The sequence below is a fragment of the Sporosarcina sp. FSL K6-6792 genome (genome assembly GCF_038004885.1).
GTDB lineage: Bacteria > Bacillota > Bacilli > Bacillales_A > Planococcaceae > Sporosarcina > Sporosarcina psychrophila.
The window spans coordinates 1,885,001-1,942,671 of sequence record NZ_JBBOSA010000001.1 but is presented as its reverse complement, the minus strand read 5'-3'; the positions used below and the strand labels follow the sequence as shown (position 1 = coordinate 1,942,671).

Genomic DNA, 57,671 nt, shown 5'->3' with positions numbered 1-57,671 from the left:
ATTATAGCTTTGATAACTCAAACGTCCACCGTGGTGTGCATACGCTTGGTAATCGTGCGACGGAAGGGTATGAAGGAGCGCGCGAGAAAGTGCGCAACTTCATCAATGCGAAGTCGACTGAAGAAATCATATTCATGCGCGGTACGACAACGGCTTTAAATACAGTTGCACAAAGTTATGGACGGGCGAATGTCGGTGAAGGTGATGAAATCGTCATCACATACATGGAGCATCATTCAAACATTATTCCATGGCAACAGCTGGCAAAAGAAAAAGGGGCAGTGTTGAAGTACGTCGACCTTGAGGAAGACGGCACACTATCACTTGAAAAAGTCCGAGAAGTTGTTACAGACCGGACCAAAATCGTGTCCATCATGTACGTATCGAACGTACTTGGTACGATGAATCCAGTTAAAGAAATCGCAGAAATTGCACATGCACATGGAGCTGTTATGGTTGTCGATGGTGCGCAAGCTGCTCCGCATCTGAAAATCGATGTACAGAAACTAGATTGTGACTTTTTCGCTTTTTCGGGACATAAGATGTGCGGTCCTACCGGTATCGGTGTTCTGTACGGTAAAAAAGATTTACTTAACAAAATGGAGCCGGTCGAGTTCGGCGGCGAAATGATTGATTTCGTTGGTTTGTATGAATCGACATGGAAAGAGCTTCCTTGGAAGTTTGAAGGCGGTACACCGATAATTGCAGGTGCAATTGGTTTAGGCGCAGCAATCGACTTTCTTGAAGAAATCGGGCTAGATAACATTGAACGGCATGAACACGAACTTGCTAAATATGCAATGGAACGGATGTCTGAAATCGATGGACTTAAGATTTACGGTCCACTCGATCCTGAGAAACGTGCCGGACTTGTTACTTTTAATCTGAACGATGTCCATCCACATGACGTTGCAACCGTGCTCGATATGCATGGTATTGCCGTCAGAGCAGGTCACCACTGTGCTCAGCCGCTTATGAAATGGCTCAATGTATCATCCACGGCACGCGCAAGCTTCTATATTTATAATACGGAAGCTGACGTTGACCGCCTCGTGGACGGACTCCGTATCGCAAAGGAGTATTTCGCAGATGTCTACTAACAAATTAGATCAGTTATATCGTTCGGTCATCATGGACCATTATAAAAACCCTAGAAATAAAGGCGTCATCGAAGAAAGTAGCATAACTGTCGATATGAATAATCCGACATGTGGCGATGTAATCCATCTGACTTTACAAATAGATGATGGCATTGTTCAAAATGCAAAATTTGAAGGCGATGGCTGTTCAATTTCAATGGCATCCGCGTCGATGATGACGCAGATTGTTAAAGGTAAAAAAGTGGATGAAGCATTAAAAGCGGCCTCTATCTTTTCGGACATGATGCTGGGCAAAGATGTTGACGACTCCATCGACCTAGGTGATATTGAAGCACTTGCGGGAGTATCGAAATTTCCTGCCCGTATTAAATGTGCAACATTGGCATGGAAGGCGATGGAAAAGGGAGTCGGAAATGACTCCGAACAGTAACTAAAAGGACGGAGGAATAGTAATGGCTAAAAAAATGCCGGATATCGGCGATTACAAATATGGGTTTGCTGACAAAGACGTTTCCATTTTCCGTTCGGAACGTGGTTTGACTAAGGAAATCGTTGAAGAAATTTCAGGTATGAAGAACGAACCTCAATGGATGCTTGACTACCGCCTGAAATCATTGGAAATGTTCTACAAAATGCCAATGCCACAATGGGGTGGAGATCTAAATTCCCTTAAATTTGACGAGATTACTTACTATGTTAAACCTTCTGAAGGGGCGGAACGCTCTTGGGATGAAGTACCAGAAGAAATCAAGCGTACGTTTGATAAACTTGGTATTCCTGAAGCTGAACAAAAATACCTTGCAGGTGTTTCTGCACAATACGAATCTGAAGTTGTTTACCATAATATGAAACAAGAACTTGTCGACCTTGGAATTGTATTTAAAGATACAGATTCAGCACTAAAGGAAGACGAAGAACTGTTCAAAAAGTATTGGGGAACAATCATTCCAAACTCAGATAACAAGTTCGCTGCATTGAACTCGGCTGTATGGTCAGGCGGTTCGTTCATCTATGTACCACCGGGCGTTAAAGTTGAAACTCCACTTCAAGCCTATTTCCGTATTAACTCGGAAAACATGGGTCAGTTCGAGCGTACTATGATTATTGTTGATGAAGGAGCAAGCGTCCATTACGTTGAAGGATGTACTGCACCTGTTTATACAACGAATTCACTTCACAGTGCTGTCGTTGAAATCATTGTTAAAAAAGATGCGTATTGCCGTTATACAACAATCCAAAACTGGGCAAATAACGTTTACAATCTTGTAACGAAGCGTGCAGTTTGTGACGCAAACGCAACAATGGAATGGATTGACGGGAACATCGGCTCTAAATTGACGATGAAATACCCTGCAATCATTCTTAAAGGCGAAGGCGCTCGTGGTATGACACTTTCTATTGCACTTGCAGGAAAAGGTCAGCATCAGGATGCTGGAGCGAAAATGCATCACCTTGCACCAAATACGTCTTCTACAATCGTGTCGAAATCAATTTCACAACACGGTGGTAAAGTAACGTATCGCGGAATCGTTCACTTTGGACGTAAAGCAGATGGCGCACGCGCGAACATCGAGTGTGACACGCTGATTATGGATGACTTGTCGACATCTGACACGATTCCATATAACGAAATCCTGAATGATAACATTTCACTTGAACATGAAGCGAAAGTTTCTAAAGTATCAGAAGAACAGCTCTTCTACTTGATGAGCCGCGGAGTTCCTGAACTTGAAGCAACTGAAATGATCGTTATGGGCTTCATCGAACCATTCACAAAAGAATTGCCGATGGAATATGCTGTAGAAATGAACCGTCTTATCAAGTTTGAGATGGAAGGTTCAATCGGGTAATTATCATATCGAAAAAACCGGCCACTAGGGTCGGTTTTTTCGTCTTTACATATATAGTCTGTCACACCTGTTTATAAACTAAAATTCACCAGTGAATGACGTGATCACCTACTTGGCGCTACGTGTATAGTTGCATTTGGATTGCTTTGGATTGAATGACGTCTATACCATTATCGAGAGCTCTGGATGTGTAGGGATGCGACATTGTCGCATCCCTACACACTCTTTTCGGTAATCGTATGGTGGCCCTTCATCCGGCGCGCTCCAAATGCATAAGTACACGAAGTGCAGATGCTTTTTGGGACGAAAGAATAGCTGGCTTCTTACCTGGAGAAAAGCCGCCAAAGATGCAATTTTGGCAGCTGAAACTTTCTATAGGGTTTTCCCTTTTGTATTAGTGAAGAAGTGTCACTTTCTATAAGGTATCACATGATTGCATGCATACTCTTTGCTAAAAGTAAGTAAGGAGCACATTGTACAATGTGCAAAAGTGCCCGAAATTGCATCTTCGGGCACTTACAATCTCTATAGAAAATCATCTATTCGTTTCTTTTTAACATAACTGCACTTTTCACTCGAACATTGTAGGTACGCGACAGGCAACTATTCGCAACAGGATTACTGAAAAAAGTGTAACTAGAAGTGACGGAGTCATTTTTAGCCATACATGCCTCACGGTAAATGTGTCGTGATTAATTCGCCGAAAGCGAACCGAAAATGATCCAGTGAAAATGGATTTTCCCAAGCCCTACTCGCCAGTATTTCATGCAAATAAATGGTTAATCAACAGAAGTGATATTTGGCACTACTTATTTAGAATTAACTAGGTGGTATACTTCATCAAATCTGTTGTCTAAATATGTTAATATAGATAGTACCGATTCATTTGAAAGGAGGCAGAGGAATGATCCAAATCGGATTAACCGGTTGGGGTGACCATCCGGACGTATATAACTCTTCCTCTTCGAAGAAAGAAAAATTACTTGATTATAGTGCACACTTTCCAATCGTCGAACTGGATGCTACTTTTTATGCCATTCAGCCGGAGCGTAATATTCGCAAATGGATTAAAGAAACGCCAGATAACTTCCGATTCATTGTCAAGGCATACCAGGGTATGACTGGGCATCATCGGGGTGAACTCCCGTATGCATCTGTGGATGAAATGTACAATCTTTTCCGGCTATCGGTTACACCACTTCAAGAAGCAGGCAAACTCGCGATGATTCTTGTCCAATTCCCTCCATGGTTTGACTGTACAAAAGAGAATGTTGAGGAAATTTGCTTCGTTTGCGCTAAATTGCATGGATTCGATATCGCCGTTGAATTTAGGCATCAGTCATGGTATTCACCCAAATTTCAACTAGAAACTCTGTCTTTTTTGAAGAAACTGAACGTAATTCACTCGGTGTGCGATGAACCGCAAGCAGGGCAGGGGAGTATTCCGCTAATAGCAAATACCACTCGTCCGGATAAGGTTCTTGTTAGATTGCACGGCCGTAATGTAGCAGGGTGGCGCAACACTACGGGTGATGATAAAGCATGGCGTAAAGTGAGATATCTGTATAACTACAATGACACTGAGCTGAAGGAGATTCAATCAGCTGTTCAAAAATTAAAACAAGAAACGAATGAGGTTTTCGTCATTTTCAACAATAATTCCGGCGGACATGCAGCACAAAACGCGAAACATTTTCAAAAAATGTTCAATATCAACTACGAAAGTCTGACGCCGAAGCAGCTCGACTTTTTTGAAGGAGAATTTTGATGGAATTTATTTTATTGGCCGTTATCGGTCTAGCATCTGGAATTGTTGGGGCACTTGTCGGATTAGGTGGTGGTATCATTCTGGTGCCAGCAACACTTTACGTTGGCATTAACCTTGGTTTAATCGATGGAATTACACCGCAAACCGTCGTTGGGCTATCTGTTATTATGATGATCTTTACGGGCTTGGCGTCGACAATTTCTTATATGAAGACAAAAACAATTGATTTCAAAAGTGGGTTCATCTTTTTCTTAGGAAGTGTTCCCGGGACACTTATCGGTGCATTTGTAAATAAAGGACTTGACCTGCCATCATTCAATCTCTATTTTGGTATTTTACTTATTCTATTATCGACGCTTCTTCTGGTACGTAAATATTTGAAACCGGTCAGCTGGTTTGTCAATCACGGTAAAAAAAGAACTTTCATAGATAATACAGAGCAGACTTTTGTTTACGGCTATCCTGTTTGGTTTGCATTACTACTGTCATTTGTTGTTGGCTTTTCATCAGGTCTTTTCGGCATCGGCGGAGGTTCAATCCTCGTACCAGCGATGATTCTACTCTTCTTATTCCCACCTCATGTCGCAGTCGGTACATCCATGTTCATGGTGTTTTTATCAGCTCTCGTCAACTCAATCACGCATATTTCTCTTGGCAATGTACCGTGGCTTTATACGATTCCAGTCATTCCAGCAGCTTATATCGGGGCTAAAATAGGTGCTCGGTTAAATCAGAAGATGAAATCGGAAACGCTTGTTGTTGCACTGCGAATTATCCTGCTCTTACTAGGAATCAGATCGATTATTGACGGACTTATGGGGTGACATATGAATCACAAGGTTGAAACAATTCATTTCTATCATACAAATGATATCCACAGTCATTTTGAAAGCTGGCCGCAAATTAGTAGGCTTCTTTGTGACAAAAAGCGCGAGCATTTAATAGAAGGAGATGCTTGTTACCATTTTGACATCGGAGATCACGTTGATCGTTCTCATCCATTTACGGAAGGGACGAAAGGTCAAGGAAACATCCAATTGTTGAATGAAGCAGGCTATGATGCGGTAACAATCGGCAACAACGAAGGAATTACCATGTCGAAAGAGGCTTTATCTACTCTTTATAAGGATGCCAAGTTCGATGTCATTCTAAGTAATTTATACGAAGAAGATGGTAGTCGTCCAAAATGGTTGTTACCTTATAGAATCTACGTTACTGAGCAAGGGACAAGAATTGGTGTTATAGGAGCTACTGCAGAATATAAAGCCTTCTATTTGAAGCTCGGCTGGCAAGTGACGGCGCCTCGCCAAAATTTAAAGCTTGTTGCTGAAAGCATTGCTGCTGAGACGGATGTAATTGTTTGTCTATCACATATGGGAATCCATGAAGATGAAAAGCTTGCAGAAGAATGTTCAGAAATCGATGTCATTTTAGGCGCGCATACGCATCATCTATTTCATGACGGCAAATTGATTGGTAATACACTTTTGGCTGCAACAGGTAAATACGGTGAGTATGTTGGTCATGTAACCGTGAAATTTAACACGGATGCTAAAGAACTTTTACAAATGGATGCGGAACTTGTCAGGACAGATTCGATTGAAAGCAATGAAAAAGATATTGAAAAAGTAAATGATCTAATCAAAATAGGAAAGCAGGCAATGGAGGAACAAGTTTTTTATAATCCTTCTCACTTATCTCAAAATCTATTTGATGTTAGTTCGCTGTCCTCTTTCTTTGGTAGAGCGCTCATTGCTTATTCACAAGCGGATTGTGCCATGTTTAACGCAGGAATATTTCTAGGTAGTCTCGAAAAGGGGTGGGTGACAAAAGAGGATTTACATTCACTTCTACCTCATCCAATCAATTTATGTCTCATTACACTCGATGGATCAGAATTGAAAGAAGTCTATGAGCTGTCATTAACGAAAGAGTGGCCGCAAATTGAAATCAAAGGACTTGGTTTCCGTGGCTCGTTAATGGGTGCGATGATTCATGAAAGACTTTATAAAAATAGAAATGATCAGCTTTTTGCGGGCAATCGGGAGGTTGTATCAGGTCAAAAATATACACTTGCAACACTGGATATGTTCACTTTCGGTTTTTTCTTTCCATCGCTTAAACATGCAGAAATAGAGTACTATATGCCTGAATTAATCAGGGATGTGCTTGGTTGGTACGGAACCACACTAATTAAAGAATGAACGACTAGCTTCCTGCATAACGTATAGTAGGAGGAGTCGTCTTGAGATTTCACGGCCAAGTTACTAGAAAATCCAGGAAGAAAAAACGCAAATTGTTACCCCTTCTTATTCCTGCAATTCTTATCGCAATTGCCCTTTTTATTTACATTATTAATGCAAGGCTTGCCCCAATTTATATTCAATATGCAGAGGTACAGACAGAAAAAATCGCGGCCCATGTTATCAATAAAGCCATCAATTCAAGGACTGCCAATGTACTTGATGTCAATGATATCATTGTAAACGTCCCGAACGATTCTAAAGGGATGGTGAAATTCAACACTGAAATCATCAACAGAGTATTAGCGGAGACACATGGTCTTGTCGAGTCCCATCTTCAACAGGCTGAAGCGGGCAATCTAGCCTTATTACCAACAGATGAGATAGAATTTGATTCGCAAGCAATGAAACGTGAAGAGGGAATTGTCTTTTTTGTCCCTCTTGCTCAAGCGGCAAATATTCCATTACTAGGAAACTTAGGGCCTAAAATACCGATTCGTTTTCATGTCATAGGTCAAGTACAAGCGACTATAGATACAAAAATTAGTGAATTTGGTATTAACAATGCCGTTGTTGAAGTGAATATATTATTAACAGTAAATGTCCAAATCATTGTCCCACTTGCAACAAAGCAAAGTGTAGTGACACAGAAGATTCCGGTAGCTATGGGACTAATTCAATCAACAGTACCTCAAATCTATACGACTGGTGGTGGGGATCCGCCATCGGTCGAAGTTCCAGCCCCTCCCGCGATAGAGGAATGAAAAGGGACTTGAAAATGCTGTGGATAACTGATAGGCTAGTAGAGGATTGAAATATCGATTGGGTAGAGGCTGCATTGCTTATTAGTCACACACGCGAGATTGACACCGATGACCGTGTGTAAAAGGAAGCTTTGCCGAAGTTTGGTAAGATCGTCGGGATCTATCAGGCTGGGGTTATTCCGAATAGGGATAACACTGTCATACATTCTTGAACATGTATGATGAGCTACAAGTCGTGAGTTAGATAAGCAGTATTAGTTATCCAACAAACGAAACGTAGATAAAGCCGGCTCCTGATGCACTCTGCTGAGTGTAATTAGTAGCCGTTTTTTTATTCCCCCTATACAGGGCCTCAACCCGACTAAATGGAGGAATAGTAGATGATAGGAACATGGGTATCAATTTTACCACCACTAATCGCAATTATTATGGTGTTTGCAACTAAACGGGTGCTGTTGTCGCTCGGAGCAGGAATAGTCTCAGGTGCTCTGCTGGCGGCGTCGTTCGGACCTGTTGAATCATTAAAAAATTTATGGGAGTCAGTTAAGGCTACATTTTGGGATGGTGGACTGAATACAGGGAACATTTACATTATCCTTTTCATCCTTCTATTAGGGGTTATCACTGCATTTGTTAGTTTATCCGGTGGAAGCAGGGCATTTGCAGAATGGGCAGTGCGGCACATCAAAACAAAACGTGGTGCAAAACTGCTCACAGTATTTCTCGGTATAGCTATTTTTGTGGATGACTATTTCAATGCATTGGCAGTTGGCCAAATTGCTCGTCCGATTACAGATCAGCATCGAGTTTCAAGAGCAAAACTAGCTTATTTCATCGATTCAACCTCAGCACCGATTTGTGTCATTTCACCAATTTCAAGTTGGGGTGCCTTTTTAATCGGCCAACTTGCACTTATATTTGGTGGTGCTGCAGCGATTAGCTATTCACCACTATCTGCCTTCATTATGATGGCGCCTATGAATTTTTACGTTATCGCAACACTTGCAATGGTATTTTTCCTTGCGTGGACTAATTTTGATATATTCGAAATGAAGAAACATGAACAACGTGCTACAGAAACAGGTCAATTGTTTGATCCTGCTAAAACAATTCCAGGTCAGTTAAAAGAAGACTTCCCAGTACACGCACATGGCCGCGTTCGAGATTTAGTCGCACCTATCGTCACACTTGTTGCAGTGACATTTGCGGTTATGATTTGGACAGGTTATTTAGCCGGCGGATCAATGAACCTTTTGTCAATCTTTGAAAATACAGATGTTGCTCTGTCATTACTTTCTGGCGGAATTGCAGCTACACTACTTGCAGGTATTTTGTATATTTTACAGATGAAAAACAATGAAACGGCGAGTCTCTCTCTTATGGGCAGTGCAGTAATAAACGGTTCGAAGGCAATGATGCCACCTGTTTTGATACTGATCTTTGCTTGGTCTCTTTCGTTCTTAATCGGAAAAATGGATACGGGCATATTCTTATCTGACGTTGTATTGAAATCGAATATACCAGTTAGCTTCCTTCCCGTTATCATGTTTGTCCTTGCTTGTCTTATGGCATTTTCGACAGGAACTTCTTGGGGATCGTTTGGGATTCTTATGCCAATTGCCGGAACAATAATGATTGAAGCGTCACCAGAAATGTTGCTGCCAGCGCTTGCGGCAGTTCTTGCGGGAGCGGTTTTCGGTGATCACGCTTCACCGATTTCTGACACAACGATTCTATCTTCTACAGGTGCAGGCTGTAACCATATAGATCACGTTGCGACACAGTTTCCTTATGCATTAATCTGTGCATTGGTGGCCACAATGGGCTACATCATCTTAGGTATCACAGGCTCCATATGGATAGGTCTAGTTGGTGTTATTGTTATTCTTGTAGTATTGTTTTCTGTTTGGACGATGAAAGCTAAAAAAGAGGCAACACAGCTGTCTTTATAATAGTAAATGATTGGAAGCGGTGAACTTTTTACCGCTTCTTTATTATGTATAAAATAGTTTTCTAACAAAAAAATGTTTTGACAATAGTCAGATAGGTATATATACTAGGCGTTAAGACTAAAGTAATCAGAAAATGGTGAACTTCCATTCAATGGTTAGTTAAAAGTATTAGGAAAGGATGATATTGAATAACTGATCTTTCTATTAACTGTTAGACTTATCCGAAGAAATTAAACTCCGGAAGATGAGAACTGAAAACTCTCTATAGACCGAATAGAAAGTTTGTTTTACAATAGGCATGTAAGCGGAAACAAAATGATATCTTTCGGAATGCTAAATCGTTTGTCGTACTAGTTCGATTTAAATTGTCGGAAGTATCAATCAAAAGGGGGATTTTATATGAAATTGAAAAAGTTTGCAAGTGTATTTGCCGCTTCCGCTCTAGCAGTCGGATTGTTGGCAGGGTGTGGTGCAGGGGACAAAGCTGAGGAAGGAAGCACAGGTGGATCTAAGGGCGGCGATACGATTAAAATCGGAGTCAACCTTGAATTATCAGGTGCTGTTGCCTCTTATGGTACTTCCGAACTATCAGGGATTGAACTTGCAGTTGAAGAAATTAACGCTGCAGGCGGTATTGATGGCAAGGAAATTGAACTTGTCAAAGTCGATAATAAGTCTGAGCCTGCCGAAGCAACGAGTGCAGCGCTTAAATTGATCACTCAGGATAAAGTAATTGCAATCATCGGAGCAGCTACAAGTGGTGCTACTGTTGCACAGGCTGAAATCGCTAATGGCAACGAAACACCACTTATCAGTCCATCTGGGACAAGCCCGAATGTAACAGTAAAAGATAACGGGGACGTTAATGAATTCGTATTCCGTACGTCATTTATTGACCCATTCCAAGGAACGGTTGCAGCAAACTTTGCAGCGAATGATCTTGGTGTTAAAAACGTAGCCATTTTCTCTGATAATGCAAGCGATTATTCAAAAGGTCTTGCATCATCATTCAAAAAAGACTTTGAAGCTGCAGGTGGTAAAATTGTTGCTGAAGAATCTTACGTAGGTAAAGATTCTGATTTCCGTTCAACTCTTACACGTATTAAAGCAGCAAATCCTGAATTCATTTTCATCCCTGGATACTATGAAGAAGTAGGATTGATTGTTAAACAGGCTCGTGAAATGGGTATCACTGTTCCACTTATGGGAGCAGATGGTTGGGATTCTCCAATTCTACTTGAACTTGCCGGTGCAGAAGCATTGAATAACACATTTACAACAAATCACTATTCATCTGAAGATCCAGACGGTATCATTCAAGAATTCAACAAAAAGTTCAATGACAAATATAGTAAATCACCTGACGCATTTAATGCACTTGGTTATGACACGGTTTATCTATTAGCTGATGCTATTAAACGTGCAGGCGGTCCAGATTCTGTGAAGATTAAAGATGCTCTAGCTGAAACAAAAGATCTTGAGCTTGTAACTGGCTTGTATTCGGTTGATGAAAACCATCACCCAGTCAAATCGGCTACTATTCTTGAATACAAAGACGGCGAACAAGTCTTCAATACAAAAGTTAATCCTTGATTAAAACTGTAGGAATGGAGGGAGGATGTCCTCCCCTCATTCCTTTTTTAAGCCTTATTTTAAAGCTGGAAAAGGAGTGAAAAGTTAATGGAATGGTTACAACAGCTAATAAACGGTATTTCACTCGGCAGTATTTATGCGTTAATTGCACTCGGCTATACAATGGTTTATGGAATTATCAAACTCATAAACTTCGCACATGGTGAAATCTTTATGATTGGTGCATTTATTGGGTATTACTCCATCGCGGGTTGGGGTCTTGGATTCATCCCTGCCCTACTATTATCAATGGCTTCCTGCGCAGTTATTGGCGTTCTTATCGAACGAATAGCCTACAAAAGATTACGAAATGCGACAAGAATCGCGGCGTTGATTACTGCAATTGGGGTGTCACTTCTTATTCAAAATGGTGTCATTTATATGCGTGGTGCGCAACCTAATGCGTATCCAGAAGTACTACGCAATAAATCATTTGATTTTTTCGGTGCTCAAATAAGCAGTCAGTCAATCCTGATTCTTTCTGTTTCTGTCACATTGATGATCATTCTTCAATTTGTTGTACATAAAACGAAAATCGGAAAAGCGATGCGAGCTGTTTCCTATGATGCTGAAGCAGCTAAGCTGATGGGAATTAATGTTGACAACACAATCTCGGCTACGTTTGCGATTGGATCAGCTTTGGCTGGTGCAGCGGGCGTTATTTTCGGTATTTATTATACAAAGATTGACCCGTTAATGGGTATTATTCCTGGTTTGAAAGCATTCGTCGCAGCTGTCCTTGGTGGAATTGGAATTATTCCCGGAGCCATGGCTGGAGGTCTTGTGCTTGGAGTAGTAGAAACATTTGTCAGTGCGCTTGGTTTCTCTCTTTGGAGAGATGCTGCGGCATTCGTCATTTTGATTTTAATACTCATCTTCAAACCGTCGGGACTCTTTGGTAAAAATACACGTGAGAAAGTGTAGGTGAAACAATATCATGAAAAAGTCAAAACAGTTTTGGTCATTTATTGCTTCATCTCTAATCGTTTATACGGTTATTCAAGTGCTCATAAGTGTAGGTATATTAAATGATTTTCATTCTAATACATTAATCTTTATGGCAATTAATATTATGTTGGCCGTCAGTTTGCACTTAGTAATTGGTGTTACAGGACAGTTTTCACTTGGTCATGCAGGATTCCTAGCAGTGGGAGCCTATATTTCGGCAATCGTGACGATGAAATTGCAACTGCCATTTCCAGTTGCAATTTTAGCGGCAGGGGTTATTGCTACAATTGCAGGGCTAATCATTGGGATTCCAAGTTTACGGCTACGCGGCGATTATCTAGCAATTGCTACACTTGGATTTGCGGAAATTATTCGTATTGTTTTCTTGAATATTGAATATGTAGGTGGAGCGGCAGGGATGCAAGTGACGCATTTAACTACATGGACCTCTGCGTTTATCTGTCTTTTCGTTACAATAGTAGTTATCGTCAATTTTACAAATTCAAGGCATGGTCGCGCGTGTATTTCAGTTCGAGAGAATGAAATTGCGTCGGACGCTATGGGAATCAATACAACGTATTACAAAGTATTAGCGTTTGCAATTGGTTCTTTCTTTGCAGGAGTTGCTGGGGCTTTGTATGCACATAACTTTTACATTATTCAACCTGCTAACTTTGGATTCTTAAAGTCAATCGATATTTTGATCTATGTTGTGTTGGGTGGTTTAGGAAGTTTGTCAGGAGCAATTGTTGCAACAATATTATTAACAATCGTTTCCACATTCTTACAAAGTTATCCTGAAACACGCATGATCATCTATAGTCTAGTACTTATCATTGTTATGCTTTATCGTCCAAAAGGCTTAATGGGAACAATGGAAATAACGGATTACTTCAAGTTATGGAGAGGTTCGAAAGGAGGCAGCCAGCATGACAAGTGAACCGTTACTGAGAGTGACAGATGTAGGTATACAGTTTGGCGGGCTGAAGGCAGTTTCGAATTTCAATATGGAAATCAATCAAGGTGAACTTATTGGGCTCATTGGTCCAAATGGAGCGGGTAAGACAACGAGTTTCAACTTATTGACAGGTGTTTATAAGCCTACGGAAGGCGATATTTTATTCAAAGGGAAACGTATTAATGGTATGGCTCCTTATCAGGTAACACGCAGGGGAATTAGTCGGACATTCCAAAATATTAGGTTGTTCAATGAACTATCCGTTTTGGATAATGTTAAAGTTGCTTATCACTCATTAGCGAAGCATTCAGTTCTAAGTTCTATGCTACGCCTCCCATCCCATTTTTCTGGGGAGAAAGAAATGGAAGAAAAAGCAATGGAATTCCTCAAGATTTTTGAATTGGATAAATATAGAGATGAAGATGCAAAAAATCTTGCATATGGGAAGCAGCGGAGGCTTGAAATTGCACGCGCATTAGCCGCAGGCCCGGAGTTGTTACTGCTTGATGAACCAGCTGCTGGGATGAACCCGCAGGAAACGAAAGAGCTAATGGAGTTAATCGCATTTGTCCGTAAGAAATTCAATCTAACCATTTTATTAATTGAACATGATATGAATTTGGTAATGGGGATTTGTGAACGTATTTACGTATTGGATCATGGTGTACTTCTTGCTGAAGGAACTCCTGAAGAAATCCGTAATAATCCGAAAGTAATCGAGGCTTATTTAGGGGAGGAAGTTGACGAATGAGTATGCTAAAAGTTGACAACCTCAACGTCTATTATGGTAGTATCCATGCGCTTAAAGGTGTTTCTTTACATGTAGATCAGGGTGAAATTGTGACATTGATTGGTGCGAATGGTGCTGGGAAGAGTACGTTGTTGAAAACATTATCAGGTTTATTAAAACCAAAAGAAGGCACTATAGAGTATTTGAATGATTCAATAGCGGGTAAGCAAGCCCAAGCCATTGTAAAAGCAGGAATCTCCCATGTACCTGAAGGAAGACGAGTGTTTGCAGATATGAGCGTTGAAGAAAATATTGAATTAGGTGCTTTTTTAAGAAAAGATAAAGCGGGTATTCAACAAGATTTCCAAAAAGTCTATGAGATTTTTCCACGTTTGCATGAACGACGCAAACAATCAGCGGGAACGCTATCTGGCGGAGAGCAGCAGATGTTAGCGATGGGTAGGGCTATCCTGGCAAGACCGAAATTGTTGTTGTTGGATGAGCCCTCAATGGGATTGGCTCCACTAATGGTTAAGACGATTTTTCAAGTCGTCAAGGATATTAATCAAGAGGGAACAACGATTCTCCTCGTAGAGCAAAATGCCAATATGGCCTTGTCAATTGCTAACCGTGCGTACGTTATTGAAACGGGACGTGTCATTCTTTCAGGGACTGCTGAGGAACTGCATGCCAGTGAAGAAATCAAGAACGCTTACTTAGGTGGCCATTAATTGAAAAGAGACAGTGCTTGGTAACCGGCACTGTCTCTTTCTTTGTAAAGGTAATCGAATTAGACCCTAGGGATGGTTGTTTGAAGTCTGAATATATGATACATTAGCAACAGTAGTGAAAACACTTTATAAGTTTGTAGGAATGGAGTCGGTCGTCGTGTCATGCAAACCGGAACAGGGAAACAGAACGGAACACGTTAGAAAACCCGATTGGTTGAAAATCAAGCTAAATACGAATGATAACTATACAGGCCTTAAAAAAATTATGCGTGAGAATAATTTAAATACTGTATGTGAAGAAGCTCGTTGTCCAAATATCCATGAATGTTGGGGAGAGCGCCGTACTGCTACATTTATGATTCTTGGTGCAGTTTGTACACGTGCATGCCGTTTTTGCGCCGTTAAAACAGGTTTACCAACAGAACTAGATCTTGCAGAACCAGAACGCGTTGCAGATTCTGTTGCGCTTATGAATTTAAAGCATACAGTTGTTACAGCAGTAGCGCGTGATGATCAGAAAGATGGAGGATCTGCGGTATTTGCAGAAACAATCCGTGCAATTCGTAGAAAAAATCCATTTACAACAGTTGAAGTTCTGCCATCTGATATGGGCGGCGTTTATGAGAACCTTGAGCGACTCATGGATGCTAAACCAGATATCTTGAATCACAATATCGAAACGGTACGTCGCCTAACACCAAGGGTTCGTGCGCGAGCGACATATGACCGTTCACTTGAACTATTGCTTCGTGCAAAAGAAATGCAACCTGATATTCCTACAAAATCTTCTTTGATGCTTGGTCTTGGTGAAACACATGAAGAAATTCTCGAGACAATGGATGACCTTATTGCGCATAAAGTTGATATAATGACAATAGGCCAGTATTTACAGCCTAGTAAAAAACATTTAAAAGTACAAAAGTATTATTCGCCGCAAGAATTTGGCGAGTTGAGAAAAATTGCAATGTCCAAAGGGTTCTCACACTGTCAGGCAGGTCCACTCGTACGCTCGAGTTACCATGCTGATGAGCAGGTGAACGCGGCTGCAAAAGAAAGGCAGCGTCAAGGTGATGAACAACTTGAAACAACACTGCAAAGTTAAATTGGCGGTGAAAGTTGATTGATAATTTTAGAAAACTGGCAATTTGATATACTGACAGACTACCGTGAGGGATTTAATGAAGAGGCTTTGCTTGCAAGATACAGTGATGTTCTCCTCAAATACGACTACATACTTGGGGACTGGGGATACGGACAACTCCGTTTAAAAGGGTTTTTCGAAGATACAAACCAGAAAGCAACGTATGAAACAAAAATCAGCACCTTACAGGATTATCTTTACGAATACTGTAATTTTGGCTGTGCCTATTTTGTATTGAAAAAATCAGGCCGGGTTAAACTGGAAGCAGAGACTCCCGAAACTCCTGAAGTATCTGAATAACTAGGCTCGCGCGTGGATCTTGAATCTGCCCGCGAGTTTTTTGTTGTATAGAAATTTATATGATTCTCGAACTGTGGATAACCTTTGAAAATGATAGTCCACGAACAGAAACCTGCGCCTGGAGGTTCTTAGGTTGGAGTGTATATATGATTGGTAGCGGGAAGTTAATGCTCTTTTGCATGTATATATGATTGGTAGCGGGGTGTAAATGCTCGTTTGTGTGTATATATGATTGTTGGCAGGAAGTTAATGCTCGTTTGCGTGTATATATGATTGGTAGCGGGGCGTAAATGCTCGTTTGCGTTTATATATGATTGGTAGCGGGAAGTTAATGCTCGTTTGCGTGTATATATGATTGGTAGCGGGAAGTTAATGCTCGTTTGTGTGTATATATGATTGGTCGGGGGAAGTTAATGCTCGTTTGCGTGTATATATGATTGTTAGCGGGACGTTAATGCTCGTTTGCGTGTATATATGATTGTTAGCGGGAAGTTAATGCTCGTTTGCGTGTATATATGATTGGTCGCGGTATGTTAACGCTCGTTTTGAGGGATATATATATTCAGTCTCGCTTGCGCTTTCATTATCCCCTATATATAGAACAAATGAATACCTATATATACTGAGCGGAGGCGCCTTACAAGGGGATATCTGTATTTCAAAATATCTAGTATCGCAAATATGGTATCATAAGATGAAAATAGTTGAACAATCAGGAGGGAAAGTCCATGTATTTTGTTGACCGAAACCAAATCAGTGAATCGCTAAATCATATGGAAGTTTTACTTGAATTGTACAGAAATGAAAAAGAGTGGCAGAAGGATATTATCCATTCACTTGCGCTTGAACGGATAGCGAATGTACTTATCGAGTCGATTATTGACGTCGGAAATTCGATGATTGACGGTTTTATCATGCGTGACCCAGGGAGTTACGAAGATATTATTGACATAATGGAAGACGAGCGTGTTATCACTTCCGAAATGGCAGGACCGTTAAAAGTGGTAATTGAACTTAGGAAAATGATTGTGCGTGAGTTCACTAAAGTAGACGTTAGGACGATAATCGAAGTATTGAATGCCTCAATGGATGAACTCCTTGAGTTTCCAAAAAAGGTGCGTCATTATCTTGAAAATGAGCTTGGTCCAGTATCTGCCTTCTTACCGGAAGAGAAATGATTATGGATAAATACAAAGCAATCTGTCTTGATTTAGATGGAACTGTTTACCGTGGGACTGAACCGATTTCGGAAGCGGTCTCTTTCATTGGAAATATGCAACAAAATGGAATCGATCCCTATTTCATCACAAATAATTCTTCGATGACACGTGTGCAGCTTCGGGAGAAACTGGCATCATTCGGAATAATCGCAGATTCTGACCGCATCATGACATCTGCGATTGCTGCCGCAAAGTACTGTAAAGAAAATTATTGTGGTGCATCTGTTATGATGATTGGTGAAAAAGGGTTGGAAGAAGCATTAGCGTCTGAAGGGATAGCAATCACAGCAACGAATCCCGATGTTGTTATCATGGGGATTGACCGAAGTATAACGTATGCGAAATTGGCGGATGCTTGTCTGGCGTTACGGGGAGGCGCGCATTTCATTGCAACAAACAGTGATAAAGCATTTCCGACGGAAAGAGGACTTGTTCCGGGGAATGGATCTTTTGTCACCTTAATGGAAAGTGCAACTGGGGTATTACCGTTATTTGTTGGGAAACCTGAGCCGCATATGCTTGAATTCATTCAGGTAGAAAACGGCTTTCGAAAAGAAGAGATGGTTATGATTGGTGATAACTACGATACGGATATACAAGCGGGAATTCATTTTGGCATTGATACGATACATGTTGCAGGAGGCGTCACTTCGCCAAAAGAAGTACTCTTGAAATCGCAGCAACCGACTTATTCGTACCAGACATTACTTGATTGGATAATATAAAAAAGCTAGCCGCCTGAAAAGGGCGGTTAGCTATAATGCTCAAAAGAGCGGATTGTCTTCTATATATTGATAGATGCGCTCGGTCAGCTCGTCGTTTGTATCTGCTTCGACGATTTCACCATTGACGATTGCATACAGCGATTCTGAACATTTTGTACAGTAACTTAAACAACCATACTCAAGAACATCAAGATTTGGATCTTTCTCCAATTTTTCAAATGTTTCTTGTGAATAGTTTGCGATATTACTCATGCAAAATTCGACAATCGGATTCACGATGATCACCTCACCTATTTGAAATCCTACTCTTTTTTTCTTCGCACGTCAACAATCTGGCATTACCGGATGGACCGACTAAATTAACCACGGTCTATGGGGTGAGACTAAATAATTATATGTGTTGAACGTATGAATACCTTCATAAATTCAGCGTAGATGACCTTGTATGGGGGAGTCGAAGCTGATTTAAAGGTTTTTTAAAATCATAAAAAAATTATTCATGTTGATTAAAATTGCACTTTACCGTGAATCATTGTGAAGCATGTCACAAACTGATATAATCGTAATTGGGAAAACAACGGATTAATGGATTACGAAGGAGAAAACTTATGAGAAAACTTGTATTATTAGGTGCCGGATATGGGAATATGCGCATTTTACTACGTTTATTGACAAAAGAATTGCCGAGTGATGTCGAAATAACGCTTGTCGATCGGACTCCGTTTCATAGTTTGAAGACGGAATTTTATGCGCTTGCATCTGGAACTGTATCGGACTCAGTCGTGCGTGTTCCACTTCCGGAACATGATAGGCTGAAAGTTGTTGGCGGAGAAATTATAGAAATTAGGCCGGATGAGAAGTGCGTCTATCTTGATGATGGCGTGCAAATCATGTATGACGAATTGGTAATTGGGCTTGGCTGTGAAGATAACTATCATGACGTACCAGGAGCGGCAGAGTACACATATAGTATTCAGACGATTGGTAAATCCAGGGTTACGTACGAAAAACTTCTTGGTCTTGGTAGTGGTGCAACGATTGGTATTGTTGGAGCCGGCTTAAGTGGGATCGAACTTGCTAGCGAACTCCGGGAAAGTAGACCCGATTTGAACATTAAGCTGTTCGATCGCGGCCCACGGATTTTGAGGGACTTCCCTGAGAGACTTAGTAATTATGTTAAAGGGTGGTTTGACGAACATAATGTAGACGTCGTTGCGAGTTCTAACATTACAAAAGTGGAACCGACGACCCTGTTTAACCACGAAGAAACAATCGCGGTTGATGCGGTTGTCTGGACAGCTGGGATTCGCCCGGTTGCACCTGTGGAAAAAATTGATACGGAAAAAGACGGATCAGGTCGGGTTGTACTGAATAAGTATCATCAGTTGCCTGAATTTAACGATGTCTATATCGTAGGAGACTGTGCGGCGCTTCCTTATGCTCCAAGTGCGCAAGTAGCTGAGGAACAGGCGGAACAGATTGTACGCATATTACGTAACGTTTGGAACAACGAACCACTTCCGGAAACTATGCCGGAAATCAAGCTGAAAGGGTTCCTCGGATCCCTTGGTAAGAAGCAAGGATTTGCATACCTTGCTGACCGGACTGTAACAGGTCGTATTGCACGATTGTTGAAGTCGGGTGTGCTCTGGATGTACAAATGGCATAATGGTTGAAAAAAAATCCCCTATTCGCATAGTGCGAAAAGGGATTTTTTTTGTTGTCTAAGAAATTATCGAATTAGGTATTGTGGATAAGTTGTGATTTAGAGATTTACTTATAGAATTCAGCGCTTTTGTTCTTCTCATTTATCTTGAAATTTTATCAGTTTAAGATTCAGCTATATAGCCGTTCTTTTCAAGCGCAGCAAATACCGGTTTTAATTGAATATAGCCTTCACCAATCATTTCGTCGTTGATCATGACTAGTGGATAGAAGAACTCATCGTCCTGTATTTGCTGGACAATTTTTTTGTGTTTGTCGTCGGAAACAGTAGACTCGATATCAATGTAAGTGATATCGTATGGCTGATTCGGGTACTTTCTATCGATAGCAGCTTGAAGCCATTCGTATGTGTCTTTGGATGAAGGTGAATTGACACAGCTTGCACAGATGATATCTGCACCATAAATTTCAATGATTGTAGTAGTGATACTCATATTAATTGTCCCCTCCCGATTGATTGTTGGATTTTTTCTTCTTTCCAGTTTATAATAAGTATAAGGAAAGGAGAGTTAAAAAACAATGACAGATACAGCGTTAACTGAACCAGTACAAGAAGTATTAGATAAATTACGTCCATTCCTCCTACGTGATGGGGGAGACTGTGAACTTGTGGATATCGAGGATGGCATCGTGAAACTTCGCCTTCTTGGTGCTTGCGGTACATGCCCAAGCTCGACGATTACACTAAAAGCAGGGATCGAACGCGCACTTTTGGAAGAAGTTCCAGGTGTCGTTGAGGTAGAACAAGTATTTTGATTTTAAGTGGGACGGTCCGAATTTCGGTCCGTCTTTTCTATTTTATTGCCCGAATATCTTGCCATCGTTCTTTTGTCATCTCGATGAGCTTCGGTTCAGAGGATGTGCGTTGGCGTTCTAGAATGCGCGAAAAGCTTTTTATTGCCTCATTCTCATCACCGATTTTCCAAGATAATTCTGCAATCAAATACAAAACCCTTGTTTCTGACATTTGGGTTCCAGTGAAATCTCCTTCTGAAAACGCTGTAGTATAGAAATTTCGTGCGATTGTTAGAAAACGTTGTTCTTCTACCTCCGCTCCTTTATCACGATATAACCAAGCAATTCGTAAGGTAAGTCCTGCCAGTGTAAGAACATTTTCCTTTTTGAACATGGCGCTTAAATAGGCAAGTTTATAAGTTTCAATGGCTTCATTGATATCACGTGCTGCACTGAAAGATCGGCCATTCCATTGAGATGTGATTCGTGCAGCTATGTCTTCTTCTGTGCCAGGAGCAAAATAAGAGGAAAAATCATCGGTAGAAGAGAAGCCACAGTGAGGGCAAACTGCAACGTTATAAAAGATTGGATTTACCTCTGGATTTGAGTAGACAGGTTTGAAGTCACTTTCGTGGGATGAAACCCGAATGAATCTTGAGCGAATTTTTGTGGTAGTGAAGTTTTGCTTACAATAAATGCATGCAACTTTTTTATCATAAAAAGGGCTGATTTCCATGTAGACCCACCTTTCGTACTAGTTAACTCATTATAGCGTATATCCTTCAACACTGGAGTTAATATGATTGCGTTTTGCTCGATTTAATTGCTATTATAGAAGGAAGAAAACAAAGGGAAGGTGAACACGAATGACACAAGTTGTTGAGGTTACTAAAGCTGCAGCAATTCATGTAAGAGAAATGATGCGTCATAATGAGGAAGAAGGGTCATTCCTGCGTGTCGCTGTGAACGGCGGAGGATGTAGTGGTTTGACATACGGAATGGGTTTTGAAACTGAAAAGTCACCGGATGATCTTCTGCTTGAACAGCATGGTTTACAAATTCTCGTTTCTAGTGAAGATGCCGGCGTTCTTGAAGGCACACAAGTCGATTATAAAGAGTCCCTTATGGGGGGCGGATTTACCATAAATAATCCCAATGCAATTGCTTCTTGCGGTTGTGGAACATCATTCAGAACGGCTAAGAAAGAAGGAACTCCAGCGGACTGCTGATTCCTTTTCTAGCTCTCCTAAATACTACTTAGGAGAGCTTTTTTTGTCGAATTATAGTTGTGTTTTTTTAGTCAGTATTTTCAAATATTTGCTATTTCAAATATACTATTGAAAAGCCCCAACAAAAGGGCTACTATAAGAGATAGAAGTTTGTCGAAAAAATGACAAAGGCCGGGACTGTGTAAATCGTCGGTGTACCGATTTCACGTGGGCCGGGCACATAAAAAAATCAAAGGTGGTTTCGATCTTCGTGAAAAGACCGACAATTTTAGTATTAGGCGCGGGTTATGGCGGTTTAACAACAGTTGTTAACTTGCAAAAATCTCTTGGAGCAGACGATGCAAATATCGTTCTTATAAACAAAAATGAGTATCACTATGAATCGACATGGCTTCATGAAGCAGCTGCAGGAACAATGTCTCCTGAATCAGTGCGTTATGATATCAAAGATGTTATTAACAGTAATAAAGTGAAATTCGTCCAAGCTGAAGTTCAAGCAATCGACGTTACTGGGAAAGTCGTAACGACAAATGTCGGTACACATACATACGATTATCTTGTTATCTCACTTGGTTTTGAAGGCGAAACATTTGGTATTCCAGGCCTTGATAAATATGCACTTTCTATTGCCAACGTTAAAGCAGCACGTCAAATTCGCGAACATATCGAATATCAATTCGCGACTTGGTCAACTGAAGAAGTTAAAGACGATAGCCGTCTGACAATCATCGTTGGGGGAGCGGGCTTCACAGGCATCGAGTTCCTTGGCGAGCTTGGTAACCGTGTACCTGAACTTTGCAAAGAGTTCGACGTTCCACAAGAAAAGGTACGCGTACTATGCGTAGAAGCAGCGCCAATGGTTCTTCCAGGATTTGACCCTGAGCTTGTAGATTATGCTGTTAAGCATTTGAACTCTAAAGGAATCGAATTCTCGATTGGTACGCCAGTTGTAGAAGCTACTCCTGAAGGCGTTAATATTAAAAAAGGCGAAGACGTATTTGAATTCGTCAAAGCTGGCACAGTCGTTTGGGCTGCAGGTGTCCGTGGTAACCGTCTAATCGAAGAAACGGGTATCGAAAACATGCGTGCTCGTGTCAAAGTAGACAAAGATCTTCGTGCACCAGGTCATTCCGATGTATTCATCGTTGGAGACTGCGCACTTATGATTAACGAAGCAGTGAACCGTCCATTCCCACCTACTGCACAAATTGCTATGCAACAAGGTGACATGTGTGCGAATAACATCATCGCACTTATGAAAGGTGAACCAACTTCTGACTTTACACCTGATTTAAAAGGTAGCGTTTGTTCACTTGGAGATAGCGATGCAATTGGTGTCGTATTCGGTAAAAAAGTAACGGGTACTAAAGCTTCATTCATGAAGAAAATGATTGATAATCGTGCGCTCTTCATGATTGGCGGAGTAGGTCTTACACTGAAAAAAGGTAAATTCAACTTACTTAAATAAAACACTTCTGAAGCACTCGCCCGTCCTTGACGGCGGGTGCTTTTTTAAAAGATAAGAAAGTATTAGTTATTCACTTGGAGTGGTTTCTAGACTCTGGCGCTTACGCTTTTCTTATGAGGAGGATCCTAAATGTCACGAAAAATGCGAGGTAATGTATGGCTTGGCGCGGCAGGGCTTGTTGTGAATAGCGAAGGACAGTGGCTTGTTGTTAGGAAAAACTACGGTGGTTTAAAAGGTTTATGGTCCATACCGGCAGGATTTGTTGATGGTGATGAAACTGCAGATTGCGCAGCGATTCGTGAAGTAAAGGAAGAAACAGGTGTTGTCTGTCAGCTCGAAGGAATGATTGGGTTTCGTACAGGCGTATTGAATGGAGAGGTGAGCGACAACATGGCCATATTCTTGTTGACGCCTACTACTAAAGGACAGATTTTAATTCCGGAGTTAAGAGAGATTTCAGAAGTCGCATGGAAGAGTCCATTCGATTTAAAGGAAGATAAGGACGTCTCTGTGATGATTCATGAAATTGCGGAAAAAGTGATCGAATCAGGGTTTGATGAAATTGAAAATATCAACCCGGGCGATCAATTCGGTTATACTTCTTATAAACTATTTTTCAAAAAGTGATCTATTACAACAGGGATAAAATCGACAAATTATTGAACGAGTCGTGTAATGTTGAAAGCGTTCATTCGTTCCTGTAAAATAGTGAATGGAAAACGGAGGTAGTCACATTGGGAACGATTTCATTAACGCACGTCGTTTTATCTATAATGATTTTCATAGTAATGTTTTTTGGAATAGGATTCTTATTGAATATGCTTCTTCGAATGACATGGTTGATGGCCATCATTTATCCAATTGTCGTCATACTAATTATTGATGAAGTACGTGTATATGAATATGTCACGAAACCGAAATACGCGTTACAGCTTCTTGGTGACAAAGCTATGGCACTTCATACAGCTGATATCCTCATTTTAGCAAGTGGACTTGTCGGAGCGATTATTTCAGGTTTTGTTATTAAGTTATTAAGAAAACAAGGTTACCAAATGTTTTAAGAAAAAGGTGTGTTCAAGCGATTATGCTTGAACACACCTTTTTTCCTAGTTAGATAATGAATGAATAGATAATAACAGAGATAAGGATACCAGTTACAGCACCTGCAAACACTTCACTTGGTTTGTGACCTAGCAACGTTTTTAATTCTTGAATTTTTTGTTGTCCATCTTTCTGCTGCCAGCCTTTTGCTTCTTGAACGAACGTTTGGAAGTCTACTCGCATTTGATTGATAATCAGTGCTTGTTGTCCTGCCTGGTAACGAATTCCCGTTGCATCAAACATGACGATGACGGCAAAGATGGCAGACACGGCAAACATAGGTGAATCTAATCCCTCTTCGTAAGCGATTGCAGTCGTCAATGATGTAACTGCAGCCGAATGAGAACTGGGCATCCCTCCTGTTGAAGTCATTAATTTCCAGTCAAGTTTACCTTCTAGGAAATAATGGATCGGGATTTTGACAAATTGAGCAAAGATAATACCGAATAATGCCGCAATTAACGGGGTATTTTGTAATAAGGCCATTTACTTCGACTCCTCTATAAAGTACAAAAATTGTGTATTCAGTATACCATAATGATGTGCTATAAAAACAAGTTAGTACGGATTCCGAATGAATTACTACGAAGGGCTGAAAATTTAGGCTATACTAAAGAATGTAGGTAAAATTGGAGGTTGTCAAATGAAAACAATAATATTGGAACCGAATTTTGATAATGTAGAAGAAGAAGTACTTGTAATTGGTGTACCCGAACATCCGGAAAATATAACAGGCTGGGACGGCTTCGTCAGTTCCTTCAGTTCCCGTTTACCAGAATGGGTTAAATCTGGAGATGTTAAAACTGAGTTCAAAAGTATTGTTAAAATGCCATCCGTAGAAGTTGGAGGCTACAAGCGTGTAATCTTTATCGGGCTTGGTTTGCATAAGGAATTGACGGAGGATCGTTTGCGTCAGGTATTTGCGGCGGTCGGAAAAGAGCTTGCAAGCATGAAAGCAGCTTCTGCTGCCATTTGGACGGCTCCATTCACGAATGACAAGTTAACGTGTGAGGATGTTGTTTTTGCGGCAACGGAGGGTATTGGGCTTGGCATGTACAAGTTTGAAGGATACCGCACGGATTCAAATGAACGAGATGTTGCACTTGAAACGTTGTCATTCTTATCTTCATTTGATGAAGATGAGCTGAAAGCGGCCTTTGAAGTAGGGAAAGTACATGCATACGCGGTTAATGAAGCACGAAATCTAGTTAATATGCCGCCTAATATATTAACGGCGACTAAAATGGCTGACTATGCACGTGAAGTCGCTGAAAAATATGATTTTGAAATTGAGGTACTTGGTAAGAAAGAAATGGAAGAACTCGGTATGGGCGCTATTCTAGCAGTCAATAAAGGTTCAGTGGAAGAGCCTAAGTTAATCGTCATGAAGTATGCTGCAATTGAAAAATGGGAAGATGTTATCGGTCTTGTTGGCAAAGGAATTACCTATGATACCGGCGGCTATTCATTGAAAACGAAAGACGGAATGGTTGGTATGAAAGGTGATATGGGCGGTGCGGCTGCAGTCCTAGGGGCAATGACAATCATAGGAGAGTTGCGTCCTGCGAAAAATGTCATCGCTGTGATCGCGTCAACGGACAATATGGTTTCCGGGGATGCTTTTAAACCAGATGATATTATCACATCACTTAGTGGGAAGACGATAGAGGTGCTCAATACAGACGCTGAAGGACGTCTTGTTCTTGCAGATGCGGTTACATACGCTAAGCAGGCCGGCGCAGACTGTCTGATTGACGTTGCGACACTGACAGGCGGCGTTATCGTCGCGCTTGGTATGGACAAGACAGGGGCGCTTACAAATGATGAAGAATTCTTCGAAGAGTTCATGCAGGCATCCATGGAAACGGATGAATTCGTCTGGAGACTTCCGTTAACGGAAAACGATAAGAAAAGACTGCGTAAAAGTGATGTGGCAGACCTGAATAACTCGCCAGGAAGAGACGGACATATGATCTTTGGCGGTGGATTTGTTGGGGAGTTTGTTGGCGACACGCCTTGGATACATCTTGACATAGCGGGGACATCGGATGCGGTTGCTGCACATGATTTAGGGCCTAAAGGCGCAACTGGAGTCATGGTACGGACGCTAGCGACGCTTGTTGAACGGCTAGCCGAAACCGATAGAGAAGTGTAATAGGCGATTGCCTCTTTCCTATTAGTCTTATTTGAATAGGATAAGTAGGAGAGGGGAATGATTATGACTAGAGGATTTCACGGTGGTGGCGGATATGGTCGAGGTGGCGGTTTTGGCCGTGGTGGTTTTGGTCGCGGTGGCTTCGGTCGAGGATTCGGTTTTGGAGACTTTGGCGGACCTTTCATTGGCGGATTTGCTGGTAGTTTATTAGGAAGTGCATTGTTTCCAGGATACGGATATGGATATGGATACGCACCATACCCATATCCATTCTCCCCGTATCCGTATCAACCATACGGCTATTACGGGCCTTACTAAAAGATAAAAATACCTGTCAACCGAGTTTTCGGCTGGTAGGTATTTTTTAGTTGAAGGAAATGGGTGTGACGGTCATAAAGTCATTCATGGCGTCATAATAATACCCAAGGCGATCATAACCCATTTTGAGACGGTTAAGTCTAGTTATATGTTAATAGTCTTGATATAGATGTTGTTCTGATTATTCTATTATACCGCAAGGTTCATTTGTATAAATATGTTACACTTTCATGGATAGTTCCAGTTTTACGTAAAAGGAGGATGGGAAATTTCATTAGCAAATCAAGAAAAGAACCGTTAAAATTTAGAAACTGTACTAGCCTCAAGGACAAGGAAAGCTGGTTTTGGTGGAGAGCAACAATTGGACAAGGTTTTTGAAAATTACTCTTTTCCAATGAAATATCGTGTTTTGCATGATGTGTCACTGACATCAACCACACCTTTTCAAATCGATACGCTGTTCATCACCCCAACTTATACGGTTATATTTGAAGTGAAGAACATTTCAGGTGAGCTTAAAATAGTCAACAATCCACCGCAATTAAACCGTGCCCTCAATAATTGGGAAGTGAAGGGATTTTAATAGCCCCATTACGCAAGTCGAGAATACTAGCGACGCTTGTTGAACGGCTTGCCGATGCCTACAATAGGCGATTGCCTCTTTCCTATTAGACTTATTTGAATAGAATGAGTGAGAGAGGGGAATGATTATGACTAGAGGTTTTCATGGTGGTGGCGGTTTTGGTCGAGGCGGCTTTGGCCGCGGTTTTGGTTTTGGAGGATTTGGAGCACCTTTTATCGGAGGATTTGCCGGTAGTTTATTAGGCAGTGCACTGTTCCCAGGAAGCGGGTATGGCGGAGGATTCGGCGGCGGATATCCAATTCAACAGTTTCAACAGTTCCAACAATTCCAACTGTCCCCGCAATACCCACAATACCCACAGTTCCAGCAGTTCCCGCAGTCTGCGCCTTTCCAATTTCAGTCATACGGGTATAACTGGCCTTACTAATTAAAGAGAAAAATACCTGTCAACCGAGTTTTCGGCTGACAGGTATTTTTTGAAAGATAAGAAAGCACAAGTTTTCTTGACTTGGAATAGCGTCTAGCTCTAGGCGCCAGCCGCTCGGGTCATAAGCAATCCAGCTATGTGGCAAAGAGCGCCACGTCGCTGGATCGCCTTATGCCTGTCGCGTCTAGACGGCGCCTTGCGCTTTTCTTGTTGTCTAGCTCTAGGCGCCAGCCGCTCGGGTCATAAGCAATCCAGCTATGTGGCAAAGAGCGCCACGTCGCTGGATCGCCTTATGCCTGTCGCGTCTAGACGGCGCCTTGCGCTTTTTTTGTTGTCTAGCTCTAGGCGCCAGCCGCTCGGGTCATAAGTAATCCAGCTATGTGGCAAAGAGCACCACGTCGCTGGATCGCCTTATGCCTGTCGCGTTTAAAGGGCGCCTTCCACTTTTCTTAGTCTTCCTTCTGATGAGTTGGAGGATTCTTTAGTTTAGCTTGCTCGATAACCTCTGCAAGATCATCGCCAACAGTTAGTTCTGTCGGTTTGACGCCCGATATATAAGCTGCGCGGCTCATAAGATGTCCGCCAATCGGAGAGGTAATGAACAGAAATGCAATTGCCAGTAGAAGTTGAATACTAAAATGGCCTTCCTTCAACCAAAAGTGAAAAAACACACCTAGCAGAATACTAAGCACACCCAAAGTTGCACTCTTAGAAGCGGCATGTGCCCTCGTATAGACGTCCGGTAAACGAATGATACCAATGACGGTCACGATAGTGAAAACGATGCCAACGACGATTGTAAGGACTATGAGGCTATTAGCTAGTACGATCACGTTCGATTATCTCTCCTTTCTCAATGAATTTTGAGAATGATACGGTTCCAATGAATGACATAATCGCAATAAGCAAGATGACTTCCATGAAAAATCCGGTATCGAAGATGACTGATAGCAGAGCGATTGCTGAAATAAGCATGACACCAATCCCATCCAGTGCGACGAGCCGATCCGGAATAGAAGGACCGCGGAATACACGGTACAGCAGACCGGCAATCGACAGAAGGACAAGGATTAGACAAACCCATATGAATGTCGTCATGGTCGGCTTACCTCCTTAATGGCTTTTTCGAATGAATTTTTGATTGAATCAATTGCGTCATTAACATCATCGACGTCAATGGCATGGATATAAAGCGTTTTTTGATCATCAGAAACGTTCAACACAATTGTTCCCGGTGTCAATGTGATCAGGCTCGATAGCAATGTAATTTCCCAGTCATGTTCAAGGTCAGTTGGCAAAGCGAAAATCATAGGTTGAATATTCATCTTCGGCCGCAAGACGACCTGCAGCACTGAAATATTAGACAAAGTCAGCTCCTTGAAGAAGAGCAGTGCTAATTTAAACGCTGCCCAAAGCCGCCAGATGTAAAGTCTACCAGGGAAAAAGCGTCTCGTCATAATGATCAAAAGCAGACCAATCAAAAAACCGATGATGAATGTTGAAGCGGTGAATGAGTTGCTTATGAACATCCAGACGAGTGCGATGAAAAAGTTCAATAATAGTTGAAATGCCATCGTCATCTACTCCTTTAACACCGCATCAATATAGATGGATGGTTGTAGTAATACGTCTGATGCGTCCGTCATATAAGGAATGAGCCATTCAGTACCAACCCCGTACAGCGCGGATAGAATGACTAATGCTACGGCAGGCATCATCATCTTCCGGTATGTTCGACGGTTTGTTGTTGGCAATTCCACAGTTGTGGGGTCTCCCCAGAATGCATAGATGAAAATCCGAATGACAGACAACAGGACCACAAGACTGGATGCCAGGATGATTATACTCCCCAAGACATTGCCGGCCTCGAATGCCCCTTTAACAATAAGAAGCTTACCGACGAAACCGCTTAATGGCGGAATGCCCGCTAGTCCAAATGCAGCAATTAGGTACATCCAGCCAAGTGGCGCATGGGTTTTCATTAACCCACCCATCTTACGTAAGTTAGAGGTTCCGGTTACGTAAACAATGATGCCGATCAGAAGGAACAAAGCCCCTTTAATGAGCATGTCATGGATCAAATAGAAAACGGCACCCGTTAAACCAGCCTCGTTCATTTGTGCAGCACCGAATAAAATAACACCCACTGCAATGATGATATTGTAAATAATAATTTGTTTTACATCGAAATAGGCAAGGGCACCAATGCAGCCGGCAATAATCGTGAGCAATGCCAGTGCAGATAATAAACCATGTGTAAATCCGATATCGTGTACGAAGAACAGCGTATACGTTCGGATGATTGCATAGATACCGACTTTAGTTAACAATGCACCGAATAGTGCCAGCACCGGTATTGGAGGTGCTGCATAAGATCCCGGTAGCCAGAAGTAAAGCGGGAACAGGGATCCTTTTACGCCGAATACGATTAAAAAGAGCACTGCAATCACGGTTATAATACCGGGTTGTCCAATCTCTGCAATTTTCACTGAAATATCGGCCATATTTAATGTACCAATAACAGAGTAGAGGTAAGCAACTGTAATAACGAATAATGCAGATGAAATGACATTGACGAGTATGTACTTTATTGATTCACGAAGTTGTTTTTTCTCGCCACCTAAAACGATTAATAGGTAAGAGGCGATGAGCAGTACTTCGAAGAATACGAACATATTGAAAATATCACCTGTTGTAAATGCGCCATTGATGCCTGTAATCATGAACAGGATGGCGGGGTAATAAAAGAAGCGCTCCCGCTCTTCGCCAATTGCAGTGAAACTGTATAGTACAACAAAAAGTGTGATCAAGATTGTTGTGGTAACAAGTAATGCAGACAGCATATCGGAAACCATTGAAATTCCGAACGGTGCCGGCCAGCTTCCAAGTGTGAGTGCTTGAACACCATCCGCTTTCACTTTTGCAACTAGGAAAAGTGCGGCTACCAGGCTGATTAGCAATCCAATACAAGTCAATGATCGCTGTACCTTGATATTCTCCTTGAAAAACAGAAGAATGATTGCGAACAGGAATGGCAATATGATTGGGAATAACAGTAGATTAATCATGCTCGTCATTTCCTTTCATGAGGTTCATGTCATCTGTCTGATGCTCAGCATACGTCCGATAAGCTAATACAAGGATGAATGCCGTCACACCGAAGCTAATAACAATCGCTGTTAAAATAAGCGCCTGTGGCAAAGGATCTGCATAATCTGTTACGCCTTCTGCCACGACTGGCGGAGAGGTGCCACCAAGACCGCCCATTGTAAGAATGAGCAAGTGAGCACCATGGCTCAACAGGCCTGTCCCGAGTATGATTTTGAGGATACTCCTGGAAAGAATCAGATAGACAGCTGCCATGAAAAGAATTCCGATGACGATGGCCATTATAAACTCCATTACGCATCTCCTCCAATCGATTGAATCATTGTGACTGCTGCACCGACGACAACAAGGTAGACGCCTGCATCAAAAATCATTGCAGTATGAAGGGAAGTTGTTCCGAACAACGGCAAAGTGAAATCGTCGAAAGCATGTGTAAAGAAAGGAACGTTGAAAAAGATTGAGCCTGCTGCCGTTCCTAGAGAAAGCAATAAGCCGATGCCTGTCATAATCGTGAAGTTGAAAGGCAGTGCTTTTTGTACCGTTTTCAAATCGAAAGCGAGTAAGAGAAGAACGATTGCTCCAGTAGTAAGCAATCCTCCAACGAAACCGCCACCTGGTGTATAATGACCCGCAAAGAAAATGTGGATTGAAAAAAGGAAGATGATGAAGAATACGAGTTTTGTTGTAGTTTGTAAAATGACATCATTTGTTTTCATCCGTATTCTCCTCCTTTTTTGACAATTTCAGGCGAATCATAGCAAGTACGGCAATCCCTGCGATTGACAGCACAGCAATTTCAAATAATGTATCAAATCCACGGTAATCTACAAGAATAACGTTGACGATATTCCCGCCACCCGCTTCTGTATAAACTGTATCTTTGTAATACTGCGAGATAGATGGAATCAATTTTTGTGAATGAGCCGATAAGGCAACCAATGTCACCGTTATTCCGACACCAGCCGCAATAATCAAATTGCCAATCTTGTTGCGTTTTGTTTGGCCGTGATTGTTCAGAGACGGTAAATGTTTAAAGGCTAACAAGAATAAAGCAACAGATATCGTTTCAATAACGAGTTGTGTAAGCGCTAAATCCGGTGCTTTGAAAATAACGAAGAATAAAGCAACCGAATAACCGACGGCACCTAGAGCAATGATTGCTGACAGTCTTGTCTTCGCAAGTAGAACCATACAAACTGCGATAACCAGAACAATAGCAGTCAGAACTCCATATAAGTTGACAGGGGAAAAACTCTCCATATCAACTATGAAAGCTTCTTTGATGAATAACGTCGCCGCTGTAATGGCAGCAATAAAAGCAAACATATAAATCAGATATGTGCGGATTAAACCAGTCATATAGAAGCGGGAAAGTTTGTTCATTCCACCTTCACTAACGAACATGGCTGAGTCATACAGGGCATTCAATGACAAGTATTCAGGTTGAATGTCATACAGTTTCTGCCATCTCGCCAAGGTCATGAATAGAACGAGACCGACTCCGACAAGCGAAACCGTCATCCATAATTCTGGAGCAGCAATTCCGTGCCATGCTGCGACGTGAACGGCAACTTCAGAAGGATGGCTGTATAAATCAGGCTGGACAGCCATGACAGCTGGTTTCACAAACCATTTTCCAATCAAGTTCGGTATGAAGAAGATGCCAACAACGAGCGTAGCAAGAATGACGGGAGATACAAGCATCCCGACAGGCGCTTCATGCGGTTTAGTAGGAAGAGGTTCACTTTTTTGTTTTCCAGCGAACGTCTTAAATACAAAGTAAAAGCTATAAATGAATGTGAAAACACTGGCAATCCAAGCGATAACAGGGAAGATAATTCCCCATGTTGCAAAGTTGAACAGTTCAAAATGGCGAATGGCCAGCATCGACTGAAGGAACATTTCCTTACTCAGGAAACCGCCGAATGGCGGCAGACCTGCCATCGACATTGAACCGATGAACGCAACCGTGAAACTGACGGGCATAATGCTCATCAATCCGCCGAGTTTTCGGATATCGCGTGTACCCGTTTCATGATCGACAATACCGGCAATCATGAACAAGCTCCCTTTGAAGACTGCGTGGTTGATCAAATGGAAGATCGCTGCAAATGTTGCGAATTTGAAAATGGGGTCATCCGAGTGATAGGCAAGCGCACCTGCTCCAAGCAGAGACATGATAAGTCCAAGCTGACTCACTGTCGAGAAAGCAAGAATCGCTTTTAAATCAGTCTGTTTCACTGCAAAGAAAGATCCCCAGAATAATGTCAGAAGTCCGATACCAGCTACGAGCCAAATCCAAACTTCAGAAACAGCGAAAATAGGTGTAAATCGGGCGACGAGGTAAAGACCTGCTTTCACCATTGTTGCTGAATGTAGATAGGCACTGACAGGTGTAGGCGCTTCCATTGCATCCGGTAACCAAATATGGAACGGGAATTGTGCTGACTTTGTAAAAGCACCAAGCAGTACGAGAACGAGCGCCAATGTAAAGAATTCATGTCCTACAAAAGTGGGGGCGTTAGCGATAAGTTCGCGGATGGAAAACGTATCTCCCATAATCCCTAACAGAACGAATCCTCCAAGCATCATTAGTCCACCAAATACAGTGATCATCATTGATTTCAATGCACCAAATCGTGAACCGTCACGTGTATTCCAATAGCCAATAAGTAGGAATGACGAAATGGATGTTAGCTCCCAGAATAAATAAAGGGATATAACGTTATCAGATTGGACAACACCTAACATGGCGCTCATGAAAATGAGCAGGTAAACGTAAAAGTGATTCAGCTTTTCTTTACGCTTATCAAGATAAAAGATGGAGTAGAGCACAACGAGTGCACCGATGCCTGTAATAAGCAAGGTAAACAGCAGGCTGAGTCCATCAATATACGACACGAACGAAATGCCGAGTGAAGGAATCCATTGCAATTCTGCTATAGCATGCCCGCCGCCCATTGTTGTTTTAAGAAATCCTATGTAAAAAATGAAGAGGGAGACAGGGACGAGTAAAACGAACCACCCAGTGTGTATGTCTTTCAGTTTCCTAACTAGCAATGGAACGAATAGGGCTGCCACAATCGGCAGGAAAATCAGTAATACAAAATTCAAGAAAATCCTCCTTCCTAATGAATGAAACAGTTATGTATAAACGTGATGCTAAGCAAAAGGAATCTAATAGTCATTGGCTGTTCTGAATTCATACATCATTTTCAACGTCGGGACGGTAAATTTTAAAATTGTTACGATTACCTTATCTTTTCTTCCTTTCATTGTTTTAATCAAAAAATGCAAAAAGTCCATCACAAAAGGGCATAGATACCCCCTGGTGACAGACTCCTCCAAGTACGTTCATTTATTTGATTGAGGTAACTATATCACAGCATGCGGAAGTTGTCTAATTGAAAAATAGTAAGTGTGGGACGATTCTGGATTTTGTTGCCTATTCGGTCTCTCTTCTTATAGTATAGAAACGAAGAACTAATTTGCGTTTGAGGTGTTAGAAATGAAAAATCCATACATATTTGGTTATTTACCGTTTGTAACAATTGTCTTATTCAGTTTAACATTCGGAGTATACACAGTTGGCGTGTCAGTGGAACTATTTAAAGGAATTGGTTTGTATGCTGGCATGCGAGAGTTTTTGACTGATATACAATTACGTATTTTTCTGCTAGTTATCTATGCATTGTTATTTTTTATGGTTTTTTCAGCGTTAAAATTGATTGCGGAAACGATTCATGAAACTGCGATGTTATTCTTTTCGAAGGATGTGGAGGGGAAATCGTATAGCGAAGCTCGCGGAGGCAATGTCATCTACTTTTTCGGCGCGCTTGCATCGGTAGGTGGCATCAATTCGATTAGCCTATTAACAGCTGTATTTTTACTGACAACGTTCATCTACTTCGTGTATGTCGTTTTCAAATTAAGCAAATACATGACAATCGTCAGCACGATTGGGCTTCTCGTTTTTGAAATTCTGGTTTGGGCGATACTAGTTTCAACCATCATCTATATTCTGTTGAAGCTTTATAATGGGGTAATTGCGAGTTTGCCTTTCATTGGTAGTAAAACGGACTAGCCTTGTGAATGGCTAGTCCTGGAGTAGTGTGGAAAATATACGCAAATGAAGTTTCTGATCGCTCAAGAGCTTTAGAGATTGCGGACTATCATAGCCGACCCAGACAGCGGTTGTATAGTTATCGTTCAACCCTCCAACCCATAGATCTTTATAATGATCTGTGGTGCCGGTTTTTGCTCCCGTATACGAAGTTGTATAGGGGATACCCCGGCCAGTTCCGTTCAATACGACATCTGACATCATGCCGCGAATGTTGGTAACAGTAGTAGGAGACCAAACGTCCTCTTTGTCATCAGGCCATTCGTATAAAATAGTCCCAGCTCTATCCTTTACAGCGCGTATGGCATGGGGAGGGGTATATTGCCCATCAATGAAACTCGAATAAGCCCCCGCAAGTTCAAGCGGCGTCATCCCTTTTGCAAACCCACCGAGAGCAGCTGCATAGTTCATATCCTGTTGTGTAACTGATTTGAATCCGAATGGTGCTATATAGCTGAATGCCTCTTCCACTCCAATCATTTGAAGCAATCTGACCGCTGCTGTATTATGACTTTGTCGAAAAGCCTCTTTTACCGTAACATTGCCATAAACGTAACCGCCGATATTTGTCGGGCAGTACGAGCCGATGCAAATAGCACCACTGTTAATGGGGGTGTTTTCTGTATAGGAACTACTTTCAAACAGTGGAGCATAGACCAAAAGCGGTTTCATAGCCGAACCAGGTTGTCTGACAGCCTGGAATGCACGGTGGAAATCAGCTTTTTTATAGTTTTTACCAGCGAATAGGCTGATGATTTCACGGGTTTCATTGTCGATAACCGCGGCACCTGCTTGCACGCCTTTAGGTTGTAAAAGGGAGGAGATCGTTTGGTCATTTCGGCGCTGCTTTCCAGGGTTAAGAGCCGTTTCGATAATCAATCCTTTGGACAACACTTCAGCTGTCCGTTGTTTAATAATCGCTTCAAGGGCTATTTTTTCTGCATCATCTTTCGCATACGTCATTTTTTCAGATAAACCTTCGGACTGAGCTATGAGATCAGTAAGTTCCGCAAGTACATATGTACTGTAGGCAGGAAAGGCATTCACTTTTTCCTTCAGATTTAATTGGATAGCTGTGTTTTTATGCACTTCAGCTTCCTCGGAAGTCAGAATTCTATTTTTTGTCAGTATAGACAATAGGCGTTCCTGTCTTACTTTTGTCTGATCGAAATGTTTCAGTGGATCATATAAAGAAGGGTTGTTTGGGATCGCCGCAAGGAAGGCCATCTCCGCCCCATTCAGTGCATCTAAGGGTTTGCTGAAGTAATATGTCGCCGCGGCACCAATGCCGTACACTTGATGGCCAAAATACATTTCATTCATATACATTTCCAAGATTTCATCTTTTGTCGATTGTTTTTCAAGCTCGGCTGCGTAAAAAAGTTCCGTCAACTTACGTTCATAGGTCTTTTCAGTCGATAGAAAACGCATTCGCACGACTTGCTGTGTAATGGTAGAAGCACCTTGTCTGACATCGTCCGTTGCGGTATTGACAGCGAATGCACGCACGATTGCGGCTACATCATAGCCTTTATGCTCGAAAAACCCCGTGTCTTCACTTTCTAGGAACAGTTGACGCGCGAATAAGGGAATGGACGACAGTGGGAGTGGATCGCGCCACTCTATATATTCTTCTGCAAAAATGAGCCCATTGCCATCTTTCAACGTCACGGGGACATTGACCTTCGGGGATGACAGTTCTATGGAGTCATTGATCTGGTCATTGAAGGATTCAGCGCTCTTCAATTCGACTGCAATAGCTTCTTGGACAACAAAGAGAATTGGTATGGTTAGAAGAATAAAGATGAAACCAATAACATGTTTCAATGGATTTGCACTCCGTTCAAGAAATCATTCACTAACAAAAATATAGCACACTCCGTCTAGCGAAGTGTGCTGTTTCTTAACTATGTGTCCGTTTATCCTCAGCAGCAAGGAAGTCCTCAAAGTCCTGTACGGGTTTTCGTTTGGCATAATAGAGAAAGGCAAACCCAACCAGGAATAGAACGCCAGTGACGATGAAGACAGACGAAATACCGATGAAACCACTGACGATTCCGCCAAACATTGGACCTATAATATTCCCGAGAAAACGGAAGCTGGTATTATAACCCATGACTTCTCCTTGAATATCGACTGGTGCCTCACGTCTAACTAGTGCAGTCGTTATAGGGATCATTCCACCGAGCGCAATACCGAACAGCAGTCGCCAAAAGATAAGTTGCCACAGCTGTGTTACAAAAGCTTGTGGGATGATAAAGATAAATGATAGGAGTAGCAGAATTGACAACACTTTTTCGTAGCCGATGTCGTCACCAAGCTTGCCCCAGCGGCGTGCGAATAATAGATTGCCGACCCCTGCTGCACTGAAGGTAATCCCAGCTAGGAAAGCTACGTCTTTTGCATCCGTCAAATGAGAAACGTAAAGCGACAGAAGCGGCTGAATACTGAAGTTACCTACTTGAATAAGTGCGGTAACAATCATAACGTTCAACATAAGCCGGTGATGTAGCAAGCCGCTAATAATCGCTTTACGGGAATACTGGATAGCTTTCGGATTTTTTACCCGTTTTTGTTCCTTGATGCCGAAGAGAACGATAAGTGTAGCGACAATTACGGAGATGGATGTAATGACAAAGGTATATTGGAAACCGAATGCATCTGCCAGTAAACCTCCAAATACAGGGCCGAATAGTGTGCCCGTCACACTGCCCATCTGCAGAGTCCCTAGCATTTTTCCAGCTTCCTTTTTCGCAGTCTGAGAAGAGATAAATGCGAGTGAAGTTGGTATGAAACCTGTGACAACACCATTCAGTAGCCGAAGCAGGAAGAACATCTCTACGGAATCCACAAATCCCATTAGAAAAACGGATGTTGCAATCCCGAAGCCATTGATGATAAGAATAGGCTTAAAGCCATATTTATCGGCAACTCGCCCCCAAATCGGTGACATAATGAAAGCCGTGACAAATGAAGCGCCAAAAATAAGGCCAGACCATTTTTGAACATATGCTTCGGGATGATCGCCAAATGTTTCGATATAAAGGGATAGGAAGGGCATGATCATCGTCATTGTCCCTGCAACGAGGACGTTGGAAATCCAAATGATGATGAAATTCCGTTTTTGCACGTCCATTTAGAAAACCTTCTTTCTGTGTCGTGCTTTTCATTCAGTATAAAACAATTCGGAAAACGAAGGAAGTATCATGCTTATTCGTCGAAATAGATTGTCCAATATGATAAACTGATTCAGGGTGAATGTTAATGAGGAAAATGTATTTCTCCCTTCTGACAATCGTTGGTCTCGTCTTACTTTCCGCTTGCGGAAATAGTACGTCTGAGAACAAAAAAACAGAAGAAGTAGTGTCTGCTGGCAAAGCGCCAGTGGAAGAAAATAGCACGAAGAACTCAGAGGAGGCAACAACAATGTATCCACAATTATCAAAAGAAGTAGCAGCAACTGAAGCATTAGTTATTATGAACACAACAATGGGGCCAATCAAAATCAAGCTTTTCCCTGAACAAGCACCAAAAACAGTTGAAAACTTCTTAACACATGCAGAAAACGGTTATTATGACGGTATTATCTTCCACCGTGTTATTGAAGACTTCATGATTCAAGGCGGCGACCCAACAGGAACTGGTATGGGCGGAGCAAGTATTTTCGGCGATACATTTGAAGACGAATTTACTATGGATCTATTTAACTTAAAAGGAGCTCTTTCAATGGCGAACGCTGGTCCAGGAACAAATGGCAGCCAGTTCTTCATCGTTCATGCTTCAGAAGTACCTGCTTCAGTTGATCAACTGAAAAAAGGTGGATATCCAGCAGAAATCGCTGAAGCATATGGCGAAATGGGTGGAACTCCGCACTTAGACCAAAAACATACAGTATTCGGCCAAGTTATTGAAGGCATGGATGTTGTCGACAAAATTGCTAAAGTTAAAAAAGGGCGTCAAGATAAGCCTGTTGAAGATATTTCTATTGAATCAATCGAAATCCTTCAAAAGTAATTCGAATCATATGAAATTTACAATGTGAGGAAGTGGATGTAAGTGAACGCACTATTAATGCCGTTCCTTTACTTTCCTGAAGACAAATCAGAATATATACCAGCCGCGATTTCAATGTTTTTCTTTGCGATTCTATTGGTACTTACATTCATGTGGATTCGACGCAAGTCGAAGAAACAGGAATTAGAAGCGAAAGAATTTGAAGAACGTATTTTACGTGAACGCCGCGAACAAAAAGAAAACGAGCATCCTCAAAATTGAGGATGCTCGTTTTCTTTTAAAAAATTGTAACGTCAACTCCGTGATTGTAACGTCAACTCCATGATTGTAACGTCAACTTCGTGATTGTAACGTCAACTTCATGATTGTAATCACAACTGTGCTAAATCACTCGCTTAATGCAGTGATAAAACGGTTAACGCCGTCTTGAACAACTGAAAGCGGTGTTGCGACATTCATGCGAAGGAAGCCGCGTCCTGCTTCGCCGTATTTTGTACCTGGATCAAGGGCAAGTTTACCTTTATTCAACAACTTGTCCATTATTTCCGACTCGGTAAATCCAGTACCACGGTAGTCAATCCACAGAAGGTATGTACCATGCGGCTTAGCAATTTTTAAGGCAGGAATTGCAGCTGTTAGTTCATGAATTGCATAGTCCATATTGGTAGAAACGGTTTCAAGTAATTGTGCTAGCCATGGGCCTCCATCTTTATAGGCGGCAGTCAAAGCTGCGGCTGCAAAAGAGCTCAAATCCATTTGACCATGTGCCATTGCATTCAATGTGAGTTTCTCTCTAACGCCTTCATCTGTAGCGATCATTAATGCTGCTTGGATACCTGCGAGGTTAAACGATTTTGTAGGTGCAACACACGTAATGATACGTCCTGCTTCTTCATCAGCGAGCGTTGCGAGTGGAATATGTTTATGCCCTGAGAAGACTAGATCGGCGTGGATTTCATCCGATAAAATCAAGACATCATATTTTGTACACAGTCGTAACATTTCTTTCAATTCGCTTGCAGTCCAGACAATACCACCAGGATTATGCGGATTGCATAAAATGAATAACTTTACGTTTTGTTGCAGGCATTTCTCGAATTCTTCAAAGTCGATGGAGTACACACCGTTGTCCTCTTTCATAATACATTCGACCATATTTCGTCCTTGACGTTTAGGGACTTGGAAAAAGGGCGGATAGACTGGAGATGTGACAAGAATGCCGTCACCTGGATTCGTAAACGTTTCAACGACTGAAGCGATTGCCGGAACTACACCATGGTGGAATAACATCCATTCGTTTTTGGTTTCCCACGCATGGCGTTCAGCAAGCCATGTACTTACTGCGTCTTTACAGCCTTCGCAAATATATGAGTAGCCGAAAACGGGATGATCGAGACGTTCTTTCATCGCATCGATAACCACTTCCGGTGCAGCAAAGTCCATATCTGCAATCCACATCGGTAAAATATCGGATGCATCTTCGATTCCATAGATCATTTCCATTCGGTCCCATTTTACAGAACGCGATTTACGTCGTTCAATTACTTGTTCAAAGTTATTCATGGAAATCTCCTCTTTCCTTTTTTCTCTACTATGTTATCATAATCTAGACTATTGAGAAAAATAAGGTGACTCATTGTGCAAACTATAGAAATGAACAAAAAGGCTGTAGCACTTCTTGAACAATGGGACCCATTTGACGTAGGACCAAAAGCGTATGCACACGAAATCGTTGATGTCGTATCGGACTTACAGCGTCTTGATCATCCAACCGACCTTGCAAAACGAATTCGGGAAATTTACGAACAATCTTATAAATTATGGATTCCAATCGAAAAGTGTGTTCAAATTTCTTATAAGCTGTTAGCGATTAAATACGAGGCGAAATGTATCGTCTGATTTTTGTGTGGCTGTACCCATTTTAATACGGGTACAGTCTTTTTTATACAATAAAACACGAAACCTGTTGATTGACCAAAAGTAACCAGTGGATAACATGATCAGCGACAGGGTGTTACGTGTATAGTTGACTTTGGATTGAATGAATTCTATACGATTACCGAGATGTCTGGATATGTAGGGATACGACAAAGTCGCATTCCTACATATTTTTTTATAGAATATCATCTACTTTTTTCTTCCAAAACAACTGCGTTTTTCACTTGAATAGTACTGGAACGTGGCAGGTAACTATTCCCAACAGAGCTACACTAGGACCCCTCGGTAAATCTGTCATGAATAGTTCGCCGAAAGCGTACCGGAAATGATCCAGTGAAAATGAAGGTCATCAAGTCCTTCTCACCAGTATTTTATGCAGCTAATGGTTAATCAACAGACGTGAAAAACACCCGCAAATCCAGTTACTGGATTTGCGGGTGTTTGTAGTACCATTAAAGTCCGAAAATCGATACGATGAAAATGACGATGATGGCGACAGGTGCGGCATACCTGACAAGGAATTTCCAAAGGCTGTTCATCACAGGATGCATGCGCAGCTCGTCGTCTGTTTGCGATTTCGTCAACACAAAGCCCGCGAATATCGAAACGAATAACGCACCTAAAGGCATACCGATTTTGCTCGTCAATGTGTCTGCAAAGTCAAAGATGGAACCGCCGAATATTTTCACGTCAGACAGGACACCGAATGACAGCGCGCTTGGAATACCAACGATGAAGATAAGAATTCCAAATACCCATGCAGCACGTTTTCTACGCTCGATTTTCTCGCGGATCCCACTAGACACGACAATTTCAAGCATCGCAATCGATGAAGTAAGTGTAGCGAAAAGCATCAAGATGAAGAAAATAATCATAAACATATTGCCAAACGGAATCTGGCTAAAAATGGCTGGTAAAACGACGAAAATTAGCCCCGGTCCTTCTTCAGGTGAATGGCCGAGTGCGAACACTGCGGGAAATATAACAATACCGGCTAAAATTGAAATGGTAATATTTAAAATCGCAACGTTCATTGCCGATTGCCCTAACTTTTCTTCTTTCGGTAAATAAGATGCATAGGTCATCATTGCTGTCACCCCAACGCTCAGTGAGAAGAAAGCTTGACCAAGTGCAAGTAAAAACGTAGAACCTGTCAAGTGAGACCAATCAGGTACAAACAGGAATCGAACACCTTCCATTGCACCATCCAATGTTAATGAACGGATTGCAAGAATGATGAAGAATATGAACAGCATTGGCATCATCCACCTGCTCGCCCGCTCAATACCTCCCTTAATACCACTTTGTACAATCCAAATTGTCAGCCCCATGAACACGGCCTGAGCAAATAGAACTTCTACTGGATTGGCGATGATTGTATTGAAAAGATCGCCATGATTCGTAGCATCGAGTTTGAAGAAAATAGCTCGTGTTAAATAGGAAAGAATCCAACCCCCGACCACGCTATAAAATGACAGGAGAATGAATGAAACTGCAAGTCCCATCCAGCCAATCAAAGGCCACTTTTTACCAGGCGCCAATCGTTTTAGTGATGTAATTGCATCAGCCTGTCCCATTCGACCGATGACAAACTCTGCAAGTAAAATCGGAAGTCCGATTGCAATTGTACAAATAATGAATAGTAGAAGGAAAACACTTCCGCCGTTCATCCCCACCATATATGGGAATTTCCATATTGCACCGAGTCCGATCGCACTACCGGCAGCTGCGAGAACGAAACCGATTTTTGACGACCATTGATCACGTTGTTTCATAAGATATTCACTCATTTCATTAGGATACAGATTTTCTAATTGTACACTAACTAAAAACGAATACCATGGTAATTTGAAACAAATTACGATGTCTATCTATCTTTGGTATAATTGAAATAATTAGACATTTTGTGATGAAGGGGTGGGTTGCCTGTGAAAGAATCTGAGTTGATGCAAAAGGTGAGAGCTGGAGAGAAGGATGCTTTTGAAAAATGGATGGGCATTTATTCAGGAGACATTGAACGTTTCGCCGTCCAGTATGGTTGTGCGTTAAAACAGGCAGCTGATGTAGCGGAAGAAACGTTTAGAAATTTACATAGCCAGTTAGATTCCATTAGCAATGAAGAGTCGCTTGTTTGTGCGTTATATAAAGATGCATTAAAAAGTCTAGCATTTGTTCAACAAACTGATGCGCCGAATGAAACGATATTTCCATTTGAAGAGGATCAGGAATTGCATGACCAGATTGTAAACCTTGAAATGGGATATAAAGTACCGTTCATTCTTTCACAATTCCACAAGCTGGATGATTCAGAGATTGTGAAAATTACGGACACCTCCCTAGAAAAAGTTGAACAAGCTATAGCGGTGGCATTCCGTGATATGGGAGATGCGCAATTGAAAAAGAGGTTGGAATTCCTCAATAAGTCATATAGGCGCATGAAGTCTTCGTTCAGAAAAGAGCAGGTTTTTGCAAAGCCTCAACAGGAGATACGGACAACTGGAAAATTGAAACAAACAATATCAAAGAAGGCCATGATTTCCTGGATTGCCGGAATCATAGTGCTGCTGTCGCTTGTAATAATTCCTATAGTTACAGGGGAAGAATACAAAAAAACTTCAGCTGAAAAATATGTAGAACGGTTGAAGGAGTCATTTGAGCAAGAAATAGGGGGCCGCTATTCTGAACTGGGCCTTATTGAATCGACCGAGGAAGAAAAACTAGACTATAATTATATATGGTATGGCAATCAAGCACGCGCTGATTTTGAGTCGATGATAAAAAGATATGAGGGCGTTATTGACAAAACTGGTACTTTGAATAAAAAGAAGATAGAGGATGAGTATGGAAAAATAATTAACAAATTGGAATTACCATCTGAAATGGCTAACCGATTAGTAAAAAAACCGCTTGCGAACGATAAAGCGAAAAGTGGAGAATTCATGAAGGGCTATTTGGAAAAGTATGACGTACTCCAACAAGCTTATTTCATGACATTTATCAAACATGAACAGATTACCGCAGATGCAATCGCTAACGAATCTTTTGCTGCCGATAAGTTTATTCAGAAGAAAGATACATATCCTGAAGACTTGCAACAAGCATTAGATGGGATGATTAAACAAAACATCTATCCAACTTTTATTAAGGGATTTGGCACATTAGCTCCAAGTTACGGTAAGAATGACTTCAGCGCAAAGATTCGATCTTCAATCCACGAAGATTTTGGTGGTTTTTTCACATTATTGGAATCTGCACCTTTCGTATCGTATCCGGGACTAGCGCATTCCTTAGAAGACTCGGTTGATTTTTTATTGGACATGGAAAAAACATTGTTGTCAACAACTATCAATGATGAAAAGACTAACATGCTCAGTTGGACTTACAACGAACTCTTTTATGTAATCGTCGGGGCGGCGGAACTTGATCGTATATTTGGCACTGATGGCAAGGTGAAAACGGAGTTTCGCGAAGGATGGGAACGAATCGCTTCTGCCGGTGAAGGCTCTCCAGCAGCTTATATTATGCACATGATCATCTCCGAAATGGAAGCAACAGATTGGACGGATTCAAAAAGCCTCAATCGTTTAGGAGTATATGACGTTCATCAAGCATTGGAGCTTGCGAAAGCGGGAAAGCTTGAATCGTATAGCATAAGCGGGATTATGCAAACTGAAACGGGTATGGAAATTGTGACGCTTCCCAATCCTAGCTTTGAGAACGTAGTTCAAGAGACATATTATTCATTCTCCTTGAATCATGATCTTTCTAAACTAAAAAAAGTTAGTCCCTTGGTTATTATTGGTGTTTACTTTTACGCGAATGATCAAAAAGATCCAGAGACGATGTGGCATCTTTATAGTAAAACAAAAAATGTAGTCAAACTTGAAGAATTCGTTGATGAATGTAGTCAATTTGATATAGATCTTTATAGTCTCGATAGTCTGCAATTTGATGGTAGCGAAGAAACGGCGGGTTCAATCGGATTTCAGCGTGGAAATACTCATTCTGTAGGTACACAGATGGCTTTGAATGAAGATTTCGTATGGGAAATCGAGCATATTATTTTAAATCCGATGGTTTTTGAATAAGGGGATGACTTCGTACATGGAAGAATCTGAGTGGATTGAAAAAGTGAAAAATGGGGATCCTGTAGCATTTGCAGAATGGATGGACATTTACTCATGTGACATTGAACGGTTTGCATTTCAGTACGGCTGTTCTCCAGAACAAGCTGGCGAAGTGGCTGAGGACACATTTAGAGAAGTAGTTCAGCAAATGAAAACTTATGTAAATGAAGACGGTGTACAGCTTGAATTATATAAAATAGCGATTAAAAAATTCTCGGATTTTGAATTGATTAGTCCAATTCCGAGTAGCATTTTGACCTTTGAAGAAGACGAACAGCTACATCATCAGATTGTCCAGTTAACGAGTGAAGAGAAGCTCGCGCTCATTCTTTCTCAGTTTCATGGCATGAATGACGAAGAAGTGGCAGTGATTATAGGAATTCAAGTTGATGATGCAAGGCGTAGACTCACTGCTGCCTTCAATCAACTTGAAGGAGGGAATTTGGAAAAAAGGCTTGCATTTCTCGGTAAATCCTATAGGCGGATCCGTTCTTCATTCAGAAAAGAAATGGTTTTTCAGGGCCCAGTTGAAAGTTTGACAGAAGTTCGAATTGAAAAGAAATCAATAACAAAGAAGGCTCTTTTTTCATGGATTGCTGGTGTTGTTCTACTGATTATACTGCTAACAATTTCAGTTTTGAATAGCGAAGAATACAAGAAGTCTTCCGATGAAAAATACCTAGCACGCTTGAAAATTTCTTTTGAAAATGAAATGGCGACAACATTCATGACATTAGGGCTCGTTGAACCTATAGGGGAAGAACAAGAATTCTACAGGGAGATGTATGGGCATGACGAACGTCAACAGTTTGAGAAATTATCGAAGAAACTTCAAAAGCAACTAACTAACAATGAAAAGATAAATAGAGAAAATGTGCAGAAACAGTACGAGGAAATTATGGGGAATTTGGAATACCCTTCAGAAATGGTTGCTAAGCTGTTAAAAAAACCATTGACGGATGACAGGGCTAGTAGTGAGGTGTTTATAAAAGCATATATAAATAAAGTCGATTGGATTAGTGGTTTGTATAGGGTTGCGTTATACGAACATAAAGGAGTAATTACTGAAGAACTTGAAAATGGAATGATAGATGTTGAAGAACTTCTTCTGAAGAAAAATACATACCCAGAAGAAATTAGAACAGTTTTGGGGGCAATGGGAGACCAAAACATTGGGCTTGTCAAAGAATCTGAATGGGATTATTTCCATCCCATATATCTGGAAAATGAAGTGAGTTTGGCAATAAGAGATTCAATTCATGAAGATTTTAGAGGGTATTTGACATTTTTGGGAATGAATCCATTTAATTATTTGGCAATTCAATCGGGATCCACACTTCAACAAACCGTAGATTACATCGTAGAACTAGAGAATACATTGCTTGTTGATCAACAAGAGGATCAATTATATCAAAATGTACTGGGTTATTATAACAATGTATTTTATGATAGGTTTATTTTAAATGAAGATGGTCGGTTAACGGGGAGTGATGGGAAGTTGAAAAAAGAGTACCGTTTAGCTTGGGAGAAACTTGCTAATACGGGAGAAAACTCTCCGTCGGCATATATTATGCAACAAATCGTGAAAGAAATGGAAGAGAGTGACTGGGAGACATCAGATAGTTTAGAACGGCTAGAGTACCATCATCTTTATGATGCTGTTGGTTTTGCTAAAAGGGGGGACTTACAATTATTTACTCTTGAAAGTGTAATGCAAGAAAGCGATAACGAAGTGGCTGTCAATAATCCGGAGTACATTCAAGAAGTCGAGAGGACATATGTGAAATTCACCAAGGGACATCGGCTGAATGCTTTGGTTGGCGTTAAGCCAGTAGTCATACTCGGTGTCTATTTGTATGCAAACGAACAAGAGGATCCAAAGACGATGTGGCATCTGACTAATCGTGAATCTCTTTCGCTTACATTGAAAGAGTACGTTACTACTTGGAGGAAGCAAGAATATCAAATAGAAAAAGCTGACATTTTGGTAGAGGAGGTAGGGAGCAATGTATTAAACGGGGTTCCTCTTACGCCAATTAGCTATGAGTACAAAGCGGATATCGTTTATGATGGTTGGCTAATTTTGGATGAAGGGACTGGAGCGTGGTTGATTGAAACAGCACCTAAAGTCATTGTTAAGCAGTAATTGCGTATGGCTAGCAGACTGCCAAATTTTTGCTTGCCCTCTATAAACATGATATAATTTTAAGTGGCCTTAAGGGCAGAATCGATAACAAAATAGATTGGGAGCTGTTTTAAATGGCGCGAAAATATGAAGTAGGCGAAGAGTTTTCGGGCAAAGTGACAGGTATCCAGCCGTATGGTGCATTTGTTGCACTCGATGGTGAAACACAAGGACTTGTACACATATCTGAAATCACATACGGATTCGTAAAAGACATTAATGAATTTCTAACTGTGGGGCAAGAGGTCCAAGTGAAAGTACTGGAAGTCGACGAAGCTGCAGGTAAGATTAGTCTATCAATTCGTGCTCTTCAAGAAGCACCGGCTGCAACACGAAAAGAAGACCATCCGCGCAAGTCACTGCAAGCGCGTGTTGACGAAAGTGATGCAGAAGGATTTAATTCGTTGAAAGACAAACTTCAAGACTGGATCGAAAAGTCTGGGCAGTAAAGAAAAGCGGAGGCGGCCGCTCAGACGCCACAGGCATAAGCAGACAAAGGAAGGCAGTCTGAGTTCGCCGCGTCCTGCGGCAATGGCTACGTAACTCACATCCTGTGAGCCTCCGAGCGTTTGGCCGCTGTAGCTAGACAATAAAAAGTGAGGAAAAAGGCATAATGGCCTTTTTCCTCACTTTTTTAATTTCCGCAGTCGGTACTGCAAATTCTGCCTGCTCATACCAAGCGCATTTGCAGTTTTTGTGACGTTCTTATCATTGAGTTTCATCGCTTTTTGTAAGTAATAGGCTTCCGCCTCACGCAAAAACTGTTCAAGCGGTAGTAGCTCTTTGCCAGGTTGGACGATGAAATCAGCAGCCTGGGTCGGTTCGTCTGTGATATCCGCGCTTTTCATCCGGAAATGGAATGGAAGCAAATCATAGGTAATGGCAGTCTCGGTCATCGCTAGAGAAGAGATTTCGTCGAGAAGAAACTCGAGCTCCCGGGTATTTCCAGGCCATTCATACCCGAGGAAAAGATGTTCAACTTCGGGTGTAATATCTTTAAGTGTGGAACCGTAGCGTTCATTGCGCCGTTCCAAATAAGCAGAAATGAACGGTAATATATCTTCTTTTCGTTTTCGCAGAGGCGGAATTCGAATTGTGAATGAAGCAAAGAAATAATACAAGTCTTTTAATAATGTGCCCGAAGCGATTAATTCGACAGGGTCATCCCCGATACTTGCGATGAATTGCTTATTACTGTTAGGTGATTTCAAAAGAATCGATAGCAATTTTTGCTGTAATGGAATGGATAACAAATCGATTCTTTCGCAAAATAATGTAAGAGGATCCTCTACATTTAAATCTTTATCTAAGCGTCCTATAAGGATTGGGTCTGAACTATGACAGAACAGGGTATAGAGTACGGTGCTGGAAGGTGATAATTCATTATGTATGCTTTCAGCGATAAGATCCTTACCTGTACCTGTTTCACCGATTAACAATACCGGTAATTTTGCTTTCGCTGCTTTTTTTGCAGTCGCAATAACCACTTTCATAGGCGGGGAGGAAGCAATTATTTGATTGAATGTTACAGGATCACTACTTTTTCGAAATGGCTGAAGAACGAATTTCTCGAGAGCTGTTACGTCACGGGCTAATTCAACAGCTCCAATGAGAGTTTGTTGGTTAAAGATTGGATATGTGTCATTAATGGATGTGATTTCTGTACCTTTTCGGTTCCAGTACGTTTGTTTTACATTTAGTTGTTCTTTGCCGCTTTGCAAAACTTTTAACAGTGTACTTTCTTCTTGGTCGAAATTGAAAAGTTCTAAAATTGAACGATCACCCACATCTTCGAGTGCAAGTCCTTCGATTTCTTTCATCTTTTCATTATAGATGACAGTTCGACCATTGTTGTCAACGGCATGTATACCAACCGCGGCACGACGCACTGCAAACTCATAAAAAGGGAAGAGTGAATCGTCTATATTCTTCAAAATAATCACCTTCCAAATACTTTTTTTGAAAAACTAATGAATAATGCTTGATATCTGCAACAATCTTTTGCATTATTATATATGTAATCAATTACTAAGTGCAAATAATATTTGCGTTTCATAATTAAAGAGGAGGAATAATATGATTCCATATAAACACGAACCATTCACAGATTTCACGGTAGAAGAGAATAAACAAGCTTTCCTTGAAGCTTTAAAGCAAGTTGAAGGATACCTTGGTCAAGACTATCCACTTATTATTGGTGGAGAGCGCATCATGACTGAAGAAAAATTAGTATCAACAAACCCTGCGAACAAAGAAGAAGTAATCGGTAGCGTTTCTAAAGCAAGCAAAGACCTTGCTGAAAAAGCGATGAAAGTTGCTGACGAAACATTCAACACTTGGAAGAAAGTTAAACCTGAATTCCGCGCAGACGTATTATTCAAAGCTGCTGCAATTATCCGCCGTCGCAAACACGAATTCTCAGCATTACTTACTAAAGAAGCAGGTAAACCTTGGAATGAAGCAGATGCTGATACAGCTGAAGCAATCGATTTCCTAGAGTTCTATGCGCGTAAAATGCTTGAACTTAAAAATGGTATCCCTGTTGAAAGCCGTCCAGGCGAATTCAACCGTTTTGACTACATTCCTCTTGGAGTTGGCGTTATCATCTCTCCATGGAACTTTGCATTCGCAATCATGGCGGGAACGACAGTTGCTGCTCTTGTAACAGGAAATACAGTACTTCTTAAACCTGCATCGACAACACCAGTTGTTGCATACAAATTCATCGAAGTACTTGAAGAAGCGGGCATGCCAACAGGTGTTGTCAACTACATCCCAGGTTCTGGTGCTGAAGTGGGCGACTATCTAGTTGATCACCCAAGAACACGCTTTGTGTCATTCACTGGTTCACGTGAAGTAGGAACACGCATCTACGAACGTGCGGCTAAAGTGAACGAAGGCCAAATCTGGTTGAAACGTGTTATCGCTGAAATGGGCGGTAAAGATACAATTGTTGTTGATAATGAAGCAGATCTAGAACTTGCTGCACAATCAATCGTGAAATCTGCATTCGGATTCAGCGGACAGAAATGTTCAGCTTGTTCACGTGCGATCATTCACGAAGACGTTTACGACCAAGTCGTAGAACGTGTTGGCGTATTGACGAAAGAATTGACGTACGGTGATCCAACTGAGCTATCAAACTTCACTGGCCCAGTAATCGATCAAGCGTCATTCGACAAAGTTATGAGCTACATCGAAATCGGTAAAACAGAAGGTCGTTTAATCGCAGGAGGAACAGGCGACAGTTCGAAAGGATTCTTCGTTGCACCAACAGTTATTGCGGATCTTGATCCAAAAGCGCGCGTTATGCAAGAAGAAATCTTTGGCCCAGTTGTCGGTTTGTCGAAAGCGAAGAGCTTCACTGAAGCTATCGAATTTGCAAACAACACGGATTACGGCCTAACTGGCGCTGTCATCACAAACAACCGTCATCACATCGAACAAGCTCGTGAAGATTTCCATGTAGGTAACTTGTACTTCAACCGTAATTGCACAGGTGCAATCGTTGGTTACCAACCGTTTGGTGGATTCAACATGTCAGGTACAGATTCAAAAGCTGGCGGACCGGATTACCTACAACTTCATATGCAAGGTAAAACAACTTCAGAAACACTATAAGAAAAGCGTAAGCGCCTTGGTAGACCCGAAAAGCGCTGGAAGGCCTGAAGATAAAGGCGCACTTTGCCTTTAACTTATGGACTGAAGTGACTCGAGGAGCTAGGCGCTGGAGCTAGACACTGATTTATCAGACCCATCTATTTGGGTGGGTCTGTCTTTACATATAAAGGGGAGGGAAATGTATGTCGGTATCAGAAAAAGTAATTGTTCAAACAGAGAAATTTGGGGCAAACAACTATCATCCACTGCCAATCGTTATTTCTGAGGCACAAGGGGTTTGGGTAAAAGATCCAGAAGGTAATAAATTTATGGATATGCTTTCCGCGTATTCAGCAGTAAACCAGGGGCATCGTCATCCGAAAATTATTCAAGCATTGAAAGACCAAGCTGATAAAGTAACGCTTACTTCCCGTGCTTTCCACAATGACCAACTTGGTCCATGGTATGAAAAGATTTGTGAACTGTCAGGCAAAGAAATGGCACTTCCTATGAACACAGGAGCTGAAGCTGTTGAAACAGCTATTAAAGCAGCACGCCGCTGGGCTTATGACGTTAAAGGAATCGCAGAAGACCAAGCAGAAATCATTGCGTGTGAAGGCAACTTCCATGGTCGTACAATGACAGCTGTTTCACTTTCTTCAGATGCTGAATATAAACGTGGATTTGGTCCAATGCTTCCAGGCATAGACCTTATTCCCTACGGAGATATCAAAGCACTTGAAGCAGCAATTACACCAAATACTGCTGCATTCCTTATCGAACCGATTCAAGGTGAAGCAGGTATTATTATTCCGCCAGCAGGTTATATGAAAGCAGCACGTGAACTTTGTAAAAAGAATAACGTTCTATTTATTGCAGATGAAATTCAAGCCGGCCTGTGCCGTACTGGAAAAATGTTTGCATGTGAATGGGAAGACATGGATCCGGATATGTATATCCTAGGTAAAGCACTAGGTGGCGGCGTATTCCCAATATCTTGTGTACTTGCTGACAAATCTGTTCTTGGTGTATTCAATCCAGGATCACACGGTTCAACTTTTGGTGGAAATCCTATGGCGTGTGCAGTATCAATCGCGTCTTTAGAAGTGCTGGAAGAAGAAGAACTGGCGAAAAAATCTCTTGAACTCGGAAATTATTTCATGGAAGAGTTAAAGAAAATTGAACATCCGTCGATTAAAGAAGTACGCGGACGCGGATTGTTCATAGGTGTTGAGTTAACTGAAGCTGCTCGTCCATATTGTGAAGAGTTGAAAGAGCTTGGATTACTATGTAAAGAAACACACGATACAGTGATTCGTTTTGCTCCGCCACTCATTATCACAAAAGAAGAATTGGACTGGGCAATAGGTAAAATTAAAAAAGTTTTCGTTAACTAAAATACTTAACAATATAAGTGTCCGATATGTTACAATATATGCATAGAAAACATTATGAATCAAAGAGGCGAATCATTAAATGACTGAAAACCTGAATCTGTTTACGTCTACACAAGCTCTTTTTAAAGATGCACTTGATAAACTAGGCTACGATGAAGGAATGTACGAACTTCTAAAAGAACCACTTCGTATGATTGAAGTACGTATTCCTATAAAAATGGACGATGGCAAAGTAAAAGTCTTCACGGGTTACCGTGGACAGCATAACGATGCGGTTGGACCAACAAAAGGTGGCGTACGATATCACCCGCAAGTAACGTTAGAAGAAGTAAAAGCGCTTTCTATGTGGATGACATTAAAAGCTGGCATCGTCGACCTACCATATGGCGGCGGTAAAGGTGCAATCGTTTGTGATCCACGTGAAATGTCTATGGGTGAACTTGAACGACTAAGCCGCGGTTATGTCCGTGCCTTAAGCCAAGTAATGGGACCTAACAAAGATATCCCAGCTCCAGACGTATTCACAAATGCGCAAATAATGGCATGGATGATGGATGAATATAGCCGTATTGACGAATTCAACTCACCTGGCTTCATTACAGGTAAACCAATCGTTCTTGGTGGATCGCAAGGTCGTGACCGTGCGACTGCCGAAGGGGTAACAATCATTATCGAGGAAGCGGCGAAACGTCGTGGGATTGATATGAAAGGTGCACGTATCGTAATTCAAGGTTTCGGAAACGCGGGTAGCTTCCTATCTAAGTTCCTTCATGATGCTGGCGCGAAAGTAATCGGAATTTCCGATGCTTATGGTGCACTTCATGATCCAGAGGGTCTTGATATCGATTACTTACTAGACCGTCGCGATAGCTTCGGAACAGTAACTACACTTTTCGATAACACGATTTCGAACCAAGAATTACTTGAACTCGACTGCGATATTCTTGTGCCTGCGGCAATCTCTAATCAGATTACTGAAAAAAATGCACATAATATCAAAGCAACGATTGTTGTTGAAGCAGCAAATGGGCCGACTACAACTGAAGGAACTAGAATTCTTAAAGAACGTGGAATTCTACTTGTTCCCGATGTTCTTGCAAGTGCGGGCGGCGTAACAGTTTCATACTTTGAGTGGGTCCAAAACAACATGGGCTACTATTGGACTGAAGAAGAAGTGCGCGAAAAAATGACGAAAAAAATGGTTGAAGCATTTGAGAACGTCTATACAACTGCGGAAACTCGTAATATCGACATGCGCCTAGCAGCATATATGATTGGTGTTCGTAAAACTGCGGAAGCATCACGTTTCCGTGGTTGGGCATAATCAAAACAATAAAGGCATCTCCCGGTTTAAACGGGAGATGCCTTTATACTTTTTCAGGAACCGAAACAATTACCTCATCGTGATCCTGCCGCTGATTAAATAGCAAGCCAAGGTTGATGAGACCTGAAACTCCTATGATGATATAAATAAATCGTGCGAGCGGTTCCGCGGAACCACCTGCGAATTGTGCAACAACGTCGAAACGGAATATTCCTGCTACTCCCCAATTGAGTGCACCGATAATTGTCAGTGCTAGAGCTATTTTATGAACTTTACTCATTTTGCAACACCTCCTTAAATTACTATGCCCAGAAGACTGATTTTCATACGCGCACCTTTATTTTTGCAAAATGGTTTATTGTTTCGGATAATGAAAGAATAAAGGGAGGCAATATAGAATGAATGAATTTGTATTCCATAATCCTGTTAAGCTTATTTTTGGAAAAGGTCAACTTCAGAAATTATCACAAGAACTAGCGAATTACGGTAAAAAGGTGCTTGTCGTTTATGGGGGCGGCAGCATCAAGAGAAATGGTCTATATGATGAAGTAATGGCGATTTTAAAAGAGAATGATATGGAGGTACATGAACTTTCAGACGTTGAGCCAAATCCGCGTGTGTCAACTGCGCGAAAGGGTGCGGAGATTTGTAAGGAAAAAGACATCGACGTTATCTTAGCGGTTGGCGGAGGATCAGTTATCGACTGTGTAAAACTTATTGCATCGGCAGCGAAATATGAAGGTGATGCATGGGATCTTGTAACGAGGAAAGCGTTCGCGGAAGATGCAATCCCATTTGGTACAGTTTTGACACTTGCAGCAACAGGTTCGGAAATGAATGCCGGATCTGTTATTACTAATGAAGAAACGGAAGAGAAGTATGGATGGGGCGGTCCGTTTAATTACCCGAAATTCTCTATTCTTGACCCAACCTATACATTATCTGTACCCAAAGACCAGACGATTTATGGGATTGTTGATATGATGTCCCATATTTTTGAACAATACTTCAATAATGCAAAGAACACGCCTGTACAAGATGAGATGTGTGAAGGTGTGCTACGTGCAATAATGGATAATGCACCAAAGCTTGTCGAAGACTTGGAGAATTATGATTTACGTGAGACGATTTTATTTGCGGGTACTATAGCGTTGAATGGCTTCCTTCAAATGGGCTATCAAGGTGACTGGGCGTCACATGATATCGAACATGCTGTGTCCGCGGTTTATGATATCCCGCACGCAGGTGGGCTTGCGATTCTTTTCCCACATTGGATGAATCATAATGTTAACGTTAATCCTGCGCGATTTGCCAAGCTTGCTGTCAACGTATTTGGAGTTGCACCAGAAGGTAAGACGCAGGATGAGGTCGCGTTTGAAGGGATCGCACGTCTAAGAGCATTTTGGACGTCTATTGGAGCGCCTGAAACGCTTGCCCATTATGACATCGATGATTCGAAACTGGATTTGATGGCAGAAAAAGCAACAGTCAACGGGCCACTTGGGCAATTCAGTAATCTAAATAAAGAGGATGTACTATCAATTTTAAAAGCTTCATTATAAGAGAATTAAAAACGTCACGTCGGGGCTATCTCTCCGGCGTGACGTTTTTGTTATTCAGGGAATTTTGAACCGAATTGCTTAATTGCATCAGTGGAATTGGACCTTTTCCATGTTGACACACCGTCATCTTCATCAAAAGAAATTAAAACGTCCTGTACACCTTTTTGATTGAGGATAATTGTCATGAGTCGGTCCCGCACATCGTCGACATAGGCGACTGTATGGGATGGGTCAACTTCTGCGACAATTTCAACATGAAGGAATTCGCCTTCTTTGATAACTTCAATACGTTGAATATCTTTTACATCGGGATCTTCAGCAACGAGTAGGGAAATGTGATTGAGCATTTCCTCGTCCGTTTCCCCGATTGCACCACGTGCATTTTCGAGAAATACTTTACCAACCACATAGAACATCATCATACCAATCATAATGGATGCAATGCCTTCCGCTACAAGTAGCCCAAGGAAATGAGCCAACAGGACAGCGGAAAATGCGAGAAGTCCGCCTAGTGTTGCGACAAAATCTTCCATGAATACGAGTTTTGTTGCGGGTTTAGCACGATTGAGGTTTTTAAAACCTAGTGTAATGGGAGCAATCCCACCTTTATCAATCCCTGCTTCATGAAGTATCTCTTTACCCGCCTTGTAAAGTACAATGCATTCCAAAATGATACCTATACCAAGAACAGAGAGATTTATAATTAAATTTCTCATTCCGCCTGACTCAGATGGATTTACGATATGATGCCACCCGCCTATGATAGCCTCATAGGACATGATTCCAACTATAATGACAGCGCCCAGACAAACTAAATTTACGACACGGCCGAATCCATTAGGATATTTCGGGGTGGGTGCTTTTTTCGAAAGAGCAGAACCAACGAAAACGAAAAACTGGTTCGCTGCATCACCAAATGAGTGCATCATTTCTGCAAACATAGCCACATTTCCGGTGAAGAAGAATGCAATGGCTTTTAAACAAGCGATTACTGTGTTAACAATTGCTGCGAGTAGTGAGGGTTTGTTGCCTTCTTTTAAAAGTTTTAGTATGTCTCTCATAATTTTCCTCCGTTATGGGAATATTTCGATTTCAACCGATTCGATATAAGGTAGTGTCGACAACTCGATATACAAATTAGACGTATGTCTTTTAGGAAGTGCTGAGATTCGAAAATGAAGTTCGTGCTGTACTTGAAGATCCCTTGATAGAATTTGCCGAATCCGCAGATTCTCGATTGTCATGCTTTCTATCTTCAGGTAAGTAATGAGATCTTCAATCTTTGATTTGTCCGATAACACTACAATGAAGGAAGCTTCTTTTGTACGAAGTCTCTTTGGCCCCAATTTATCAAGTGCAGGTGCAAGGACTTCAATGACAAACATCACGGCTAGTACAGCAAACGCAGCTTCAATATAAAAACCGGCCCCAACAGCAATCCCGATACTTGCCGCTCCCCAAATCATAGCTGCTGTCGTTAACCCAGTAATGCTGTCATTACCTCTACGCAGGATGGCTCCAGCTCCGAGGAATCCGATACCGCTGACAATTTGGGCAGCTAAGCGGAGCGGATCCATCGTTACGTTAATATCATTCCGCGCTGGAACGAGATAAGCTGCTTCTATAGAGACGACAGTCAGAAGGCAGCTAAAAGTGGCGATAACAGCACTCGTTTTTAATCCAATCGGTTTCTTCTTTATTTCCCTCTCCACACCAATAACTAAACTTAAAACTAAAGCGAGCGTGATTTTAATTAACACTTCGGGATACATCGCTTCATTTGCAATCCAAGTCATAATCGTTCCCCCCTAGTAATGTCCTCTCTTAATTACCATGTTATACTTACAACTATCTATTGTCTAAAAAGATAGAGATGTAACCTAATTCCTTTTGAAAGAGATGTGTTAGAAATGGAAAAGCCTCGAATTCATCCGTATATCCCAATTATTATAGGAGTGATATCAGTAGCACTATCGGCGATATTCGTGAAACTCGCCACAGCAGATGCTGGTGTGATTGCATTTTATAGAATGTTCTTCTCTGTGCTAATTATGTTACCGCTCTTTCTTATGAAGTATAGGAAGGAAGTATTGACGCTCAGTAAAAAAGATTGGATCTTCTCGGCAATTGCCGGAGTATTTTTAGCCTTTCACTTCATTCTATGGTTCGAGTCATTAAATTACACATCGGTTGCTAGTTCAACGGTGCTAGTTACCTTACAGCCCATATTTGCTTTTGTAGGAACGTACTTCTTCTTTAAAGAGAAGTTATCGTTCAAAACAATTTTATCTGCTTTGATTGCTGTAACGGGAAGTGTAATCATTAGCTGGGGAGACTTCAAGCTGAGTGGCACTGCTTTTTACGGAGATATGTTGGCGTTAATTGCATGTGCGCTTATTACTACCTATCTGCTATTCGGACAAGATGTACGTAAACGTCTTTCTCTTATTACATATACATTTGTTGTTTATTCGATAAGCACAATTACGT

57 protein-coding genes, 1 pseudogene and 1 riboswitch (2 of these 59 running past the window's edge) are annotated in these 57,671 nt (G+C 41.5%); of the genes and pseudogenes, 39 read left to right on the top strand and 19 right to left on the bottom strand.

What is annotated here, in order from left to right:
* The 17 genes from MKZ26_RS09370 to MKZ26_RS09290 all read left to right on the top strand — a co-directional run.
* Positions 1 to 1,100: the 3' portion of a cysteine desulfurase gene (locus MKZ26_RS09370; RefSeq protein WP_067206336.1), read on the top strand. Its footprint begins 130 nt before the window's first position; only the last 1,100 of its 1,230 coding nucleotides appear in the window; its start codon lies beyond the left edge, outside the window; its stop codon occupies positions 1,098 to 1,100.
* The gene (gene sufU / locus MKZ26_RS09365) at positions 1,090 to 1,530 is read left to right on the top strand and encodes a Fe-S cluster assembly sulfur transfer protein SufU (RefSeq protein WP_067206339.1); all 441 of its coding nucleotides are present in this window, start codon (positions 1,090 to 1,092) and stop codon (positions 1,528 to 1,530) included. Before MKZ26_RS09370 ends, sufU begins: the two co-directional genes overlap by 11 nt.
* 22 nt (positions 1,531 to 1,552) lie before the next feature.
* Positions 1,553 to 2,950, top strand: a complete 1,398-nt coding sequence (gene sufB / locus MKZ26_RS09360) for a Fe-S cluster assembly protein SufB (RefSeq protein ID WP_067206342.1) — start codon at positions 1,553 to 1,555, stop codon at positions 2,948 to 2,950.
* 904 nt (positions 2,951 to 3,854) lie between these two features.
* Positions 3,855 to 4,718 (top strand): DUF72 domain-containing protein, encoded by an 864-nt coding sequence (locus tag MKZ26_RS09355; RefSeq protein ID WP_340765934.1) that lies wholly within the window; start codon positions 3,855 to 3,857, stop codon positions 4,716 to 4,718.
* The gene (locus MKZ26_RS09350) at positions 4,718 to 5,542 is read left to right on the top strand and encodes a sulfite exporter TauE/SafE family protein (protein WP_340765932.1); all 825 of its coding nucleotides are present in this window, start codon (positions 4,718 to 4,720) and stop codon (positions 5,540 to 5,542) included. The genes MKZ26_RS09355 and MKZ26_RS09350 overlap by 1 nt, the downstream gene beginning before the upstream one ends.
* A gap of 3 nt (positions 5,543 to 5,545) precedes the next feature.
* Positions 5,546 to 6,922: a bifunctional metallophosphatase/5'-nucleotidase gene (locus tag MKZ26_RS09345; protein WP_340765930.1), complete on the top strand. Its 1,377-nt coding sequence runs from the start codon at positions 5,546 to 5,548 to the stop codon at positions 6,920 to 6,922.
* Between the two features lie 41 nt (positions 6,923 to 6,963).
* Positions 6,964 to 7,725 carry a sporulation protein YunB gene (yunB, locus tag MKZ26_RS09340; protein WP_067206351.1) on the top strand — a complete coding sequence of 254 codons (762 nt, stop codon included), beginning with the start codon at positions 6,964 to 6,966 and terminating at the stop codon, positions 7,723 to 7,725.
* Between the two features lie 55 nt (positions 7,726 to 7,780).
* Positions 7,781 to 7,962, top strand: a riboswitch (Lysine riboswitch).
* 143 nt (positions 7,963 to 8,105) lie between these two features.
* Positions 8,106 to 9,677: a Na+/H+ antiporter NhaC family protein gene (locus MKZ26_RS09335; RefSeq protein WP_340765928.1), complete on the top strand. Its 1,572-nt coding sequence runs from the start codon at positions 8,106 to 8,108 to the stop codon at positions 9,675 to 9,677.
* Positions 9,678 to 10,076: 399 nt separating this feature from the next.
* Positions 10,077 to 11,270, top strand: coding sequence for an ABC transporter substrate-binding protein (locus MKZ26_RS09330; protein ID WP_340765926.1), 1,194 nt, complete (start codon positions 10,077 to 10,079; stop codon positions 11,268 to 11,270).
* Between the two features lie 87 nt (positions 11,271 to 11,357).
* Positions 11,358 to 12,233 carry a branched-chain amino acid ABC transporter permease gene (locus MKZ26_RS09325; protein ID WP_067206357.1) on the top strand — a complete coding sequence of 292 codons (876 nt, stop codon included), beginning with the start codon at positions 11,358 to 11,360 and terminating at the stop codon, positions 12,231 to 12,233.
* Positions 12,234 to 12,246: 13 nt separating this feature from the next.
* Positions 12,247 to 13,197 carry a branched-chain amino acid ABC transporter permease gene (locus MKZ26_RS09320; protein ID WP_340765924.1) on the top strand — a complete coding sequence of 317 codons (951 nt, stop codon included), beginning with the start codon at positions 12,247 to 12,249 and terminating at the stop codon, positions 13,195 to 13,197.
* Positions 13,187 to 13,966, top strand: a complete 780-nt coding sequence (locus MKZ26_RS09315) for an ABC transporter ATP-binding protein (RefSeq protein ID WP_067206363.1) — start codon at positions 13,187 to 13,189, stop codon at positions 13,964 to 13,966. Before MKZ26_RS09320 ends, MKZ26_RS09315 begins: the two co-directional genes overlap by 11 nt.
* 2 nt (positions 13,967 to 13,968) lie before the next feature.
* Positions 13,969 to 14,676 carry an ABC transporter ATP-binding protein gene (locus MKZ26_RS09310; protein ID WP_067213852.1) on the top strand — a complete coding sequence of 236 codons (708 nt, stop codon included), beginning with the start codon at positions 13,969 to 13,971 and terminating at the stop codon, positions 14,674 to 14,676.
* Between the two features lie 142 nt (positions 14,677 to 14,818).
* Complete coding sequence (gene lipA / locus MKZ26_RS09305) at positions 14,819 to 15,778, top strand: lipoyl synthase (protein ID WP_067206365.1); 960 nt, start codon at positions 14,819 to 14,821, stop codon at positions 15,776 to 15,778.
* A gap of 18 nt (positions 15,779 to 15,796) precedes the next feature.
* A complete protein-coding gene (locus MKZ26_RS09300) occupies positions 15,797 to 16,117 on the top strand; it encodes a YutD family protein (RefSeq protein ID WP_067206367.1) in 321 nt (106 codons plus the stop codon).
* Between the two features lie 728 nt (positions 16,118 to 16,845).
* Positions 16,846 to 17,295, top strand: coding sequence for a DUF86 domain-containing protein (locus tag MKZ26_RS09295; protein ID WP_340765920.1), 450 nt, complete (start codon positions 16,846 to 16,848; stop codon positions 17,293 to 17,295).
* A gap of 2 nt (positions 17,296 to 17,297) precedes the next feature.
* Positions 17,298 to 18,062 (top strand): TIGR01457 family HAD-type hydrolase, encoded by a 765-nt coding sequence (locus tag MKZ26_RS09290; protein WP_340765918.1) that lies wholly within the window; start codon positions 17,298 to 17,300, stop codon positions 18,060 to 18,062.
* A gap of 39 nt (positions 18,063 to 18,101) precedes the next feature.
* Here MKZ26_RS09290 and MKZ26_RS09285 read toward each other — a convergent pair whose 3' ends face one another.
* Complete coding sequence (locus tag MKZ26_RS09285; protein ID WP_067206374.1) at positions 18,102 to 18,338, bottom strand: YuzB family protein; 237 nt, start codon at positions 18,336 to 18,338, stop codon at positions 18,102 to 18,104.
* A 332-nt stretch (positions 18,339 to 18,670) separates the two neighbouring features.
* On the opposite strand from MKZ26_RS09285, the gene MKZ26_RS09280 reads away from it, so the two are divergent.
* Positions 18,671 to 19,738 (top strand): NAD(P)/FAD-dependent oxidoreductase, encoded by a 1,068-nt coding sequence (locus MKZ26_RS09280; RefSeq protein ID WP_187046913.1) that lies wholly within the window; start codon positions 18,671 to 18,673, stop codon positions 19,736 to 19,738.
* Positions 19,739 to 19,891: 153 nt separating this feature from the next.
* Here MKZ26_RS09280 and MKZ26_RS09275 read toward each other — a convergent pair whose 3' ends face one another.
* Positions 19,892 to 20,221 carry a YuzD family protein gene (locus MKZ26_RS09275; RefSeq protein WP_067206379.1) on the bottom strand — a complete coding sequence of 110 codons (330 nt, stop codon included), beginning with the start codon at positions 20,219 to 20,221 and terminating at the stop codon, positions 19,892 to 19,894.
* An 85-nt stretch (positions 20,222 to 20,306) separates the two neighbouring features.
* On the opposite strand from MKZ26_RS09275, the gene MKZ26_RS09270 reads away from it, so the two are divergent.
* A complete protein-coding gene (locus MKZ26_RS09270; RefSeq protein ID WP_187046915.1) occupies positions 20,307 to 20,543 on the top strand; it encodes a NifU family protein in 237 nt (78 codons plus the stop codon).
* Positions 20,544 to 20,580: 37 nt separating this feature from the next.
* Here the strand turns inward: MKZ26_RS09270 and MKZ26_RS09265 are convergent, their stop codons facing one another.
* Positions 20,581 to 21,258 carry a DUF2225 domain-containing protein gene (locus tag MKZ26_RS09265; RefSeq protein ID WP_187046916.1) on the bottom strand — a complete coding sequence of 226 codons (678 nt, stop codon included), beginning with the start codon at positions 21,256 to 21,258 and terminating at the stop codon, positions 20,581 to 20,583.
* Between the two features lie 130 nt (positions 21,259 to 21,388).
* On the opposite strand from MKZ26_RS09265, the gene MKZ26_RS09260 reads away from it, so the two are divergent.
* The 4 genes from MKZ26_RS09260 to MKZ26_RS09245 all read left to right on the top strand — a co-directional run bounded on the left by MKZ26_RS09260 (position 21,389) and on the right by MKZ26_RS09245 (position 24,280).
* The gene (locus MKZ26_RS09260; protein WP_067206387.1) at positions 21,389 to 21,751 is read left to right on the top strand and encodes a HesB/IscA family protein; all 363 of its coding nucleotides are present in this window, start codon (positions 21,389 to 21,391) and stop codon (positions 21,749 to 21,751) included.
* Positions 21,752 to 22,001: 250 nt separating this feature from the next.
* Positions 22,002 to 23,219, top strand: a complete 1,218-nt coding sequence (locus tag MKZ26_RS09255; RefSeq protein ID WP_340765915.1) for an NAD(P)/FAD-dependent oxidoreductase — start codon at positions 22,002 to 22,004, stop codon at positions 23,217 to 23,219.
* A 129-nt stretch (positions 23,220 to 23,348) separates the two neighbouring features.
* Positions 23,349 to 23,846, top strand: coding sequence for an NUDIX domain-containing protein (locus MKZ26_RS09250; RefSeq protein WP_067206392.1), 498 nt, complete (start codon positions 23,349 to 23,351; stop codon positions 23,844 to 23,846).
* A gap of 107 nt (positions 23,847 to 23,953) precedes the next feature.
* Entirely contained in the window at positions 23,954 to 24,280 is a 327-nt protein-coding gene (locus MKZ26_RS09245; RefSeq protein ID WP_340765912.1) for a YuiB family protein, read from the top strand.
* A 49-nt stretch (positions 24,281 to 24,329) separates the two neighbouring features.
* Here the strand turns inward: MKZ26_RS09245 and MKZ26_RS09240 are convergent, their stop codons facing one another.
* On the bottom strand, positions 24,330 to 24,806 hold the full coding sequence (locus MKZ26_RS09240) for a divergent PAP2 family protein (RefSeq protein ID WP_187046917.1): 477 nt from the start codon (positions 24,804 to 24,806) through the stop codon (positions 24,330 to 24,332).
* 157 nt (positions 24,807 to 24,963) lie between these two features.
* On the opposite strand from MKZ26_RS09240, the gene MKZ26_RS09235 reads away from it, so the two are divergent.
* The 4 genes and pseudogenes from MKZ26_RS09235 to MKZ26_RS09220 all read left to right on the top strand — a co-directional run bounded on the left by MKZ26_RS09235 (position 24,964) and on the right by MKZ26_RS09220 (position 27,803).
* Positions 24,964 to 26,475: a leucyl aminopeptidase gene (locus tag MKZ26_RS09235; RefSeq protein ID WP_340765911.1), complete on the top strand. Its 1,512-nt coding sequence runs from the start codon at positions 24,964 to 24,966 to the stop codon at positions 26,473 to 26,475.
* A gap of 63 nt (positions 26,476 to 26,538) precedes the next feature.
* Entirely contained in the window at positions 26,539 to 26,793 is a 255-nt protein-coding gene (locus MKZ26_RS09230; protein ID WP_340765910.1) for a hypothetical protein, read from the top strand.
* 352 nt (positions 26,794 to 27,145) lie between these two features.
* Positions 27,146 to 27,376: pseudogene (locus MKZ26_RS09225) on the top strand (nuclease-related domain-containing protein); the annotation flags it as partial.
* Positions 27,377 to 27,503: 127 nt separating this feature from the next.
* Positions 27,504 to 27,803 (top strand): hypothetical protein, encoded by a 300-nt coding sequence (locus MKZ26_RS09220; protein WP_340765909.1) that lies wholly within the window; start codon positions 27,504 to 27,506, stop codon positions 27,801 to 27,803.
* A 449-nt stretch (positions 27,804 to 28,252) separates the two neighbouring features.
* On the opposite strand, the gene mnhG is transcribed toward MKZ26_RS09220, so the two are convergent.
* The 7 genes from mnhG to MKZ26_RS09185 are packed head-to-tail and all read right to left on the bottom strand — an operon-like array spanning position 28,253 to position 34,025.
* A complete protein-coding gene (mnhG, locus tag MKZ26_RS09215) occupies positions 28,253 to 28,636 on the bottom strand; it encodes a monovalent cation/H(+) antiporter subunit G (RefSeq protein ID WP_340765908.1) in 384 nt (127 codons plus the stop codon).
* The gene (locus tag MKZ26_RS09210; protein WP_340765906.1) at positions 28,620 to 28,901 is read right to left on the bottom strand and encodes a Na(+)/H(+) antiporter subunit F1; all 282 of its coding nucleotides are present in this window, start codon (positions 28,899 to 28,901) and stop codon (positions 28,620 to 28,622) included. The genes mnhG and MKZ26_RS09210 overlap by 17 nt, the downstream gene beginning before the upstream one ends.
* Entirely contained in the window at positions 28,898 to 29,377 is a 480-nt protein-coding gene (locus MKZ26_RS09205; protein ID WP_340765904.1) for a Na+/H+ antiporter subunit E, read from the bottom strand. The genes MKZ26_RS09210 and MKZ26_RS09205 overlap by 4 nt, the downstream gene beginning before the upstream one ends.
* A 6-nt stretch (positions 29,378 to 29,383) precedes the next feature.
* Positions 29,384 to 30,871, bottom strand: coding sequence for a Na+/H+ antiporter subunit D (locus MKZ26_RS09200; RefSeq protein WP_340765902.1), 1,488 nt, complete (start codon positions 30,869 to 30,871; stop codon positions 29,384 to 29,386).
* A complete protein-coding gene (locus tag MKZ26_RS09195; protein ID WP_340765900.1) occupies positions 30,864 to 31,205 on the bottom strand; it encodes a Na(+)/H(+) antiporter subunit C in 342 nt (113 codons plus the stop codon). Before MKZ26_RS09195 ends, MKZ26_RS09200 begins: the two co-directional genes overlap by 8 nt.
* Positions 31,205 to 31,627, bottom strand: a complete 423-nt coding sequence (locus MKZ26_RS09190) for a Na(+)/H(+) antiporter subunit B (protein ID WP_340765898.1) — start codon at positions 31,625 to 31,627, stop codon at positions 31,205 to 31,207. The genes MKZ26_RS09195 and MKZ26_RS09190 overlap by 1 nt, the downstream gene beginning before the upstream one ends.
* A complete protein-coding gene (locus MKZ26_RS09185) occupies positions 31,614 to 34,025 on the bottom strand; it encodes a Na+/H+ antiporter subunit A (protein ID WP_340765896.1) in 2,412 nt (803 codons plus the stop codon). The genes MKZ26_RS09190 and MKZ26_RS09185 overlap by 14 nt, the downstream gene beginning before the upstream one ends.
* Positions 34,026 to 34,419: 394 nt before the next feature.
* On the opposite strand from MKZ26_RS09185, the gene MKZ26_RS09180 reads away from it, so the two are divergent.
* Positions 34,420 to 34,995: a YufK family protein gene (locus MKZ26_RS09180; protein ID WP_338653359.1), complete on the top strand. Its 576-nt coding sequence runs from the start codon at positions 34,420 to 34,422 to the stop codon at positions 34,993 to 34,995.
* Positions 34,996 to 35,007: 12 nt separating this feature from the next.
* On the opposite strand, the gene MKZ26_RS09175 is transcribed toward MKZ26_RS09180, so the two are convergent.
* Together MKZ26_RS09175 and MKZ26_RS09170 are read right to left on the bottom strand one after the other, a co-directional pair.
* Complete coding sequence (locus MKZ26_RS09175) at positions 35,008 to 36,861, bottom strand: transglycosylase domain-containing protein (protein ID WP_340765894.1); 1,854 nt, start codon at positions 36,859 to 36,861, stop codon at positions 35,008 to 35,010.
* 76 nt (positions 36,862 to 36,937) lie between these two features.
* A complete protein-coding gene (locus MKZ26_RS09170) occupies positions 36,938 to 38,170 on the bottom strand; it encodes an MFS transporter (RefSeq protein WP_067206427.1) in 1,233 nt (410 codons plus the stop codon).
* Between the two features lie 128 nt (positions 38,171 to 38,298).
* On the opposite strand from MKZ26_RS09170, the gene MKZ26_RS09165 reads away from it, so the two are divergent.
* Entirely contained in the window at positions 38,299 to 39,048 is a 750-nt protein-coding gene (locus MKZ26_RS09165) for a peptidylprolyl isomerase (protein ID WP_269465605.1), read from the top strand.
* 42 nt (positions 39,049 to 39,090) lie between these two features.
* Positions 39,091 to 39,309 (top strand): hypothetical protein, encoded by a 219-nt coding sequence (locus MKZ26_RS09160; RefSeq protein WP_231885773.1) that lies wholly within the window; start codon positions 39,091 to 39,093, stop codon positions 39,307 to 39,309.
* A 126-nt stretch (positions 39,310 to 39,435) separates the two neighbouring features.
* On the opposite strand, the gene MKZ26_RS09155 is transcribed toward MKZ26_RS09160, so the two are convergent.
* The gene (locus MKZ26_RS09155) at positions 39,436 to 40,611 is read right to left on the bottom strand and encodes a MalY/PatB family protein (protein WP_340765888.1); all 1,176 of its coding nucleotides are present in this window, start codon (positions 40,609 to 40,611) and stop codon (positions 39,436 to 39,438) included.
* A 75-nt stretch (positions 40,612 to 40,686) separates the two neighbouring features.
* Here MKZ26_RS09155 and MKZ26_RS09150 point away from each other — a divergent pair, with 75 nt between their 5' ends.
* Entirely contained in the window at positions 40,687 to 40,947 is a 261-nt protein-coding gene (locus MKZ26_RS09150; RefSeq protein WP_338653350.1) for a DUF1871 family protein, read from the top strand.
* A 491-nt stretch (positions 40,948 to 41,438) separates the two neighbouring features.
* Here MKZ26_RS09150 and MKZ26_RS09145 read toward each other — a convergent pair whose 3' ends face one another.
* Positions 41,439 to 42,761: a sodium-dependent transporter gene (locus tag MKZ26_RS09145; protein WP_067206432.1), complete on the bottom strand. Its 1,323-nt coding sequence runs from the start codon at positions 42,759 to 42,761 to the stop codon at positions 41,439 to 41,441.
* Positions 42,762 to 42,914: 153 nt separating this feature from the next.
* On the opposite strand from MKZ26_RS09145, the gene MKZ26_RS09140 reads away from it, so the two are divergent.
* From MKZ26_RS09140 to yugI, 3 genes are all read left to right on the top strand, one after another.
* The gene (locus tag MKZ26_RS09140) at positions 42,915 to 45,074 is read left to right on the top strand and encodes an RNA polymerase sigma factor (protein ID WP_340765886.1); all 2,160 of its coding nucleotides are present in this window, start codon (positions 42,915 to 42,917) and stop codon (positions 45,072 to 45,074) included.
* 16 nt (positions 45,075 to 45,090) lie between these two features.
* Entirely contained in the window at positions 45,091 to 47,259 is a 2,169-nt protein-coding gene (locus tag MKZ26_RS09135; RefSeq protein WP_340765883.1) for an RNA polymerase sigma factor, read from the top strand.
* A 113-nt stretch (positions 47,260 to 47,372) separates the two neighbouring features.
* Entirely contained in the window at positions 47,373 to 47,747 is a 375-nt protein-coding gene (yugI, locus tag MKZ26_RS09130; protein WP_340765880.1) for a S1 domain-containing post-transcriptional regulator GSP13, read from the top strand.
* Positions 47,748 to 47,924: 177 nt separating this feature from the next.
* Here the strand turns inward: yugI and MKZ26_RS09125 are convergent, their stop codons facing one another.
* The gene (locus MKZ26_RS09125) at positions 47,925 to 49,241 is read right to left on the bottom strand and encodes a sigma 54-interacting transcriptional regulator (protein ID WP_335339516.1); all 1,317 of its coding nucleotides are present in this window, start codon (positions 49,239 to 49,241) and stop codon (positions 47,925 to 47,927) included.
* Positions 49,242 to 49,374: 133 nt separating this feature from the next.
* On the opposite strand from MKZ26_RS09125, the gene pruA reads away from it, so the two are divergent.
* The 3 genes from pruA to MKZ26_RS09110 all read left to right on the top strand — a co-directional run bounded on the left by pruA (position 49,375) and on the right by MKZ26_RS09110 (position 53,619).
* Positions 49,375 to 50,919 (top strand): L-glutamate gamma-semialdehyde dehydrogenase, encoded by a 1,545-nt coding sequence (gene pruA / locus MKZ26_RS09120; protein WP_187046931.1) that lies wholly within the window; start codon positions 49,375 to 49,377, stop codon positions 50,917 to 50,919.
* 182 nt (positions 50,920 to 51,101) lie between these two features.
* Positions 51,102 to 52,295: an ornithine--oxo-acid transaminase gene (locus MKZ26_RS09115; RefSeq protein WP_067206454.1), complete on the top strand. Its 1,194-nt coding sequence runs from the start codon at positions 51,102 to 51,104 to the stop codon at positions 52,293 to 52,295.
* 79 nt (positions 52,296 to 52,374) lie between these two features.
* A complete protein-coding gene (locus MKZ26_RS09110) occupies positions 52,375 to 53,619 on the top strand; it encodes a Glu/Leu/Phe/Val family dehydrogenase (RefSeq protein ID WP_067206457.1) in 1,245 nt (414 codons plus the stop codon).
* A gap of 43 nt (positions 53,620 to 53,662) precedes the next feature.
* Here MKZ26_RS09110 and MKZ26_RS09105 read toward each other — a convergent pair whose 3' ends face one another.
* On the bottom strand, positions 53,663 to 53,899 hold the full coding sequence (locus tag MKZ26_RS09105) for a DUF378 domain-containing protein (protein ID WP_067206459.1): 237 nt from the start codon (positions 53,897 to 53,899) through the stop codon (positions 53,663 to 53,665).
* A 118-nt stretch (positions 53,900 to 54,017) separates the two neighbouring features.
* Between MKZ26_RS09105 and MKZ26_RS09100 the strand changes: the two genes are divergently transcribed.
* On the top strand, positions 54,018 to 55,181 hold the full coding sequence (locus MKZ26_RS09100) for an iron-containing alcohol dehydrogenase (RefSeq protein WP_067206462.1): 1,164 nt from the start codon (positions 54,018 to 54,020) through the stop codon (positions 55,179 to 55,181).
* Positions 55,182 to 55,231: 50 nt separating this feature from the next.
* Here the strand turns inward: MKZ26_RS09100 and MKZ26_RS09095 are convergent, their stop codons facing one another.
* Complete coding sequence (locus tag MKZ26_RS09095; RefSeq protein ID WP_340765877.1) at positions 55,232 to 56,242, bottom strand: cation diffusion facilitator family transporter; 1,011 nt, start codon at positions 56,240 to 56,242, stop codon at positions 55,232 to 55,234.
* A gap of 12 nt (positions 56,243 to 56,254) precedes the next feature.
* Entirely contained in the window at positions 56,255 to 56,977 is a 723-nt protein-coding gene (locus MKZ26_RS09090; protein ID WP_067206468.1) for an MgtC/SapB family protein, read from the bottom strand.
* 114 nt (positions 56,978 to 57,091) lie between these two features.
* Here MKZ26_RS09090 and MKZ26_RS09085 point away from each other — a divergent pair, with 114 nt between their 5' ends.
* Positions 57,092 to 57,671, top strand: partial view of a DMT family transporter gene (locus tag MKZ26_RS09085; protein ID WP_067206471.1) — the 5' portion only. The gene runs 323 nt beyond the window's last position; the window shows 580 of its 903 coding nt (coding positions 1-580); the start codon lies at positions 57,092 to 57,094; its stop codon lies beyond the right edge, outside the window.

Coding starts and splice junctions, on each gene's coding strand:
- MKZ26_RS09110 (WP_067206457.1), top strand. CDS start 52,375: ATGACTGAAAACCTGAATCTGTTTACGTCTACACAAGCTCTTTTTAAA.
- MKZ26_RS09200 (WP_340765902.1), bottom strand. CDS start 30,871: ATGATTAATCTACTGTTATTCCCAATCATATTGCCATTCCTGTTCGCA.
- MKZ26_RS09210 (WP_340765906.1), bottom strand. CDS start 28,901: ATGACGACATTCATATGGGTTTGTCTAATCCTTGTCCTTCTGTCGATT.
- MKZ26_RS09145 (WP_067206432.1), bottom strand. CDS start 42,761: ATGAAACAACGTGATCAATGGTCGTCAAAAATCGGTTTCGTTCTCGCA.
- MKZ26_RS09330 (WP_340765926.1), top strand. CDS start 10,077: ATGAAATTGAAAAAGTTTGCAAGTGTATTTGCCGCTTCCGCTCTAGCA.
- MKZ26_RS09335 (WP_340765928.1), top strand. CDS start 8,106: ATGATAGGAACATGGGTATCAATTTTACCACCACTAATCGCAATTATT.
- MKZ26_RS09095 (WP_340765877.1), bottom strand. CDS start 56,242: ATGAGAGACATACTAAAACTTTTAAAAGAAGGCAACAAACCCTCACTA.
- MKZ26_RS09270 (WP_187046915.1), top strand. CDS start 20,307: ATGACAGATACAGCGTTAACTGAACCAGTACAAGAAGTATTAGATAAA.
- MKZ26_RS09250 (WP_067206392.1), top strand. CDS start 23,349: ATGTCACGAAAAATGCGAGGTAATGTATGGCTTGGCGCGGCAGGGCTT.
- MKZ26_RS09290 (WP_340765918.1), top strand. CDS start 17,298: ATGGATAAATACAAAGCAATCTGTCTTGATTTAGATGGAACTGTTTAC.
- MKZ26_RS09105 (WP_067206459.1), bottom strand. CDS start 53,899: ATGAGTAAAGTTCATAAAATAGCTCTAGCACTGACAATTATCGGTGCA.
- MKZ26_RS09155 (WP_340765888.1), bottom strand. CDS start 40,611: ATGAATAACTTTGAACAAGTAATTGAACGACGTAAATCGCGTTCTGTA.
- MKZ26_RS09170 (WP_067206427.1), bottom strand. CDS start 38,170: ATGGACGTGCAAAAACGGAATTTCATCATCATTTGGATTTCCAACGTC.
- MKZ26_RS09260 (WP_067206387.1), top strand. CDS start 21,389: ATGACACAAGTTGTTGAGGTTACTAAAGCTGCAGCAATTCATGTAAGA.
- MKZ26_RS09090 (WP_067206468.1), bottom strand. CDS start 56,977: ATGACTTGGATTGCAAATGAAGCGATGTATCCCGAAGTGTTAATTAAA.
- MKZ26_RS09310 (WP_067213852.1), top strand. CDS start 13,969: ATGCTAAAAGTTGACAACCTCAACGTCTATTATGGTAGTATCCATGCG.
- sufU (WP_067206339.1), top strand. CDS start 1,090: ATGTCTACTAACAAATTAGATCAGTTATATCGTTCGGTCATCATGGAC.
- lipA (WP_067206365.1), top strand. CDS start 14,819: ATGGAGTCGGTCGTCGTGTCATGCAAACCGGAACAGGGAAACAGAACG.
- MKZ26_RS09275 (WP_067206379.1), bottom strand. CDS start 20,221: ATGAGTATCACTACTACAATCATTGAAATTTATGGTGCAGATATCATC.
- yugI (WP_340765880.1), top strand. CDS start 47,373: ATGGCGCGAAAATATGAAGTAGGCGAAGAGTTTTCGGGCAAAGTGACA.
- MKZ26_RS09235 (WP_340765911.1), top strand. CDS start 24,964: ATGAAAACAATAATATTGGAACCGAATTTTGATAATGTAGAAGAAGAA.
- MKZ26_RS09230 (WP_340765910.1), top strand. CDS start 26,539: ATGACTAGAGGATTTCACGGTGGTGGCGGATATGGTCGAGGTGGCGGT.
- MKZ26_RS09350 (WP_340765932.1), top strand. CDS start 4,718: ATGGAATTTATTTTATTGGCCGTTATCGGTCTAGCATCTGGAATTGTT.
- MKZ26_RS09280 (WP_187046913.1), top strand. CDS start 18,671: ATGAGAAAACTTGTATTATTAGGTGCCGGATATGGGAATATGCGCATT.
- MKZ26_RS09115 (WP_067206454.1), top strand. CDS start 51,102: ATGTCGGTATCAGAAAAAGTAATTGTTCAAACAGAGAAATTTGGGGCA.
- MKZ26_RS09195 (WP_340765900.1), bottom strand. CDS start 31,205: ATGGAGTTTATAATGGCCATCGTCATCGGAATTCTTTTCATGGCAGCT.
- MKZ26_RS09320 (WP_340765924.1), top strand. CDS start 12,247: ATGAAAAAGTCAAAACAGTTTTGGTCATTTATTGCTTCATCTCTAATC.
- MKZ26_RS09220 (WP_340765909.1), top strand. CDS start 27,504: ATGACTAGAGGTTTTCATGGTGGTGGCGGTTTTGGTCGAGGCGGCTTT.
- MKZ26_RS09205 (WP_340765904.1), bottom strand. CDS start 29,377: ATGGCATTTCAACTATTATTGAACTTTTTCATCGCACTCGTCTGGATG.
- MKZ26_RS09355 (WP_340765934.1), top strand. CDS start 3,855: ATGATCCAAATCGGATTAACCGGTTGGGGTGACCATCCGGACGTATAT.
- MKZ26_RS09315 (WP_067206363.1), top strand. CDS start 13,187: ATGACAAGTGAACCGTTACTGAGAGTGACAGATGTAGGTATACAGTTT.
- sufB (WP_067206342.1), top strand. CDS start 1,553: ATGGCTAAAAAAATGCCGGATATCGGCGATTACAAATATGGGTTTGCT.
- MKZ26_RS09100 (WP_067206462.1), top strand. CDS start 54,018: ATGAATGAATTTGTATTCCATAATCCTGTTAAGCTTATTTTTGGAAAA.
- MKZ26_RS09240 (WP_187046917.1), bottom strand. CDS start 24,806: ATGGCCTTATTACAAAATACCCCGTTAATTGCGGCATTATTCGGTATT.
- MKZ26_RS09295 (WP_340765920.1), top strand. CDS start 16,846: ATGTATTTTGTTGACCGAAACCAAATCAGTGAATCGCTAAATCATATG.
- MKZ26_RS09265 (WP_187046916.1), bottom strand. CDS start 21,258: ATGGAAATCAGCCCTTTTTATGATAAAAAAGTTGCATGCATTTATTGT.
- pruA (WP_187046931.1), top strand. CDS start 49,375: ATGATTCCATATAAACACGAACCATTCACAGATTTCACGGTAGAAGAG.
- MKZ26_RS09165 (WP_269465605.1), top strand. CDS start 38,299: ATGAGGAAAATGTATTTCTCCCTTCTGACAATCGTTGGTCTCGTCTTA.
- MKZ26_RS09180 (WP_338653359.1), top strand. CDS start 34,420: ATGAAAAATCCATACATATTTGGTTATTTACCGTTTGTAACAATTGTC.
- MKZ26_RS09345 (WP_340765930.1), top strand. CDS start 5,546: ATGAATCACAAGGTTGAAACAATTCATTTCTATCATACAAATGATATC.
- MKZ26_RS09325 (WP_067206357.1), top strand. CDS start 11,358: ATGGAATGGTTACAACAGCTAATAAACGGTATTTCACTCGGCAGTATT.
- MKZ26_RS09135 (WP_340765883.1), top strand. CDS start 45,091: ATGGAAGAATCTGAGTGGATTGAAAAAGTGAAAAATGGGGATCCTGTA.
- MKZ26_RS09190 (WP_340765898.1), bottom strand. CDS start 31,627: ATGAAAACAAATGATGTCATTTTACAAACTACAACAAAACTCGTATTC.